Below are 54972 nucleotides of genomic sequence, written 5' to 3' on the forward strand. Positions count from 1 at the left end.
GTTGGGGTCGACGATAGTCAGTAGTACACGGCGTGAGGTAACCACCGGGAAGTCGATGGTTTGCACCGAGCCGCGCCCGGCCATGACTGTCTTGTACCCGTTCTGCAGATCGAGGTTGCGTGGCAGGCTATTGGTGCGTACTTGCACATTGCTGCGTTGGTAGGCGGGCAGTTGAGCGACCACGGCACGCCCAGAGCCATCGGTCCACACCGGGCCGCTCGGGGTGTCAAGCCTGACGCCCGGGATATCACCGACCGAGGCCACGGCGAAGGTATCGTTCAGCGCGTAGGGCGAGAAGGTCACGCCGGCGCTGTGCAGCGCGACGCCACCTCGCAATTGGCCGTTGTAGCTGGTGCTTTCGTTGCCGCTCTGCGAGTAGCCCAGGTTCACGCTGGTGTAGTGCGGCAGCAGGTTCACGTTGGCCGAAAGATCGTCGCGCTTGGCCTGTAGGTTGCGTTCGGCCGATAGGCTGTAACCGGCGAATTCGTTACTGTTGTCGTTGAAGGTCGCGCCCATGCGGGTCACGCCATCGCGCTTGTTGGCATAGCTGCGCAAGCTACGGTTGCCGCCCAGAGGAATGCTGGCGCTCAGGTAAATCGCGGTCTCTTCGCGGTAGGCCCGGCTACCTTGGCGGTCGTTCTTCGAGCGGCCCTGGTTGCCGAGCGCATGCTGGACATTGGCGCTGACGCTCAAATGCTCGAAAGCCTTGTTCCACGAGGCATTGAGGTAATCGGATTTATTGCCCCCGGCGGAGACCGAGGTGCTGTAGCCCAGGCCGAAGCCACCAAGCAGTGGGTTGCTCCAGGCCAATCCCACGCCATACTGATCGAGACGACGGTCATGGTAGCGTTGGCTGTTCAGGGTATAGGTGGTGTCCTGCAGGTCGCGATAACCGGTCGAGCGGCGAGTGGCGTTGACGTTACCGCTGAGCCTGTCGGTGAGCTGGGTCGACAACGCCGTGCTGATTTCATGGCCCTTGGCCTGCTGCCGACCAGCATGGGACAGCGTATTGCGCAGGTTGAGACTGGTGCCTGCAGTCAGCTGCGAGCCCAGCGACCAGGCGACGGCCTTATAGTCGTTTTCCGCCAGCATCACCCCGGCGGAGAGCAGGTTGGCGGGCGTCACCGACCAGCCGCCGGTGCCGGTGGCCACCATCGGTGCAAGCATGCCTTTGCTGTTGAAGGTCCGCACCTTGCCCGCTGCGAACGAATAGCCTGGCGCGCTGCTGTTGAAGCGTACCAGCGAGGCGGCGGGAACGTTGAAGCGATGGCTTTCGCCGTTGGCTTCGATCACCTGCACATCGAGATCCGTGTTGCTGTTGAGCAGTGGAATGTCGGGCAAGCTGAACGGTCCGGGGGGCACCAGCGTGGTGTAGATCAGCGCCCCGGCCTGGCGCACTTCCACCCGGGCCTGGCTCTGGGCGATGCCGGTCACCGTGGCCCCTTGTCGATTCTTGTCGCTCAGTGCCTGTTCGGGAAACACCTGGAGGCCAGTGATCGCAGCACCGGTGAACACCGAGTTGGCAATGTTGATCTCACCGGCTTGCACCAGCGCTTGATGGTCGACGAATGTTTTCTGCACATAGGTGTACAGGTTTTGGAACGTGCGCCTTTCGTTCTGCACACTGTAGTTTTGACGGCTGCGCACGATCCAGTCGTTGGCGTTCAGGCCCAGCTCCGTGCTGGCGGATAAATAACGCTGGCGGTCACCGGAGAACTCGCTGGTTTGCCCGAGCAAGTCATAGTTGACCAGGCCAGCCACGCCGCCTTGATGATAGAGCGCTGTGTCCTGCTCGGTACGTAATGCTGCGGAAGGCACTACCAACTCCACTTCTTCGCGTGCAGGGCGCAGGTTGAGTTGCGCCTGTGGGTTGTGGGCCAGGAAATCGTAACAGTCACCGTTGGCCAGGCCGGCCTCGGGCAGCTTGAGCCCGGCCTGATTGAGCAGCGCCTTGTCGAAGCACAGCTGGCCTTCGCTGTCGAAACGGGCGTCGACGTTACCGCGTGGGTTGCCATTGACCTGCAGCGAGACACGGCGGACACCGGTGACAAAACGCGGCGCCTGACGAAAGTAGTCGGCCACTCGCGGGTCGATGCCGCGGCTTTTCAGCAGGCCTGGGTCGAAGCTGGCAAAGGTTTCGCCGTCGGACGGTGCGCGCGCGCCGGCTGCATTCACAGCATCGCTGCCGTAGGCCAGCAGGGCGACGATGAACAACTGCGGTTGCAGCGCGCGGTGCTTTGCCGTCCGGAGATTGTCAGTGGCAGTGCGAGAGGGTAGGAAATATTGTGTTGGGCCGGGCATCTAAAGCGCCTTATTCCGGATGTACCGAAGCAGTTCCACTAGAAAGTGAGCGGGGCGTCGTAAGGTTCCACCTGTGCTCCATACAGGCTTGCCGGGTAGATTCGGACCTTGTTCCTGGCGGTCACTTCCTTGCCTGCCGGCAGCTCGAGGTGGTAGGTCTCGCCGGGCAGCAGGTAAGTGCGGGACAGACTCAGTGGCAGCTTCTCCGGCAGCAGCTCCAGTTGCTCGTTGAGCCGCACGACATAACGGCTGTCGTTGTTGACGATCAGCTCGCGGCCCTTGGCCGTCCATTTGAGCAGGGTCCAGGGGTCGCTCTTGCTGGCAAGGCCCTGCGGGTTGATGATCAGCGGAAGGTTCTGGCGCACGTTGATGCTGACCGTGTTCTTGCCCCCGTCCGCTTGCGGGATGCCTTCGAACGTCACCCGCTTCATGCGCTGCGTGGTGATCGGCGCGGCGGCCTGGACGATGAACCGCACCCGCTGTTTTTCACCTGGTTCGACCCGACTGATGGGCGCGGTGACGATTACCAGTTCCTCGGTGTCCTCGGGTAAGTCCTCTACATGAACATAAAGCAGCGCCACGCTTTTATCGGAGTTGGCGACATCAATGCTGCCTTCGCCGATGGCGGCATCAATCAACACGATGGAGGTGTCAGGCACCATACCGGTCGCGTTGGCGGGTAAGTTGGTGAACAGCGAAAGCGCCACGGCAGAGAGCGCGAGGCCGTGCTGGCGAAGACGAGTAGGCGTCATGAAGCATCTCCATCCTTTGCAGGCAAGGTGATTGCAAAAAAGTCAACGTGCTGGAGTGGGTGAAACCTCGGGGTAAAGAAGCTTCACCCCGAGGTTTGAGTGTCAGAGGTACTTGAGCGTGAAGGTCAATGTCTGGGCGGCGGTGATTTCGCCTTTGGAGAAGTCCACCTTCGGAATCTCGTGGAACTTCGCGTTCAGATCGAACGAGGCATTGGTGATGGCGGAAGGCGTGATGCCCCCAGCGGCAGGGAAGAAGCTTATTCTGGTGTTCGTAGCGGCGGCGGATGTGGGGATGAAGTTGTTGGGGCCGAGAGTGGCCCAGGAGTCGCCGGTATTCGAGCTCGAGTAGAACAGATTTCCGTTTGCACCATCCACGGTCACCCTCATAGGCAGCAGCCAGAATGCCGAAAGATCTTTGCCTCCCTGGCTCCAGGCGGCTGGTACGACCGAATTGCCTGTCATCGCTCCACTGGTGGTGACGCCGATGTTCATTTGGGTAGGGGCCGCACAGGTCACGCTCACCGTGCCCAAGGGGACGAATGATTTCCGGGACTTTTCCGGTAGAGTCTGGTTGGATGCCACCCAGGTCGAGTTTTGTCTGAGAGGCCACGATACCGCAGGCCGTCGGGACGACGTTGCCGACGATCTCGATACTGGCCGTCATGGCGGCGAATGCACTGCTTGCAGCGCTCATGGCAACTAAAAACGCTAGAGGTTTCATGGTAGGCATGTCATTTGCTCGGTTGAGTGTGAATGAGTTTGGTGTTCATATCTGAGGTTTCTCTCTCAGATGTGAAAAGGCTATCACCTACCCAAATGGGCTTTGAGTAGAGCGGTTTTATTTTTCCTTGAAGAATTACTGCAATGGTGTGAGGAAATTTCTGCACTCAATGAGGGGCTGCTATGTGCGGTGGGCTGGATTGGCCAAGTACGCAAGGTGGGAGCATGCATTGTTGTGAAACTTCCAGGTGGGAGTCACGCCTCGGGAGAAGTGGATTTGAGCAATTTCAATGTGTATTGCATTAAATATCGACACGTCCTGGCGAGGTGGCCACTGCATCCACACAGCCGCATGGTGACGTCGGTCGGCAATAGGAGGGGGGGGGCCGCACCTGGCACGGTGTAGAGATAGGGGTGAGGAAACTCACCCCCAAAGCCATTGATCTCAGAGATACTTGAGCTCAAAGGTCAGCGTCTGGTTGGCACGGATCGGACCGTTCGAGAAGTTGGCCTTTGTGATTTCCGCGAATTTCGCGCTCAGCTCGACTACGGCAGTCGTCATCGCTTGTGGGGTCGTGCTGGTTGTGTTGGAAAAGGACAACCGGTTGCTTAGGTTGGACAGTGGAATGTAGTCGGTGGTTGAGACAGTGCTCCATCTGTCTCCAGTAGCGTTAGGTGAGTACAAAAGAGCGCCAGCTACATTGTCAACCGTCGTCTTGCTTGGCATTAACTGCATGTTGGCAATACCCTTGCCATCTTGGACCCAGCCGGCGGGTAAAAGGGCGTTGCTGCCGACGGGTGCGGTATTGGTGTAGCTGAGCTGCATGCGAGTAGGGGCGGCACAGGTTACGGTCAAAGTGCCAAGGGCGCGTGTAATTTCCGCAACTTTTCCATTGCTGTCGGGCTTGATGTCGCCCAAATCGATTTTTGCCTGTGATGCCACGATACCGCAGGCGGTGGGGATGACTTTACCGGCGATCTCGACGTTGGCTGTCATGGCGGCGAATGCGCTGCTTGCAGCGCTCATGGTGACTGCGAAAGCCAAATAATTTTTGATGCACATGTCAATATCCCTCGCAGGTTTTAGAGGTTGAGTTTTACTGTTCTCTGCATCTGAAGTGTTTCTTTCAGATATTGAAATGCTATTGTTCGTTGAGAGTGGGTGCTAGAAGAACGGTTTCATTTTCGGTTAAATAAGTTCTGCGGCTATATGCAGGGATTGCTGCACTCGATGGTGCTGCGCTTGCGGGGTTCTGAGCGGGTGGGAAGGCTCTTTCATCTCCTGGGAACTCTTGGCGTCAGTGATATCAGGGTGTGTACGAGAAGTCGCCGCGCAAGTGCTTTTCGTACAAGGCCTAGTCTGCGTCCTTGGCCTATGTGTGGGTTCGCAACTATCACCCTGTATCAAGGCCAGCACTTCTTCGTCTTTCTTACAGATCAAAAGCTTGTTAAATAAGTGTCGTTCGTGTCAGAGGTATTTGATTTCAAAAGTGATCGTCTGGTTGGCGATGATGTCGCCCTTGGAGAAATCGGCTTTGGCAATTTCATCCAGCCTGAAATCGAGGTCAATGCTTGCAGTCGAGATGCCCAGTGGCACGATGCTGCCCGCTTTGGCAAAGGAAACGATGTAGTCGCCGCCGGCAAGTGGTATTGGCTGGTCGGCGTTGATCCCGGTCCACACGCCGCTCATGCCCCTGATGAGGGTGCCGTTATCGTTATTCGCGGTGGTCTTGGTGGGTACTATCCTTGAGTTTGCCAGGCTGGTACCTGCCTGGTGCCAACCTGTCGAGTAGTTCTTGCTGCTGCCTGCGGGTGCTGTGCTAGTCACGGCGAGCGTGAGTGGGGTGGCTGCCGAACAGGTGAGGCTCAGCGTACCCATGGGTTGGCTCACGGAGGCCACTTTGCCGGTAGCGTCCGCCAGCACGTTGCCCAAGTCGAGCTTGGCTTGGCTGGCCGTCACGCTGCAGACAGCGGGTACCGCCTTGCCAGTGATCTCGATACTGGTCGAGGTGGCGGCGGATGCGCTGCCAGCGCAGCTCATCGCAAGTGCAAGTACCCAATACTGTTTGGCGGGCATGTAAATTCTCCTGGCTATCCATATTTCGTGCTTGCTTGAAATTTTCGTCTGAAGTTTCACGAACAGACGGCCCATGGTATCGCTTGTCTAAAATCGGGAAGAACAAGGCGCGCCTGAAACTGTTTTGAGACAAGCTTGCAAGCGTATGGGGATAATGCCGTGGCTTTAGGAAAGGTCCGTATTGGGTGTGCGGAAAAGTCTGCGTTTCAGGTAAGGAAGCGGGGGGGGGGGGGGGCGGGTTGGGATATTGATGACAGGGTTTGGCGTTTTGCGGCACAAAGACGGGGGCAGGAGTATGGCGCTCACGGTGCAGCCGCTCTTCGTGCAAAGCCTGAGGGCATTAGTTGCAGGGGGGCAGTGCGCTGAAGGCAAGCGCGACAGCGTGGGCGTCGCGGTGGGGTGAGAAAGTCTCACCCCGAAGGTTGCACCTGTCAGATGTACTTGATTTCGAAGGTCAGTGTTTGGTTGGCGCTGATATCGCCTTTTGCGAAGTCTGCTTTGAGGATTTCATCCAGTTTGAAGTCAAGGTCGATGCTGGCGGTCGTAATGCCCAGCGGCACGAGGGTGCCTGTCTTGGCGAAGGAGATCGTGTAGTCGCCACCGGCAAGTGTGATGGCTTGGCCGGCGTTCATTCCGGTCCAGACACCGTTCAGGCCGTTGATAAGAGTACCGGACTCGCTATTGACCATGGTCTTGGTTGGCACCACCCTGGCGTTCGCAAGGTTTGTACCAGCCTGATGCCAGCCTGACGAATAGTTCTTGCTGCTGCCGGCGGGTGCCGTGCTGGTTAACGAAAGGCTCAGCGGAGTGGCTGCCGAGCAGTTGAAGTTCAAGGTGCCCAGGGATCGACTAATGGCGGCCACTTTCCCGGTAGCATCTGCCAGCACCTCGCCCAGGTCGAGTTTGGCCTGACTGGTCGTGATGTTGCAGACGGCAGGGATAGCCTTGCCAGTGATCTCGATACTCGTCGAAGTGGCGGCGAATGCGTTACCTGCGCAGCCCAGTGCAAGTGCAAGTGCAAGGTACTGTTTGGCACCCATGTTAATTCTCCCTCTATCCATGTTCCATTTTTCAAGCTTGGTGTGGTTGGTGCCTGACGTTGCTTGTCAGGCACACCAAGGCTATCGCTCGCCTGGAAATGGGTAGAACAAGCCGGGGCTGATCTTCGTTTGAGGCAGGCTCCAAAATATTTGGCGAGAACTCCTTGGTGCCGAGAAATGTACACGGCCGGGCTGCGGAGAGTTCTGCATTGGCGCGTGTCGTGCGCGGGCCTTATACCTCCAGCTCCAACGCCAATAGCTCCTCCACGCGTTGACGACGACGGATCATCCTCATTCCGTTGTTTTCCAGCAAGAACTCCGGCAGCAATGGCCGGCTGTTGTAGTTCGACGACATCGACGCGCCATAGGCTCCCGCATCGTGAATCACCAGCAGGTCACCCACCTTGGCCTGCGGCAGCGTCTGGGGTGTCAGTTCCTGGTCGTCCTGGGTGAACACATCCCCCGACTCGCACAGCGGCCCGGCCACCACGGTCGGTTGCAGCGGACGGCTCACTGGCCGGCCCACGGCATCGAACAGGCTCATGCGGTGGTAGGCCCCGTACATCGCCGGGCGCATCAGGTCGTTGAAGCCGGCATCGACCAGGATGTAGTGCCGGTTGCCCATCTGCTTGACGGCGCGCACCTCGGTCACCAGGCAACCCGACTCCGCCACCAGGAAGCGGCCCGGCTCAATCTCCATGCGCACGGGGTGGCCGAGCATGGCTTCGATCTCCGCCCGTGCCACCGCCCAGGTGCGGGCGTAGCGTTGCAGGTCTACCGGCTGGTCGTCGCTGCGGTACGGCGTGGACAGTCCGCCACCGATGGAGAAGGCCTCGATATCCATGCCCAGCTTGCCGATCAGCCCGACCATGGCGCCGGCCACCTGTTCCAGGTGCGCGTAGTCCACCCCCGAGCCGATGTGCATGTGCACGCCCACCAGGTGCAGGCCGTGCTGTTTCACGCAGGCCAGCGCCTCGGGCAATTGCTCGTGCCAGATGCCGTGCTTGCTGTTCTCGCCACCGGTGTTGGTCTTGCGGCTGTGGCCATGGCCGAAGCCCGGGTTGATGCGCAGCCATACCCGGTGCCCGGGGGAGTGCTCGCCCAGCTGGCGGAGCATGTCGATGGAACCGGCATTCACCTCGATCTTTGTCTCGACCACTCGAGCCAAGGTGGGCTGGTCGAGCACATCGCAGGTCAGCACCACGCCGGCCGGATCGCCGTCCACCGTCGCCCCGGCCGCGAAAGCCCGCTCCATCTCACCCAGCGACACGGCATCGAGCACCAGGCCACGTTCGCGCATCAGGCGCAGGACATGCAGGTTGGGGTTGGCCTTCTGCGCGAAGCGGACCGTGTCGAAGTGCTGCTGCAACTGGTCGATGCGTTGGTGGATGGTCTGGGCGTCATAGGCCCACAGTGGGGAGCCGTGTTGGCGGACGGCCTGGGCCAGGAGGGTGGTGGTCATGGTGGTGTTCCTTGTAATGGATGCACCGATCTTGAGTGAGTTGGATGATTCATAAAAATAGATAATTTTCAGAAGGTCATCCGTATTTGATATACATTCGACTGCTGTAGGAGCGGACTCGTCCCGCGAACACCGGCAAAGCCGGTGCCATCCACCGCGTTGCCGGTGTTCGCGGGACAAGCCCGCTCCTACAGGTCCCTGCCAAACGTTCAGGTGTTGCATGCCACCATGAAACTCTCCATCCGCCACATCGAAGTGTTCCGCGCCATCATGGCGGCCGGCAGCGTCACCGGCGCCGCGCGCCTGCTGTTCACCTCGCAGCCCACCGTCAGTCGCGAGCTGGCGCGCATGGAGCAGGTTACCGGTTTGAACCTGTTCGAACGCGAAGGCGGGCGCCTGGCACCCACGGCCCAGGCCTTGCTGCTGATCGAGGAGGTCGAGCGCGCCTTCGTCGGCCTGGAGCGCATCGATCGCTTCGCCCAGGCCATCCGCAACTTCGAACAGGGCCGGCTGGCCATCACCTGCCTGCCACTGTTCTCGCAAACCCTGCTGCCCAAGGCCTGCAAGGCGTTTCACCAGCAACACCCGGGCGTGAGCGTAAGCATCACCGCCCAGGAGTCGCCGCTGCTGGAGGAGTCGCTGGTGGCCCAGCAGCACGACCTGGGCCTGACCGAAACCGGGCAGGTGCCCAGGGGGGCGGTCGGGGAGCTGCTGTTCAGTGCCGACATGGTCTGCGTGCTGCCCGAAGACCACCCATTGCAGGCCAAGCCGGTGCTGGCGCTGCAGGATTTCCACGAGGTCGACTTCATCAACCTGGCCAGCCTGGACAGTTACCGGCAACAGCTTGACCGGCACTTCCGCGAAGCAGGGGTGAACCGACGCACGATCATCGAGACCACCAGCGCGGCGTCGGTGTGCGCGATGGTCCGGCAGGGCCTGGGGGTGGCGATCATCAATCCGCTAAGCGGGCTGGAAGCGGGGCAGGGGGGCTTGCCGATTCGCCGCTTGAGCCTCTCGGTGCCGTACCAGGTGATGTTGATCCGGCCGGAGCTGCGCCCGGCATCGGCGGTGCTGGAACCGTTTTGCCAGGCATTGAGGGCGCAGGCGCGGGACATGCAGGCGGCATTGGCGAAGGCCTTCCATGGCGCCACCTGATCGCTCAATGCGCCATGGCCTTGAACGTTCGGAAGCAAAGCCCCGTCGCCAGCCGTTGCGCGGTCAGATCGAAGAGCATGGCCAGGCACGGTAGCTTGAAGTGCGCGGTCATCTGTTCGACACAGTCCCAGTGGCCGGTGATGATCCAGCGTTCACTCGGCAAGGCTGCGTACTTGAGGCTGTACACCACGCATCCCGAGGTACGGTTCAACACCTCCAACAAGCCTTCCAGCCTCTCCTGGAGCACCGCTGCCGAACCGATGGCCGGGATGATCTCGACGGTGTTGATTGCGACCAGACCCATGGCGAGCCCTCCCTGTGTTCACTTCGCCAGCAGCTGGTTCGCCACTTTGAAGGCTTCTTCCTGGGTGGCGACGATATGCAGGGGGTAGCCCCAGAAGGCTTCGAACTTGGCTGCGAACAATTGAGCGGCCTCCTGTTTGTCGGCATCCGGCTCGATGAGGATCTGCCCCCGGACGTAGGTGCGCAGCGCGGCCTTGTGGCGCTTCATCCACAGTGACAGTTGTTTCTGTTCGTCATGGGTATGTCCATTGGCTTTTTGCCTGGCGCGTTCCGCGTCCAGCAAGACGAACGGTTCGGCGCCTGCCAGCAGCGTTTCGAAGACTGCGAAACCTTCATCGCGGGTATCGATGGTGGTATTACCGGTATCCATCCAGACCAGCGGAAAATAGGTGGAATCCAAAAGCATCTGTCTGATCCTCTGCGTGTGTTGATGCGTGGTCGCCGTTCTGGAAAACCGACATCGGCGACCCAGATGCACGATAACCACGTGACTCATGGACGTCATTGCGAAATCTTGTCATTCTGTTTTTCATTTCGGCCAATGCGTCAGCTTCGAGCAATGAGCAGCATCGTGGAATCAATCACCCCCGAAACCCTGGCCAGCCCATGGGATGTCGATGGCATTCCACGTCAGGTCATCGCCTTGTGCGCGTCCCGCGTAGGCAAGGACTGGGAGCTTGCCCCTCACCGTCATCGCAAGGCGCAGTTGATCTACACGGTGCGCGGCATTCTCAACTGTGAGGTGGAGACCGGGGTGTGGATCGTGCCGCCGCAGTGCGCGGTGTGGATCCCAGGGGGGCTGCTGCATTCGACCCGTGGCTCGGGAGAAACCGAATGCCATTGCCTGTTCGTCGAGCCGGAGGCGGTCGAGTATCTGCCGACCACCTGCTGCACGCTGGCGGTGTCGCCACTGTTGCGCGAACTGTTGCTCAAGGCGACGGGCTTCGAGGCGCTGTACGCCGAGCGCGGGCCCGAGGCGCGACTGATCGCCACGTTGCTGGACGAATTGTGCGCCGCCCCCGTCGAGGATCTGCACCTGCCCATGCCCCAGGACCGCAGGCTGCGCCAGCTGGCGCAGCGGCTGCTGGCCGACCCGGCGAGCACAGCGCCGATCGGCGAATGGGCCCGGCGCATCGGCATGAGCGAGCGCAGCATGAGCCGGCTGTTGCTGCAGGAAGTCGGCATGAGTTTCGGCCGCTGGCGGCGGCAGCTTCATGTGATCCTTTCGTTGCAACGCCTTGCTAAGGGCGAGAGTGTGCAGGCGGTGGCCCTGGCGTTGGGTTACGAAAGCGCCAGTGGCTTCGTCACCATGTTCCGCAAGGCCATGGGCAAGCCGCCTGCGCGCTATCTGCTCGAGCGCGGTGCCGGTGATCCGGCCGAAGCAGCCCGTGGCATCGTGCTCGCGCCCTGAACGGGAGGTACCCCGGAAACCTGAACGATTCGATTCCCGTCAGGGTCAACCCCTTCAGCAGTGATCAGAAACGCTCCACAGCATGAGGATTGATCATGAGTACCCTGACGATCGAAGGCTGGTGCAAAGGTGACGGTGATCGCAGATCCACCCCGGTGGGCGACATCCATTTCGATATCCAGGGCGCCGCCCACACGGCGCTGGAGCAGGCCGAAGAGCGCCTGCAGCAGAGCCACGAGCGCGAAGCGATGGTGGATGTCGACATGGACACACTGAACCTGGTCTTGCCTGAAGGCTATGGCCCCTTGTCCGACTGCCGCCTGCGTGTCTACCTGAGCGACGATGAGCGCGGCCAGTTCCACCTGGTCGGGCATCGGGCCAGCGACGGCAGCCTGATCTACACCAATGCGGTGCTGATTGCGCAATTGAGCTGAGCCTCAGCTGCGCTCCAGCTGTGCGGCCACCTCCTTGGCCAGCGCCAGGAAGGCCTGCGCCGCCGCGGCCTGGTAGACACCCCTGCGCTGCATGAGCACGGCCGTGCGTTGCAGGCGCAAGGGGTCGAGGGCGATGGCGGTCAGGTCGTCATGCGCCAGGACGATGTTGGCGGGGAGCAGCGTCGACAGCGTCGTCCTGCGCACCACTTCGATGACCGCGCCGATAGCATTGGCCTCCATCCGCACCTGCGGGCGTATGCCGTGCTGCCGGCAATAGCGCTCGATCTGCTCCCGAGTGGCGAATTCGGCGCTGAGCAGGATCATCGACTCGTCGTTCAGCGCCTGTAGCCCGATGGCGCGTGCATGGGCCAATGGGTGCTGGCTGCCGACCACCAGCGCCAGTGTCTCGACCAGCAATGGGTAGGTGTCGATGTCCTGGGCGTGGGGCTCATCGAAGGCGATACCGACATCCAGTTCGTCCGCCAGCAGCAGTTCCTCCATGTGCTCCTGGGCGATTTCGCGCAAGTTCAGGGTGATATTCGGGTACCGGCTGTGGAAGGCATCGACCAAGGGGCCGACCAGATAGCTGGTAAAGGTCGGCGTCACCGCCACCCGCAATGACCCTCGGCTGAGGTCGCTCACATCATGGATCGCGCGCCTGGCCTCCTGCAGTTCCTGCGACGCCCGTTTCGCATAGCGCAGATAGACCTCGCCGGCATCGGTCAGCCGAGTCGTGCGCCCCGAGCGATCGAACAACTGCGCCCCCAGGCTTTCCTCCAGTTGCCTGACCTGCTGCGAAAGCGCGGGCTGGGAGACGTGCAGGGCTGCCGCCGCCCGAGTGAAGCTATGGTGTTGCGCGACCGCGAGAAAGTACTGGATATGCCGGGCGAGCATGCTTCTCTCCATAAGATAATCTGATGCCATTCATCATAAATGAGACTTTTACCTTATGTAACGCACCGCCTAACCTTTGCCTCACACACCGCGACACTGAGGCATCAGCCATGCAAGACATCATCGACGGCTTCCTGAAGTTCCAGCGCGACGCCTTCCCCGAGCGAGTCAAGCTGTTCAAGGACCTGGCCACCCAGCAAAGCCCGCGGGCGCTGTTCATCTCCTGCTCCGACAGCCGCCTGGTGCCCGAGCTGGTCACCCAGCGCGAGCCGGGCGACCTGTTCGTCATCCGCAACGCCGGCAACATCGTGCCGTCCTACGGCCCTGAACCCGGCGGGGTGTCGGCCTCGGTCGAGTATGCCGTCGCCGCCCTGCAAGTGGCCGATATCGTCATCTGCGGTCACTCCGACTGCGGCGCCATGACTGCCATCGCCACCTGCAAGTGCCTGGACCACATGCCCGCCGTGGCCGGCTGGTTGCGCTACGCCGACTCCGCCCGTGTGGTCAACGAAGCCCGCCCGCATCAAACCCCTCACGCCAAGGTCGAGGCCATGGTGCGAGAGAACGTGATCGCCCAGCTGGCCAACATCCAGACCCACCCCTCGGTGCGCCTGGCCCTGGAAGAGGGCCGCGTGGCCCTGCATGGCTGGATCTACGACATCGAGAGCGGCCGCATCGACGCCTTCGACGGACGCACCGGCCAGTTCGTATCCCTGGCGGACAACCCAGACGTCCGCGCTGTTTCCCACGCTTCCCGGCACGTTGCCTGAACCCGATTTTCAACCCAAGGAGACACTCCCATGATCCAGTCGCAAATCAGCCAGAACGCCCGTCTTGCCCTGAGCGAGGTCATCCTCCTGGCCAAGGCCCGCAAGGACCTGTCGTTCGCCCAGATCACCGATGGCACCGGCCTGTCCGAAGCCTTCGTCACCGCCGCGCTGCTGGGCCAGCACCCGCTGCCGGCCAGCGCCGCCCAGGTGGTGGGTGACAAGCTCGGTCTGGACGCCGACGGCATCGCACTGCTGCAGACCATCCACACTGCGCGGCAGTATCGAAGGTGGCGTGCCGACCGACCCGACGATCTATCGCTTCTACGAGATGCTGCAGGTGTACGGCACCACGCTCAAGGCGCTGGTCCACGAGAAGTTCGGCGACGGCATCATCAGCGCCATCAACTTCAAGCTGGATGTGAAGAAGGTCGATGATCCGGAAGGCGGTTCCCGCGCTGTGATCACCCTGGATGGCAAGTACCTGCCGACCAAACCGTTCTGATTCGCCCATAGGGACATGGCCCGGTCTCCACAGGGTGGCCGGGCCATTTCTACAGACGATATTGGCCCCCTGTAGGAGCGGGCTTGCCCCGCGAACACCGGCAAGGCCGGTGCCATCCACCGCGTTGTCCAACATCGCGAGTACAGGGTGTCGACCGTAATGACTGATTACGAGAAGCGACGGCATGGACCTGATCATCAGAAATGTCCGCATCGACGATGCAAAACCCTTGATGGATGTGGCCGTGCACAACGGCAAGATCACTGAAATCGCCCCGACGATCACCGCAACGGCAACCCAGGAAATCCAAGGCAATGGCAATGTCCTGATCCCAGGCTTCGTCGAAGGCCACCTGCACCTGGAAAAAGCTAATGTCATGCAACGCAAGGCCAACCGCTCCGGCACCTTGAAGGAAGCGATCGCCGTCACCGCCGAGCTCAAGCCCACGCTCACCCGCGAAGACATCCGCGAGCGCTCGACGCAGGTGTTGCGCGCGCTGGTGCAGGCCGGCACCACCCATGTCCGTGCCCACGCCGAGTTCGACCCCGCCCAGGGTTTCACGGGCCTGGATGTGGTGCTGGAGCTACGGGAAACATTCCGCGATGTCATCGATATCCAGGTGGTCGCCTTTCCCCAGGAAGGCATCCTCAAGGTGCCCGGCATGAAAGCGATGATGGTCGAGGCGATGGAGAAGGGCGCCGATGTGGTCGGCGGCATTCCCTACAACGACGTATCGCCCCACGAGCACATTGGTTTCGTTTTCGACCTGGCCAGGCGCTACGACAAGGACATCGACCTGCATCAGGATTTCGCCGATGACGCCGAGCAGATGACCATCGAATACGTGGCCCGCCGGACCATCGCCGAGGGTTACCAGGGGCGGGTGTGCGTCGGCCACCTCACCAGCCTCGCGGCCGTCGAGCCCGAGCGGCAGGCACGTATCGTCGCGCTGCTGCGCGAGGCCGGTATCAGTGTGATGTGCCTGCCGGCCACCGACCTGCACCTGGGCGCCCGTGGCGACAGCCACAACGTGCGCCGTACCCTGACACCGGTGCGAGCCTTGCGCGATGGTGGGGTGAATGTCTGCCTGGCCACCAACAATATCCGCAACGCCTTCACCCCTTATGGCACGGGCGACCTGCTGAACATCGCGCAACTGGCCATCCCTGCCTGCCACCTCGGGGGGGCGGATGACCAGGCCACAGTGCTGTCGATGCTCACGACCAACCCGGCCAGGGCCTTGGGCTTGCGCGACCATGGCCTGGCCGTGGGCAAGGATGCGGATCTGGTGTTGCTGGATACCCTGCGCGTCAGCGATGTGATCCTCGACCTGCCGGCGCGATTGGCGGTGCTCAAGCGTGGGCGGGTGGTGGCGACGGCCGAGCATCGCCGGTCGGTGGTGTTCTGAGCGGTTGCTACGGTTCCTGCGCCAGATGCGCTGCCACTGCTGCTTCCAGGATGAGCACAAGCTCAGGTTCCATGTATTGGAAGTCGTCGGGAATGTCGAGCACATGCAGCCGTTTGTGTTCAAGCAAGCGTGCGAACTGAGCTAGCAAGCGTTGCTGGTGTTTGCGCTCCATCACCAAGATGACGTCGGCCCAGCGAATGTCCGCCGGGCTGACAGGCTTGCGTGCATTCGGGCTGGTGCCCGCCGACCGGGCGGCAAAGCCCGGGCGACGGCGCCAGATCATCTCGGCGGTGGGGCTGCGCCACTGGTTGCGGCTGCAGACGAACAGGAGATTGGTCACGCTTGGTCCAATAGTTGGCGAGTGCTGCGGATGGGGTAGCTGAAGCCGAGCTGGCGCGCCCTTGCCAGCTTCGAGGCGCGGGTGTAGAGCAGCTTCCAGTTCTTTTCTGGCTTGAACACCTGTGGGCACACCGCAGGATGGTGAGCATGTTTGCGGGCCTGGGAGCGTCGCCAGGCGCGAGATCTTTTCATGGGAGATTCCTCGTGGATAACCGGGTTCAGCAGCCACGGCAATACGAGTGGGGAGAAGGTTACACGTTAATCGGGAGGGTGGCCAGATAGTGCCAAATCCCAAGTGCCAATCGTGTTTATCCGCAGCAAAGCCACCGTGATATCAGGCGGCAGGCCGAAAGTGGTGAAAGGAGACAGAAGCGCACGTCATGGCCGCAGTGAAAGGTTTGGCTATCGTCCGCTATCAACGCGATCAATGTTGGCAGACGTGCTTTGCCATCTCCCTCTAGTTTGCGCAGGGCGTGCTGGAACCCCGAACAACAATAACGAGGGACCCGACTATGCCCACCGCCATCCAAGCGTCCAACGCCTGGTGCATTCTGTTCCTGCTGTTCCTGGCCAACCTGTTCAACTTCTTCGACCGCACCATCCCCGCCATCGTCATCGAGCCGATCCGCCTGGAGTGGCACCTGAGCGACTTCCAGATCGGCATCATCGGCACCGCCTTCACCCTGGTCTATGCCATCGCCGGCCTGCCGCTGGCGCGCATCGCCGACACCGGCTCGCGCAGTCGACTCATGGGCTGGGGCCTGCTGGCGTGGAGCGGGCTGACGGCGGTCAACGGCATGGTCGGCAGTTTCTGGAGCTTTTTGCTGGTGCGCATGGGCGTTGGCATCGGCGAGGCCAGCTACGCGCCGGCCGCCAACTCGCTGATCGGCGACCTGTTCCCCGCCGGACGGCGGGCGCGGGCGATGGGCATCTTCATGCTCGGCTTGCCGCTGGGCCTGCTGCTGGCGTTCTTCACCATCGGTGCGATGGCCCAGGCCTTCGACAGCTGGCGCGCGCCGTTCTTCATCGCCGCCGTGCCCGGTGTGCTGCTGGCGCTGTTCATCTTCATGATCCGCGAGCCCGCGCGCGGCGCCGCGGAGACGGTGGCCACCGCCCAGGCACCACTGGACCGCCCCCTGCGTCGGGTGCTGAGCGTGCCTACCTTCGCCTGGCTGGTGCTGGCGGGGCTGACCTTCAACTTCGCCTCGTATGCCTGCAATTCGTTCATGGTGCCGATGTTGCAGCGCTACTTTGCGCTGGCGCTGCACGACGCCGCGGTGGCCACCGGGATGATCGTCGGCCTGAGCGGCCTGGTGGGGCTGACCCTTGGCGGCTGGGTGGCCGACAAGGTGCACCAGCGTTTTGCTAACGGCCGTCTGGTGTTCGCCGCGCTGAGCATGTTGGGCGCTACCTTGTGCACCGCCTGGGCGCTGCATGCCGGGCGCATCGAGTTGGGCGTGTTTGTGGCGGTGTTCGGGATCGGCTGGTTGTTCTCGTACAACTTCTACACCTGCGTGTACACCGCCATCCAGGATGTGGTGCAGCCGCGCCTGCGGGCCACGGCCATGGCGCTGTTCTTCGCCGGGCTCTACCTGCTGGGTGGCGGCCTGGGGCCAGTGGTGGTCGGTGGGCTGTCGGACCACTTTGCCGGAGCGGCCATGGCGGCGGCGGGCGAGGTGGCGATGAGCGAGGCGTTCAAGGCCCAGGGGCTGCATGATGCGATGTACCTGATCCCTGTGGCCCTGTTGCTGACCATGGTGTTCCTGCTGGCGGCCTCGCGGTGTTTCAGCCGGGATGCGCAACGGATGCGCGAGGGTATGGTGATCGATGCATCGGCGACGGCGAATCAAGCCGCAAGGGCCTGAGCGAGAGAACCTCGGTGGTACCCGATCTGTGCAGAAGAACTTTCTTGTGCCGGTGTTCGCCGGTGGACCGGCTTCAGGGTGGTCGAGAGAGCGATCACCGACAAGTCGGTGCCATCGAGCGGGGCATCCGCATCGCGTTGTGTATGCCAGTTCTGGACTTGGCTAGTGCTCTGAGTGTCGAAGCCAACCCGACCGTTGGGTTACGGGTGATGCGAACGATGCATCCGTCGCCGGTAGTGCTTGTTTTCAAGGGCCACAGTTTGCGGGAGAACTGCTTTTGCTTTCGGTCTTCGATCTTATTGACGTTCGATAGTTTGCAGTTATCTCTCGATCTGTATGCAATATACGCCAGCTTCCAGCAACTGGAGTGCCAGGTAGTATTGAGAGCTCACCGTTGTCAGGTTGAATTCTGAAGCAAAAGGTCTTGAGCAGATTGTCGGTGTTGTTGATGACATGCAGAGGCCATTTGCTCTTGTTGCCGGCTAGGTCTCCGTTGCTGTCTACATGGATCAGCAACAGGTCGTAGGACCTTCCAGGGTCCACACTGGCGCGGTCGTGTATACAAATCTCCATGAAGTCTTTTGGGGTGTTGAACGAAAATGATTGCGTCTGGCTACTGCCGTCCACGGCGACGTAGTCCATTTTCCCACTCAGCGCGACGGAGAATTCCCGGGTGTTATTAGGGTCGGCCAATGGGCCTTGGCATTCATACAATAGGGTAAGTGCCGTGACTGTCGGATTTGCGTTTCCGCATGAGGTGATCACCAGCATCATCAGGATGCAGAAGCAAGCGCGTGACAATTTTTTATGGGTGTTCAGTAAGGCTGGCATGGCGGCTCCAAGGCCGTATCGGCGACCACGTCGTTTTTACTGTAAATCTGCAAGTCGGCAGCTATGGCACGGTCTGTTTTGCTGATCACCCAGTAACCATTAATGATGGACGGATTGGCGAGATCAAACTCCCCGCCGCTTGTACGTCCTTCGAAACACTGGTCCCTGATCAGGGTCTGGCCACCGTTTGCGACTACCAATGTCCAGCTTTTATTGGCGTTGATCGGTTGATAATCCTTGTCTACGTTTTTCAACGTCAGGGTGTACCCCGAGCCCGGGCTTATGCCGGCTCTGTCGTGAATGCAAATCCGCACGTAATCGTCGGCCGAGTCCAGCGTGTACTGATGGGTAAACTGTGATGTGCCGTTTTTATAGTCTCGGCGCCCGGTGAAACCAGCCTGAAATTCGTTTGTCATCGTGGGATCGGTGAAGGGTGCCGAGCAGCGATATTCTTGTGTGCTGGGTAGAAATCTCACGGGTGCGCACGAGAGTATGAGGGTACTCGCTGCTGCCACTATGCATAGAGTGTGTTGTTTCATTTTAGATTGCCTATGGCTTTTCTATAATCAGATGCATTTTAGGCTGTTTTGCGTTAGGGGAGTCTGCATCGGGCGCTCGGTTTCGTATCACCGATAAACTGCCATCTGCAAGTATGCACTCGACGAGGCCCTGGAATTCAATGACGTTCTGCTGGGAGATGGTGAGCGTCGGGGCGTCTTTCGGGTCAAATCGATATTCCGCAGTTCCCCCGTTGACAGAGGAATATCCGGTGATCATGTCGGGAAGATCAAGAACAATTTTACTGATCTCAACGCCGTTAACCGTGGTTGTGCTGGTCAGCTGGGGTGTCCGTGCATTTGGATTCTGTTGCCATAAAAAACTCGCCCCTCGTTCAGTATGCGGTGTCTTGGTGAATAGGAAGGGATCCATTTCGCAGGAGGGTGGTGGGTCGATGTTGCCTATGCCGGTTGCCGCGACGAACTGGAGGAATGGAATCTTGTATGTTGCGGTGGCCTGCCTGTGAGCGGCGTCATGGGCCCAGACAGCCTCCAGGCTTTGATTGTCTGTCGCTGGGCGTTCGATACGCAATACAGGGTATTTGTTACGGTCGATTTGGCATGTCCACATCTGCGGGTCACACTGCTGTGTTTCATAATCCGCGTTTATACACGCCCCGGATATTCTGACCGGTATGTCAAGCGCGTGCGTGCTCCCTTTGCTCTGGTAGGTGACTTTTATATTGTTGTTGAGTGAGTGGCTTTTTTGTGGAGTCAGCGTGAAGCGCAACCTGATGCTGGGGCTTTCCCCACTCATTTTTATTGGGTATGCGTTGACGCGTCCGCGAGTGTCGATGGCCTCTATTGATCCGAACACCGAATCATTGGTTTCCCACTTGATACCGTCATCTGCAATTTCTGCGGCAAGCTCTTGAGGGACATCAAGCTGCAGCACCAAGGTAGCAACCTTGAACTCGCCATACGCTATCGTAGGTTGTACGCTCGTTGGGATGGCAGCAATCAAAGGGTCGGCGCAATAACCGCCGGTGCTGATAAGCAACAGACTTGCTGCTGAGAAGCATGCGACCTTCATGGTAAATTACTCGCCAAGTGAAGATGTATGGGAAGAGTTTCAAGTAGAGCGAAAGTATTGCCGGTGGTGGGAGGTTTGTGCTTGTTTGTAGTGTAGGTTGTTTTAAGTAGTGCCCACTTTGTGTTTCAATTTTTTTGGAATGCTTGATGTGTTGCTTATAGCGATGAGGTTTGCGTGAGGGTTTACTTTGGATTTGGCGTCGATATCCGTCGGCCTCGTGTTTTGGTTAGGTGGGCTATCTGCCTGTGTCTTTATTCGCTATGTGACGAACGAGCTTCACCGGGAATGTGGTCGTAGTTGCGTTGATGCCGATCGCAGTTAGCACCGGGAAGTGCGGTGTCAGCGCGTTCGGCGATAGCGTCTATCCAATATTCGCAAGCCACGTTTCATATGCAGTCCTCATGGTCTGCCACGTTTCATGATTGGCGGGAACCAAATGCTCGATGCGCAGCGAAGCCACTGTAATATCCAAGGGCATGCCGAAGGTTGTGAAAGTGGACAGAAAGTGCAGCTCGCCCTCACCGGTGCGCACGCGGGTCAGCACCATCGGTGACAACGGTGCGTCCGGCGGCAACGCGGGCGGGGTGGGCAAGCCTTGCAGCCACCGCGTCAGGTCAGGATTGCCCACCGCCTCCCTGGCCGCCCGCTGCCAGGCGATTGCCCGTATCTCGTCGGCATTGACCAGATGATCCCCCAGTCCGCCCGGGCGTAGCAGTGTGTCCAGCAGGTTGAGGCCCGAGGTGCTGTTCGTTGGTACACCGGCCATCGTGAACAGCAGCCCGGCACTGGCATTGGCTGCGGTGATGTCCCAGTTGCTGGCGATGACGATGGCTGGCGCGGGGTTGTTGGCCTGCAGGATGTACTCCAGCGCGTCGTGCACCATCTTCATGGCCGGGGCGTCGGGTGCCGAGGCTGCGTAGCGCGGTGCGTAGCCTGCCGCAAGGAACACATCGTTGCAGTGGTCGAGCGGCACTTCCAGTGCGCTGAGCAGGGCGTGCAGCGTGCTTGGGCTGGCCTTGGCGCGGCCAGTTTCCACGCAGCTCAGGTGGCGATGCGACAGGCCTGCCAACAGCGCCAGGTCGAGTTGGCTGAGGCCGGCCTGGCGGCGCAGTCGGCGCAGGTGCTCTCCTGCATCGGTGATGGCAGGTGTTTGCGTGGAATGAAAGGGAGAAGGGCTCATGCTGCGACTCTGGCTGTCCATGACCTGCGAGGTCATTGAGGCGGGGACGACTCTATCACTACCGTGAAAGCAAGATCGCGTTCATCGAACAAAGCACAACTCTTAGATTTTACTGGGGCTGCGGGGGAGCGGGCTGGTCCCGCGATCACCCGCGTAGCGGGTGCCAGGCTCCGCGGCGCCTGCATCGCGGGGCAAGCCCGCTCCTACAGGTCCCTGCCAAGGAGTCGGACAATGAAAGCTGAATGGATCGCGCTACCAGTGTTGCTGCTGTTTACCCTGTACACCGGCTGGACCCTGATGATTGCGGATCAGTCGCTCATCGCCTTTGGCCTTGACCTGATGTCCCGACCCGATACGGCCCAGGTCGTTATCGACCTGTATGTGATGGCCGGGCTGGGCTGTGTGTGGATGGTAAGCGACCAGCGCCAGCGAGGCGGATCGTTGCTTGGTGTCTTGCCCTATCTGCTGCTGACGGCGGTGTTTGTCTCCCTGGGGCCGTTGCTGTACATCGTGGTCAGGGGCTTTGCGCAGAGGCGCGGGGCATGAGCGGCGCTCTCGCGGTCTATGCCTGCTGCGTGGCGGTGCTGGTCATCGATGGGCGGTGTTCGGCGCAGGGTTCAGCAAGCGCAATTGGGGCTGCTGCGCAACCCATCGCTGGCAAGCCAGCTCCCACAGGACCGTGCTGCTCCTGAGGATTGCGCTGTACCTGTGGGAACCGGCTTGCCGGCGATGGGCCGCAAGGCGGCCCTGCTAGCACTCGTGCCCGAAGGCCGGCTGTGCTAGCGTGCGCCGCCCAGCCACGAGGCTGCGGGCCGTTGGTTCTCGAATGACAAGGACAGTCGATATGAGCGATACCCCTTCAGTACTCAGAAAACTGGCCATTCGGCTATTGGGGTTGGTCGTGGTGCTGCCCGTGTTTTTGGTAACGGGATACTGCACCACATTCGCCGTGTTCTTGCTCCCGGGGATGATCTATAACGGGTTTGATGACCCTTGGGACTATCAACTGAATCGCATTGGCTTGGTCATTGTGTTGCTCATAGGCCTTATTGGCGTGAACACAGGGCTAAAGCTGTACCGGCATTTCCTGCGCAGCACCCGGGCGCCGGAATGGATCGGCTCGGCCTGGGCGGGGCTGGGCTGCGGGGTCGTAGCAAACCTGGCGATCATGTGCTGGTTTCCAGGGTCGCCGTGGTTCATGGTGTTTCTGGGATGGCCTTTGTCGGGCTGTGCGGTGTTTGCCTTGTTGTTGCTGCAAAGCACCGGATGGTCAGGGATCAGCGTCCGTCAAGAAGCCTGAATTCAGCTTGAACAGAAAACATCCGGCTTCGGCACAAAAAACCGAGCAAACAATTCCGATTGCGACTTGATATTCAACTTGGCGTAAATATTCCGGCGGTGCACTTTCACCGTTTCCGCCGAGAGTGAAAGTTTCCCGGCAATCTCTTTGTTGGAGAAACCGCTCAGCAGCAGCCTGAGCACATCGCTTTCACGGGTGGTGATCTGCGCGCCCAGCTGGCTCAGTGTTTCCTGCCAGGGCGGTGCCTCGGCAAGGTCCTTCTCGACGTCCACTTCAAAGGCCATGCGCTGGTGCATCAAGGCCGTCACCCAGGGCTTGATGAGGTCGAGGATGGTGATCTGCTCCTGGCTGAAGCGCGCCTTGCTGCCAATGGAGATGCACAGCGTGCGGTCGGCGTCGAGCTGAACGTTGTATTGTGCTTCATCGGCCGAGATGTAGTGCGCGAAGTACTGGTGGTAGTACTCGGTTTCGAGAAAGTACTCCGGCGCGATATCCAGCAGGTGGAAGAACCCGCTCTGCGGGTTTTCCCGATTGGCGATGTAGAACGGGTCCAGCAGGTAGAGCCCCTTCACATAACGATGGATGAACGCGTTGACCTCTTCGGCATCCGCCACCTCGGGCAAGCTCACCACTTCCACTTGCTGGTTGGCGAAGATCAGCACCACCCAGTTGTCGATCTGCACGTACTCGTTCAACACCCTAACCAGCGAACTCCAGAACGCCGGACGGTCCAGCTGCATGATCAGCTTGCCGATCGATCGGTGCCAGGCCAGGCTTTGCAGGTCGAACGGCATTATCTACCCCTTTTGGGTTAGGCATTCGCGGGTCAGAGGTAAGTATTCCGAGGTATTTACTATCCGGTCCTGCCCGGTATAGTCGCTCACTGGGCCTAGGATGGCCGTGAAGATACATCGATTCGATAAGGATGTTGCATGACAAGGTCACGTTTGCGAACCCTTTTTTCGGCCTCGCTGCTCTGCGCGGGGATCAGCACCTCGGTGCTGGCCGCCGAGCCCGGGATGCACCTGTACAACTGGTTCGGGCTGCTCGCGCCGGAGACGCCGAAGGCATTCGAAAAGGAAACCGGCACCCGCGTGCACATGGACGCGTTCGATAGCGCCGACATCATGCAGAGCAAGGTCATGGCCGGGCGCACCGGGTATGACGTGGTGGTCGCAACCTCCAACGTGCTGCCCAGCCTGATCGCGGCGGGCGTGCTGCAGCCGCTGGACCGCGCGCAACTGGGCAACCTGTCGCACATCGACCCCGATATCCTCGCCCAGCTGGCGGTCAACGACCCTGGCAACCGCTACGCCGTGCCCTACCTGTGGGGCACCACCGGCATCGGCTACGACGTCGACAAGGTCAAGGCGGCGTTGGGCGACCAGGCGCCGGTGGACAGCTGGGACCTGATCTTCAAGGAAGAGAACATCAGCAAGCTCAAATCCTGCGGCGTGGCGATGCTTGACTCGCCCAGCGAGATCATCTCGATTGCCCTGAACTACCTGGGCCTGCCCAGCAACAGCAGCAACCCGGCGGACTACCAGAAGGCGCAAGACCTGCTGATGAAGATCCGCCCGTACGTGCTGTATTTCGACTCGTCGCGCATCGACACCGACATGGCCGACGGCAATATCTGCGCGGTGGTCGGCTGGGCCAACGGCGCCCTGGCCGCCCAGGCCCTCAACGAGAAGAACAACACCGGTCGGCGGATCGGCTACAGCCTGCCGCGCGAAGGCGCGCTGGTGTGGTCGGAAAACCTGGTGCTGCTCAAGGATGCGCCCCATCCCAAGGCAGGCATGGCGTTCATCAACTACATGATGCGCCCGGAAGTGATCGCCAAGACCTCGAACCACACCCTGTACCCCAACGCCAACAAGGACGCCACCCAGTTCGTCGAACAGGCGCTGCGGGACAATCCGTGGATCTATCCCGACAAGAAGACGGTTGCCACGTTGATTCCGCTTGAGCCATTGCCGTTGAAACTGGAGCGGATCCGCACGCGGGTCTGGACCAAGGTCAAGAGTGGCGTTTGACCTGAATTGACGAGGCGCCAGCTGCCCGGTGCAAGGGAGTACCGGACAGCGCGTTGACCAAGGTTGCCTGCGGCCGATTGCTTCAAGCACCAGCGAACACCGTCGTCTCGCGGTATCCGGCTGCTCAGCCGAGGCGGGCGATGGTCTGCGTATCTGATTTCATCTTGTGCCGGAGGAGAACAGCGGATGTTCAGCCCAGCCCAGAAGACACACTTGAACTTGACGATCGAAGGTGTGGAGCACGATTTCCAGGTGCTCGGCTACACCGGGGAAGCGGTGGCCAACAGGCCTTTCTTTTTCAACGTGGAACTGGCCAGCGATTGGCCCGACCTGGACCTTGAACGCTTCCTCGACCTCGAGGCGTTCTTCAGCTTCGACAGGAACGGCAATGGCATCCATGGGCGGATCTACCACATCGCGCCGATGGGGCAGGCCCCGTGTTCGGCGCGCTACAGGTTGACCCTGGTGCCGCATTTGTCCTACCTGCGCCATCGCATCAACCAGCGGATCTTTCAACAGTTCTCGGTGCCCAGGATCGTCGCCTTGATCCTGGAGGAACATGGGATCGTGGGGGACGCTTACCGCTTCGAGCTGAGTGCGAGCTACCCCGAGCGCGATTACTGCACCCAGTATGGCGAAACGGATCTGCACTTCGTCCAGCGCTTGTGTGAAGAGGAGGGCATCCGTTTTCACTTCCAGCACAGTGCCCAGGGGCATGTGCTGGTGTTTGTCGATGGTCAGGCGGTGCTGCCGTGGGGCGTGCTTTATCGTCCGCCCCTGGTTCATGCCAAACCACGGGTGGCGGGGAACCAGACCGCCGTGGTCATCGCTGTGGAGGATGTCGAGAGCCGGTGTGATCGGCGCCTTGCCCGGATTAAGGTCAAGTTTCCCTGGGATCCTGAGGACAGGTTCGACGACAAGAGCTGTTGCTGGCTGTCGGTGGCTTCCGATTGGTGTTGTGCCGTCACGCCTCCGCGAACGGGGATGGAGGTGATGGTCTCGTTTCTCGGAAACGATCCTGACCAGCCGCGGGTCAGTGGGTGCCTGTGTTGCCGATAGCCTCATTCCGGCCACGGCAGCTTTATCCGAAATTATTCCAGGCCGATAATTATTGGCATCCCATAATTGCGAATAAACCCATGCCTGACGATTCCCTACCCCCCGGTGGTGCGCACCGATGAACATCGACTCTCGATATGGCGTGATTACCGTCGTTGACGAGCCCACCTACACGTTCGACTCCACAGACAATATCCGGTGTTATGCCCGGGAAATCATCCTGGGCGACGATGGCGTGTCTTCGGTTCATGGCGTAATGCTGGACGACGCCGGCCTGCTGGTGGTCGGTGCCGGCGGGGGCGGGACAGGAGTACATGCACAGTCGGCGCTGGTGATCGACGACAAGCTGCTATTGGCCGTTGGCAACCGGATTGCCTGCGTGTCGCTGACCGCTCCCCATGACCTGCTTTGGTCACGCAAGGTGGATCTGGCGACGTGTTTCGGTCTCTATTGGGCAGCGCGGCAGCGTGCACTGATTTCGCACGGCGAGCTGGAAATCACAGGTTTGTCTCTTGAGGGCGACGTTATCTGGAAGGGCATGGGTGCCGACATCTTCACCGGGCGCTTTCAGCTGGCGCCTGATCATGTGGAGGTCGTGGATTTTTACGACACCATCTACCGTTTTGATGTGGTGACGGGGGAGGCATTGAAAGGCAGTTGATGCATGGGGCCGGTTATATGTCCTGATGCAATCCTTCTGCGTCCTGCCAGTACAGGGTTCGCTCGAATTGAAAGCTGATCACGAAGCGTGAGCCTGTCCGCGCAATGGCATTGGCAATCTTGTCCAGGTCCGCCATGGGTGAATGTTCCTGCGGCCCAGGCCCTTTGATCCTGATGCTGGCGCGCGTGGCGACACTGAAGTCGAGCTGTTTGGTGTCCTCTGCATAGAGGGTGTGGTCGGTGATGATAAGGTCGGCGGTCAGCGTCAGCCATGACGCGAAGTAGGCTTCCAGGCTGTCGCTTGTACGCGTGACTTCAATCGCGCCGGCTGCTTGCAGGGCGTTTGCCAGTGCCGCTGCGTCAAGTGCTGCGTCAGCTTCCAGGAACAGATCAAGGCTCAATGACGTTACCCTCGGTCGACGCTTCGAAGCGCTGGGCGACCCAGCATTCTTTCCCCAGGTGCAGAATGGCTCCACCCAGCCGCCATAGCTCGAAGTAGGCGGTAAAGTCGATGTCCAGTGCAATGAGCGGGGCGGCGATGTACCAAGCCAGCCCATAGTCCGCCGCGATGCCGTACCAGGCCTCGAACAATGCGTAGTCGGCAGCGGTATGGCAGTCGGCGGCTTCGCGAACCGCATCCCCCAATGCTTCGCTGGCCCAGGTGCCCGGTATATCGAAGTTGTCGATAGCCTTGAGGTCGGTCATGGGCTTGCAGATCACCCGCGCATTGCGGGTCAGGGTCATCAGCTCTGAATCGCCCGTCCGCTCGAAAAAGTCGGCCTGCACATCCAACCATCGCCGGGTAGCGGCTGCCAGTTGTTCTGGCGTGCCTCGTTGCGTGGGGAGCAGGTACAGGTGGGGAAGCGTGCCGGCAGCCAGCACTTCCAACGTGCGCCTGGCCAGTTCGGAGGCGTGCTTGAAGCCTTCGAGGATGGTGGCCACCTCGTGGGGCTGGCCATGTTCCTTGAACAGCGCGATGAACTGGGATTTATCGATATCGCTGCGGCCTTCGACCAAGGCGCGCCAATCATCCAGCAGGGAGGTATCCATTCGGCTTCCTTGGTTATGAGCGCGGGCATTGTGCATCGCGCTTCGGTTGTTGCGCCAGGGAACGAGCGCCGGGTTCGGGCCTCGTTGAATGGACCACTCCTGTCGGTTGCGGGAGTGTTCTCCTTTAATCGATAACCAGCTCCCAAACGCCACTGGCGTGCTCGATCCGCTCACCCGGCAACTGAATGCGCTGATTGGTGCTGTAGTCATGGAAGGCGCGGGCCTTGCCGATCAGCGACAGGTCCAGGGTCACGCTATGCCGCGACTCGCCGCGCCCGGCCTCGAACAGCGTGCGGCCATACGGGTCCACCGCCAGGCTCGCCCCCACGAACACGCAGCCATCCGGCCCGTCGCCCACGCGGTTGGCGACCACGGCGAACACCTGGTTCTCCATCGCCCGGGCCATCACCGACACCCGGTGCACATGATCCTCCGGTTCGGCCAGGCCATCGGTGATCAGCAGCAACTGCGCGCCCAAGGCCTTCAGTGCTCGCGCTGTCTCGGGGAATTCGCTGTCGTAGCAGATCAACAGGCCCAGGCGCACGCCGCGCCATTCGACGGTGGCGAAGCGATCGCCCGGTACCACGATACCGTGCTCCGGCAACCACAAGTGGGTCTTGCGGTAGGTGAGCAGGATGCCTTCAGGGGCGATGAACAGGGTGGTGTTGTAGAACGTGCCGCCGTCGTTCTCGTACAGCCCCAGCACCACCGCGATATTGCGCTGGCGCGCCGCCGCGACCACTGCCTGCACGGCATCGCCGTCGATGGCTTCGGACAGCATGCCGACGTCGTCCTCAGTGAGAAAACCGGTCAGGTGCGACTCGGGGAACAGCAGGATATCGGTGTCCGGCGCGCACTGGGCCAGGGCCTCGAGGATGCCGCGCAGGTTGTGGGCGGTGTCGCCGTCGCGGGTTGTCGTCTGTACCACTTCGATCTTCATGGGCAATCCGTCTCGCTGGGCCCGACCCTTCCGCGGGCGAGTGACATTTGCGAAGGGTGGTGCAAGTATGAAAACAATCACTGGCAAAACAATCACTTCGACGGGTTAACCCGGGGGTAGGGCATGAGCTTGAGCCTGCAGGATCTTTCGTGGCACCAGGGTGTGGGCCAATGCATCGAGCACCTCGACCGGCCGAGCTTCTGGCGCACCCTGGCCACGCTGCTCGGTGACTTCGTCGAGGTCGACACCTGGGTAGCGCTGCTGTTCAGCCACGACAAACCGTTGATCTTCGACCAGAGCCCCTATGAGCGCGAGGGCATCGACCCGCTGGTGAGCGTGTACGCCAACGGCCTGTACCTGCTCGACCCGTTCTACATCAGCAGCCGCGAGCGGCCGCTGACCGGCCTGGTGCGCCTGGCCGACGTGGCCCCGGAGCAGTTCCAGCAGACCGACTACTACCGTCTGTACTTCACCCACAACGTGGTCGCCGACGAGGTGCAGTTCAACCTGGCCCTGGGCGATGGGCGCACGCTGTGCCTGTCACTGGGCGGGCGCTCGCGTTTCGACGCCCAGACCATCGCCCAGCTGGAGCTGGTACGCCCCTGGCTGATCGGCCTGCTGCGCCAGCGCCTGCACTTCGAGCAACTGCCCGAGCGCGCACCGGCCAAGCCCGCGCTGGGCCTGGCCCAGGGGCGCGACGAGGCACGCCGGCAGTTGGAGTCGGTGCTGACGGCGCGGGAGCTGGACGTGGTGCGGCTGATCCTGTCGGGGCATTCGAACAAGGAGACGGCCATCAAGCTCAAGCTGTCGGCCGAGACGGTGAAGGTCCATCGACGCAACGTGTACCGCAAGCTGGACGTGAACTCCCAGAGCGAGTTGTTCTCGCTGCTGTTCCTGGCCGGCGAAGACCTCGCCAGCCTGCAACCGGCGCCGTGATTCCCCCGCGCCATTACCCCCAGGTTAATCCTTCGACGTTATAGGAATCCCCACGGGGATCCGCATACTGGGCTGGCAGCTTCCTTGCGCGTGACCACCTGGAAGCCGCGTGAGAGCGGACTTCGTGGTCGCAGCGTGGGAGCGGACTTCGCGGTTGCAGCGTGGGAGTGGATTTCGCGGTCGTAGCGTGGGAGCGGGCTTGCCCCGCGATCACCGGCAAGGCCGGTGCCATCCACCACATTGCCTGCATCGCGGGGCAAGCCCGCTCCCACGCTGTATTTCCTGCACCTGCTGCACCTGCTTAGCGTGCTGCAGACCGGCTTGGCAATTTCCTAGAACAATCACAAGAGGATGACCCATGGCTCATTTCGCTCACGGCCCGGCCCGTGGCATCGCCCCTGCGCGCCAGGAGGCCACCCATGCCTGACGCCACCCCCGCAAAACTCTCCCTGACCTCCCTGACCGTCTTCGGCCTGGCCTACATGTGCCCGAGCCTGGCCATGGTGATCTTCGGCGTGATCTCCGAACGCAGCGACGGCATCGCCCCCAGCGCCTTCCTGCTGGCCACTGGCGCCATGCTGCTGTCGGCCCTGAGCTACGCCAAGCTGTCGCGCCTGTTCCCGGTGTCCGGCTCGGCCTACTACTACGCCAAGCGCCTGCTCGGCCCCGGTTGCGGCTTCGTGGTCGGCTGGGCGGTGCTGCTGGCCTACCTGTTCATGCCCATGGTCGCCTGGCTGTTGCAGTCGGTGTTCCTCAACGCCCAGTTCCCGCAGGTGCCCACCTGGGGCTGGCTGCTGATCAACATCGGCCTGACCACGGCGGTGACCGTCAGCGGCATGACCCTGACCGACCGCCTGAACAAAGTGCTTACGGTCCTGAGCGTGGCCCTGGTGCTGTTGTTCATTGGCTACTGCCTGCGCTATGTGGCCGGCCAGCCCCAGGTCGGCTTCACCCACCCCGTTTGGAACGAGCACAGCACCTTGACCGGCCTCACCGCCGCCGCCGCCATCGCCGCCTATTCGTTCCTCGGTTTCGACGCCGTGACCACCCTGGCCGAGGAGGCCGAGCAGCCCAAGCGCGATATCCCCCGGGCGGTGCTGCTGGTGATCAGTGTGGGCGGGTTGCTGTTCACGGCGGTGGCTTACCTGATGCAACTGAGCCACCCCGGTGGCCAGTTCGCCGACCCAGAGACCGCGACCTATGCGCTGTCGATCGAGGTGGGCGGGCAGTTCTTCGCCGACTTCGTCAACCTCGGCGGCATCGTCGCCGGCTTCGCCTCGTGCCTGGCGGTGCAGGTCAGTGCCAGCCGCTTGCTGTATTTCATGGGCCGCGAAGGCGTGTTGCCGCCGCGCTATTTCGCCAAGCTGCAGGGCAGGGCGCGCACGCCGGTGTTCAACCTGCTGCTGATCGCCGGGCTGGGGTTGATCGGGATCGGCGCGGATGTGAGCTCGGCCGCTTCGCTGATCAACTTCGGCGCGTTCCTGGCATTTGCGGCGGTGAATGTCTGCGTGATTGCGTACTACCTGCGCGAGCGGCGCAGGCAGCGGTTGAGTGGGGTGGGGTTCGTGGTGTTTCCGCTGCTGGCGATTGGGGTGAACCTGTATCTGCTGTCGCTGTTGAGCACGGTGGTGATACTGGCCGGGGTGGCTTGGCTGGTGTGTGGTGGGTTGTACCTGATGTGGCTGACGGCGGGGTTCAGCAAGCCCACGCCGGGGCTTATGGAGGTTGAGTCTTGAGGTGATGCGTATGCCACTGCGGCTTTACACGGAATTATTCCAGGCCAATAATTATTGGGATCTCATAATTCAGGATAAACCCATGGCTGACATTTTCCTGCGCCCGGAACTGGCGGCCGATATGGCCAGGCAACTGCTCAAGCCCTCTGCACTGGATATCGGCCTGCGTTCCGGGTTGTTCCTGTCCGGCCTGCGCCGGACGGGCAAGACCACCTTCCTCAAGAACGATCTGATCCCGGCCCTGGAGGCACAGGGCGCACTGGTGATCTACGTCGACCTGTGGAGCGACACCCAGACAAGCCCGGTGAAGCTGGTGCTGGCTGCCGTGCGCAAAGCCCTGCTCGAACTGCAGACACCGACCTCGTCGTTCATGCAGCGTCTCAGGCGCGTGCGTGGCGCCGAGGTGGAGTTGGCCGGTTTCAAGTTCGGTTTCAACCTCGATACCCTGGGTGAAGCAGGCGGCGTGACACTCGCCGAAGCGCTGACCGAAGCGGTGGACCAGGCCAAGGCGACTGTCGTGCTGATCGTCGACGAAGTGCAGCATGCCATCACCACAGAAGACGGGCAGCAGATGATGCTGGCCCTGAAGGCCGCACGTGACGCCATCAACCCAAGGCCCGCGACGCCTGGGCATTTCCTGTTCATTGGCACCGGCTCGCACCGGGCCATGGTCAACGAGCTGACCGCCCGGCGTAACCAGGCGTTTGCCGGCGCCACCAACGTGGCTTATCCGGTGCTGGACGAGGGCTATGTCGCGTTCTGGCTCCAGCGGCTCGCCGCAGATGGCCTCGACAACCTGCCCTCGCTGGAGGTGGCGACCGAGGCGTTCAAGACACTGGGCAGCCGGCCTGAAGAGTTCATCCGTGCCCTGCGTCAGTTGATTCACTCGCCCAGCCTCGGTTCCGGGGCGGATGTGGTGCTGCCGGTGATCGCGGCCACGCTGCGCTCGGCGGCGGCCGACCTGGAGCTGATGAAGGTCGAGGAACTGGGCGTGCTGGCCCAGGCCATTTTCGCCCGGATCGCCTCCGTGGATGGCGAGACGCGGGGCGTGTTTTCCAGCGAGGCGGCGGGCGAGTATTCGACGTTCGTGGGGCGTGAAGTGCGGGTGGAAGAAATCCAGCCGGTGGCCAATGAGTTGCTGGCGGCGAACCTGATCATTCGCCGGGGGCATGGCCTGTATGGCGTGACCGATCCGTTCGTGCAGGAGATCTGGCGGGAGCGCCAGGCGATGCTGGGCAAGCGCTGATAGACGTTCAGGGCAGGCGAACACCGATGAAGATCGACTTTGAATTGCTCACATTGCCGGACGACATGTCGGGTTACAACGCGGCAGCCTTTACCGAAGGCCGTCTGCACATCGAAGTGAAGGGGCAGGTGTTCTTGCAGGTCGAGTATTGTCTGCTGCTCGAATTGGCGAACGTGGTGACGCAATGGCTGGCGTCCGTGGCCATCTGTGGGGCTCAGGATTTTTACTACGCCTCGATGGACGAAGAAGAGGAACCGATCCTCGCGCTGCGCTACTGCCGCGCCAGATCGGTCTTCTCACTATGGACCTGTTGGGCGGTGTGCGAGCATGGTCCCGAAGTGACGCTGGAGCAGGCTATCGAATGTTTCGAGCGGTATGTTCATGAGTTGAGGCAGGCAATCGACCAGCGTCTGCAGGCCGTTTTGCCCTGACAACCCATTCAAGCCTACGCGCAACCTGTAGGAGCGGCCTTGTGTCGCGAAAAGGCCGCAAAGCGGCCCCCGGTTTCTGATGTGTTGCGAAGAATGCAATGCAGCGTGGGAGCGGGCTTGCCCCGCGATCACCGGCAATGCCGGTGCCAAACACTGCGACGCTCGAATGAACACCCTGCAAGGTTAGGCCGAGCGCATGTGAACGGACTCACTCATAACCCATTTTCAGGTTTTGGGCTTGGGTTGCCAATTCATCCATCGCTCCACGACTGGCTTCGTCTCGCTTGTCCTTGTAGGCAATCAGCTCGGAGAACGTGATAGCCCGTTCACCTTCAGCGCTGGAATGGGGGATTGCTCCCTCATCCAGCAGCTTTGCCAGATGCTCGCAAGAAACGTTAATCGCGAGGGCCGCCTCCGTCATGGTCAGCGTGGACTTTTCCATGACAATGGTGCGCTCCACGCCATGGAATTCATCACGAAGCTTCCGATACCCCAACCGCGCGTAGAACCCTTGGGCGGTGATGGATGAAGGAACGCGCAGTGCCGTGACATCTGCCCTGATCGCCGCAGCATGAACGGCCTCCATCAACCGTTTGCCGACACCTGTCCGATGATGGATTGGAGCGACGAATACTGTCCTGACAACCTCGCCATCCAGGCTTGCCGTCCCCAGCAATTCGTTTTGGTTGACTGCTACGAATACCATTCGGCTATCGAGCAATGCACTGACCGCCGCAGGTGAAAAGCTCTGCTCGACCTGGGCGATCACCTCTGCCGGGTAATCCTGCGAGTTGGATTCACGCAATGCCGCGATCACGATGCGGCTGATGGCTTCTGCGTCTTCGCGCTGAGCGCGGCGGACATGACATTCCATGGACGTCTCCCTCTGCTCCAAGGCGTATCGCAATCCCCTGTAGGAGCGGCCTTGTGCCGCGAAAGGGCCGCAAAGCGGCCCCAGATCTGCGCATCATGCACCATTGCCGGGGCTGCTACGCACCCCTTTCGCGGCACAAGGCCGCTCCTACAGAGCCCGCATGTACCTAGAGGTCAGTGCTTCATCCCCAACTCCGCATCATCCATCAGCGCCTTGGCCAGCGCGCTCAGGTAATACGACGCCCAGATCAGCTGAGGCTTGTCCTCCATGATCCCGGTGATGGTCAGGTCGCACACGCAGCCCATCAACTCCGAAGCCTGTTCCCGTGCGTGCTGGCAAGGGATGCCGGGCTCGATGCAGAACAGCGGGTCGGTATGCCCTTCACCCTGGTAGAACTTGGTCTTGCCCACCGTGGTGTGGGGCGTGGTGTCGTCTGTGCTCATGGCTCAATCTCCCTGAAATGATCGGTGCCTGGGCAAGCAGGTAGTCCAGCAATCAGCTACACAGCATCTGCCGCGCAGCCACGCCGATCCCCTGTGGGAGCCGGCTTGCCGGCGATGAGGCCAGCCCAGGCAACCTATGGCTAACGCCTTAATGCAACGTCCGAGGCTCCACCTGCGGCATCTGCACTTGAATCAACGCCGACTCGAGCAGCACCCGCAGCGCCTCCATTTCATGCATCGCGGCCATGACCAGAATCGACACGGGCGACTTGGGATGCAGCAGAACAGCCTGATGCGCCACGGTCTGCGCGCACAGGGCGTACTCCGTGGCCTGGATGATGGTGTCTTCGAGGGAGTGGTGGTTGTGGGGTGGATCGGGGACTATCTTCAGCATGGTTTTGTGCCCTTTGATGGGGCCGCTACCGGACTGCTGTCAAACAGGTAGGTGGCAGCTATGCATAGGTTGACAGACCGGCGGACACTAGAACCGGCGCACGCAAGCGTGCCCCATGCACAGCCGCCATAGAGGGCAAGCAGTGCAGGTGTCGCGTCGCGGCCTGTCAAAGCCGATCGCTGATATGCAGCGACTTGCCGAGACTAGAGTGATAGCAGAGCGATCGCAACGGAAAAAAGGCAGTAGTAGTATCTTTGGGAAATGGACTACAAGATAGAGGCAAAATCTGATAGTGGGAAAACGTTTGTGTCGGTGGAAGCGATATGGCCGCTCGATCAGAGACTGTATAGTCAAAAGTGGTTCGCGGTAGTCCTTGCTTAAGATAATTACTCTGTTAAGTGTGTCTTTGATCTATGCTTGTCATTATGGCAAGCATAGGTCAGGACTTCGCGTATTCCTAAGTTTTTTGTGGAAACTGCGAGTTATAAGTCAATAGCTGTCTGAATAGCTTTAGCTGCAACGGTGGTGCCAATCTTTGTTGCCACGTCAAATGCCCATTCGCCGGCAGATTTAAGATGCTTGAGGGCTCCACCTCCGTCATTCTGACGTGCTGATTTTTCTGCTGCTCCTACGCTGACCAACGCTTGATCATGCTCAAGATCGGTAGCTTTGGTGCGCATGGCTTCTCTGAGGCTAGAAAGTTCAGTTGCGAGAACTGGTAGGTCAAGGCTAGCGGCGGACTGTTGCAGTATTTGGTTGAAGGTGTTATTTTCAGCTTTGGAGTTTGGTCCGATTGCTCCTGTTTGCCCTGTTATATTATATTGATCGCCCATATGGCTCTCCTTGATTATGGTTTGGTTGTTTGAGATGTGATAAATCTTATTTATTGATGTGGGTTCTGTTGCGGTTTTTTGGGTGTTGAACTCTTTTGTCTGGCTGTAGAGCTTGCAGTCAGTGAAGTGGCATGGGGTAACTGTAGCCCAAATGAATCTCCAGTCGTTGGGTATCTTCTCCCGCTCAGCAATTGCGCATCCGATTTCTCGATCTATCTCGTCGGCATATTTTGTCATGTAGCTTGCGTAATAACCGAAATAGGTAAAGGTAACTTCGGGGCAGAAGTTCGAGAGGCTGGCCAACTTTCCGTTGGAGGTGGATATTCCGGTGCAATCTTCATCTATGATAGGTAGTAATCCGGTGCTCGCCCAAAAAGAGTCTAGGTAAGCTATTTTTTCCTCATTAATTTTTGTTGTGATATTGGCAGTGCCAAGCATGTGTATGCTCGCAAAATACCTCGGGCATTTATGGGCGTTTGCATAAGAGCATGATGAGAGGGATTGGGTTTGAAGGCTTCTGATCTTATACCAGTTTGCGTCAGGGATGATTCTAGGCATAAGCAAGATCCTGATGTTTTAGTTGGCGCAACTCACTAAGAGTAAAGTGCAATCAGAATTGCCCTGGAGGCAGTATTCCTGTTCGTTTTACTTGCGATTTCCAGTGGCCATTCTCCAGCAAGCTTTAGGTTGAGCAGTGTGAGGGTTTCGTCATTGCTTATGGCTGCTTGCTCTGCAGATAAAATTTTGGATATTGCCACAAGATGTTGAGGTTGTGTGGCTTGAACCTCCATAGCTTTAGCGAGTATCTTGAGGTCGAGGGCTAAGTCCCTCATGTTAAGATAAGTTGGCGTATTTGTTGGTGTTTGGTGGAGTGTGTTGCGCAAGGCTGTTGAGCTTGGGCCAACTGCTGCAGCTTGTCCGTAAATGTTGTATTGGTCGCTTGATATGTACTGGTACGTTACGTTCTTGAAAGTTTCGGGTTCGTCACTTTGAAGGTTGGGGTTGCTTTCGTGCATGGGCGTTAGTTTGAGATTGAGCTCATCCTTCAAGGAGTGCTCTGTCACCAATAACTCCCACATTCTCTGAGCTGAAATGCTGTCGGGAAGAAAGTACTTGGCGTTCTCAGTAATATTTTTAATGTTATGTGCTGGCAGAGAGTTACTGATTAGATCTCTCTTGATTCCGTAGGCGAACTCCATGAGCGAGGAAGCATTTTTAAGTCTCTGGAAGTTTCCACGTATTTGGGGTTCGCTGCAGTTGTAGGGGATGTACGAAACTATGCCTTGTCGATCCAGTAGTATCAATGTTTTGTCAATTTGGTGGAGGGCGTTCTTTTTGATGTTTGCGGTGATTATCTCGTTTCTTTCAATTGTGTGGCGTGTTACTAGCTCTACTAGTTGGTGTTCGGTTGCTTGTGCTTTATTGTTCTGGCTTATTATTTTGGTGATGGGGAATATTTTTGGTGGGTTGGTAAGTTGTTTTTGTTTTGTGTTTCCGGAAATGGTTATTGCTAAAATCTTGGAGGCGATTTTGTATAGTTCTCTGTGAGTGTGGAGGTCTTGCATGCGATGGATATTAGCAAGGTCCTCTACCTCGAAAGGTTGTATTTTTATTGAGAGGCATACGCAGGATAAATATCTCCTTAGTCCGAATATGACTTGAAGGTTCCTGTTTGGCTCTTTGAAGGGGATTTGAAGGGTGAGTTTTTTTCCTTCAATATCTAGTGCCTGTTTGGTGGTTTGGAGGGCGTAATAAAAATTATTCGTAGGTTCAAGTGTTGTAGGTGCATAGGTAGTGCGAGGGTTGCCTCCAAGCATACGTATAAAGGTTTTCGAGCCTCTGATGTTAAATATTGGACTGTTTTGCTTTGTCTTCTCTGCCCCTTGGAGGGAAAGACTGCTGAAAACTTTCCAGCCTAGCTCAATTTGATTGGACACGTGATAGGCCTTCTAAAGGGTTGGCGAGGGAGGAGTCGAACCTCCTTGCTCTAGCTATCTAGAATCTGTCGGCTCAATTGTAAAATTGTCCGTCCATACAGCTCGCCAGCGATGATAATACCACGGCTTGTTTGGTGTGCAACCGAATTCTCTGGCGGTGCGCGTAGTGGAGAGGCGTACTGCTATGAGTCTTTATCGTCTTGATTCTGTTGCTTTTAGGTTAGGCTATAGCTTATTAGTTAAAAACGCAGCCTCCAACAACTGCCTCGTATACCCATGCTCCGGCTCATGAAATATAGCCCCCGCATCCCCCTGTTCCACCACCTGCCCATGTTTGATCACCATCAACTGATGACTCAACGCCTTGACCACCGCCAGATCATGACTGATAAACAGATAAGTCAGGTTGTACTTAACCTGCAAATTCCGCAGCAACTCAACTACCTGCCGCTGCACCGTCCGGTCCAGCGCCGAGGTCGGCTCATCCAGCAAAATCAACGCAGGCTTCAACACCAACGCCCGAGCAATCGCAATCCGCTGCCGTTGCCCGCCGGAAAACTCATGGGGATACCGATGCCGAGTCCTCGGATCCAGCCCCACTTCCTCCAGCGCCGCAATAATCGCCGCTTCCTGCTCAGCCGGCGTGCCGATCTTGTGAATCCGTAACCCCTCGCCAACGATATCCGCCACGCACATGCGCGGGCTCAGGCTGCCAAAGGGATCCTGAAACACCACCTGCATCTCCCGCCGTAGCGGTCGCACGGCCTTCTGGTTCAGCCCTTCAAGATCCTGCCCATGGAAGCGAATCCCTCCTTGGCTGGAAATCAACCGCAGGATGGCTAGTCCCAAGGTGGACTTGCCCGACCCACTCTCGCCAACGATCCCCAGCGTCTGCCCCTGGGGCAGGCTGAAGTTCACCCCATCCACGGCCTTTACATGGTCCACGGTCCGGCGCAGCAGCCCCTTCTTGATCGGGAACCACACCTTCAGATCTTTGACCTCCAGCAACGGCGCCCCTTCGGCATTCGCGGCAGGCGCCCCACTGGGCTCGGCGTTGATCAGCATCTGCGTATAGGGATGCTGCGGCTTGCTGAACAGCGTGGCGCAATCGGCCTGCTCGACGATCTTGCCGCACTGCATCACACACACGCGGTGGGCGATGCGGCGCACCAGGTTGAGGTCGTGGCTGATCAGCAGCAGGGCCATGCCGAGGCGCGCCTGCAGCTCCTTGAGCAGGTCGAGGATCTTCAGCTGCACGGTCACGTCGAGCGCCGTGGTGGGCTCGTCGGCGATCAGCAGTTCGGGCTCGTTGGCCAGGGCCATGGCGATCATCACCCGCTGGCGCTGGCCACCGGACAGCTCATGGGGCAGGGCTTTCAGGCGCTTCTTGGGCTCGGGAATGCCGACCAGCTCCAGCAGCTCCAGCGTGCGCGCCGTAGCGGCCTTTCCGGTCAGCCCCTTGTGCAGCAACAGGATCTCGTTGATCTGCTTCTCGATGCTGTGCAGCGGGTTCAGCGAGGTCATTGGCTCCTGGAAGATCATCGCAACGCGGTTGCCGCGAATGCGCTGCATGGGCTTCTCGCCCAGGTGCAGCAGGTCCTTGCCGCCGTACTGGATGGTGCCGGAGGGATGCCGGGCCAGCGGGTAGGGCAGCAGGCGCAAAATCGAATGGGCGGTCACCGACTTGCCCGAGCCGCTTTCGCCGACCAGGGCCAGGGTTTCGCCCTTGCGGATGTCGAAGCTGATGCCGTCGACCACACGGTTGACCTGCTCGCCAGTGACGAACTCCACCGCCAGGTCGCGGACTTCGATCAGGGTGTCTTGGCTCATGTCATTTCCTCGGGTCGAAGGCGTCGCGGGCGGATTCGCCGATGAATACCAGCAGGCTCAGCATCACCGCCAGCACGGCGAAGGCGCTGATGCCCAGCCACGGGGCTTGCAGGTTGGACTTGCCCTGGGCCACCAGCTCGCCCAGCGACGGGGAACCTGCGGGCAGGCCGAAGCCGAGGAAGTCCAGGGCGGTGAGGGTACCGATGGCGCCGGTGAGGATGAACGGCATGAAGGTCATGGTCGAGATCATGGCGTTGGGCAGGATGTGGCGGTACATGATCGGGCCGTTGCTCATCCCCAAGGCACGGGCGGCGCGTACGTATTCGAGGTTGCGCCCGCGCAGGAACTCGGCGCGCACCACATCAACCAGGCTCATCCACGAGAACAGCAGCATGATGCCCAGCAACCACCAGAAGTTGGGCTGCACGAAGCTGGCGAGGATGATCAGCAGGTACAGCACCGGCAGGCCGGACCAGATCTCCAAAAAGCGCTGGCCGGCGAGGTCCACCCAGCCACCGTAGAAGCCCTGCAAGGCGCCGGCGATCACGCCGATGATGGAGCTGGCGATGGTCAGCGTCAGGGCGAACAGCACCGAGATGCGGAAGCCGTAGATCACCCGGGCCAGCACGTCGCGGCCCTGGTCGTCGGTGCCCAGCAGGTTGTCGGTGGAGGGCGGCGCGGGGGCCGGCACCTTCAGGTCGTAGTTGATGCTCTGGTAGCTGTAGGGGATCGGCGCCCACAGTACGAAGGCGTCCTTCTTCTCCAGCAGCTCGCGGATGTACGGGCTCTTGTAGTTGGCCTCCAGCGGGAACTCGCCGCCGAAGGTGGTCTCGGGGTAGCGCTTGAAGGCGGGGAAGTACCACTCGCCGTCGTAGCGCACGGCAATCGGCTTGTCGTTGGCGATGAACTCGGCGCCCAGGCTGAGCACGAACAGCACCAGGAAGATCCACAGCGACCACCAGCCGCGGCGGTTGGCCTTGAAGCGCTCGAAGCGCCGGCGATTGAGGGGGGACAGGGCCATGTCAGTGCTCCCGGCTGGCGAAGTCGATACGTGGATCGACCAGGGTGTAGGTGAGGTCGCCGATCAGCTTCACCACCAGACCAAGCAGGGTGAAGATGAACAAGGTGCCGAACACCACCGGGTAGTCGCGGTTGATCGCCGCTTCGAAACTCATCAGGCCCAGGCCGTCGAGGCTGAAGATCACCTCGATCAGCAAGGAGCCGGTGAAGAAGATGCCGATGAACGCCGAGGGGAAGCCGGCGATCACCAGCAGCATGGCGTTGCGGAACACATGGCCGTAGAGCACGCGGGTGCGGCTCAGGCCCTTGGCCTTGGCGGTGACCACGTACTGCTTGTTGATCTCGTCGAGGAAGCTGTTCTTGGTCAGCAGGGTCATGGTGGCGAAGTTGCCGATCACCAGCGCGGTGATCGGCAGTACCAGGTGCCAGAAGTAGTCGAGCACCTTGCCGGTGGTGGAGAGCTCGTCGAAGTTGTTGGAGGTCAGCCCGCGCAACGGGAACCAGTCGAAGTAGCTGCCGCCGGCGAACAGCACGATCAGCAGGATGGCGAACAGGAACGCGGGGATGGCGTAGCCGACGATGATCGCCGAGCTGGTCCATACGTCGAAATGGCTGCCGTGGCGCACGGCCTTGGCGATCCCCAACGGGATCGACACCAGGTACATGATCAGTGTGCTCCATAGCCCAAGCGAAATGGACACGGGCATCTTCTCGGCGATCAGGTCGATGACCTTGGCGTCGCGGAAGAAGCTGTTGCCAAAGTCCAGCTGGGCGTAGTTCTTGACCATGATCCACAGCCGCTCGGGCGCCGACTTGTCGAAACCGTACATGCGCTCGATCTCGGCGATCAGTGCCGGATCCAGCCCTTGCGCGCCGCGGTAGTTGGAGCCGGCCACCGAGACTTCGGCGCCGCCGCCTGCGATGCGGCTGGTGGCGCCGTCGAAGCCTTCGAGCTTGGCGATCATCTGCTCCACCGGGCCGCCGGGAGCGGCCTGGACGATGATGAAGTTGATGATGAGGATGCCGAACAGCGTGGGGATGATCAGCAGCAGGCGCCGCAGGATATAGGCCAGCATGTCAGTTGGCCTCTTCCGTCACGGGGGCGGCGGTGACGGCGGGCGTCACGTCGGGCTTGATCCACCAGGTGTCGATGCCGATGTCGTACTTGGGCGACACGGCCGGGTGGCCGATATGGTTCCAGTAGGCCACGCGGGAGGTCTTGATGTGCCAGTTGGGGATCACGTAGTAGCCCCACAGCAGCACCCGGTCCAGGGCACGGCAGTGGTCGACCAGGCTCTGGCGCGAATCGGCGTTGATCAATTCTTCCACCAGCTGGTCGATGGCAGGGTCGCGCAGGCCGATGAAGTTGCGGCTGCCGGGGTTGTCGGCGGCGGCGCTGTTCCAGTATTCACGCTGCTCGTTGCCAGGCGAATTGGACTGCGCAAAGCCGCCGACGATCATGTCGTAGTCCCGCGAACGCAGGCGGGTGATGTACTGCGATACGTCCACGCGGCGGATCTCGAGGTTGATGCCCAGGTCCGCGAGGTTGCGCTTGAACGGCAGCAGCACGCGCTCGAACTGGGTCTGGGCCAGCAGGAACTCGATGCTCAGCGGCTTGCCGTCCTTGTCGACCATCTTGTCGTCGACGATCTTCCAGCCGGCGTCCTGCAGCAGCTTGTAGGCCTGGCGCTGCTGGTCGCGGATCATGCCGCTGCCGTCGGTGACGGGGTTGCGGAAGGCGCCGTTGAACACCTCGTCGGGCACCTTGGCGCGCAGTGGTTCGAGGATCTTCAGCTCGGCGGGCGAGGGCAGGCCGCTGGCGGCCATCTCGGAGTTCTCGAAGTAGCTGCCGGTGCGGGTGTAGGCGCCGTTGAACAGCTGCTTGTTGGTCCATTCGAAGTCCATCAGCAGGCTGATGGCGTGGCGCACGCGGATGTCCTGGAACACGGGTTTGCGCAGGTTGAAGATGAAGCCCTGCATGCCCACCGGGTTGCCGTTGGGGATCTCTTCCTTGATCAGGCGGCCGTCGCGCACGGCGGGCACGTCGTAGGCGGTGGCCCAGTTCTTCGCGCTGACTTCCAGGGCGTAGTCGAACTGACCGGCCTTGAGGGCTTCGAGGGCGACGGTGTTGTCGCGGTACGAGTCGAAGGTCATCACATCGAAGTTGTAGAAGCCGCGGTTGATCGGCAGGTCCTTGGCCCAGTAGTCCTTGACCCGCTCGTAGCGGATCGAGCGGCCGGCCTTCACCTCGACGACCTTGTACGGGCCGCTGCCCAGTGGGATCTCCAGGTTGCCGCGGTTGAAGTCACGGCCCTCGTACCAGTGCTTGGGCAGCACCGGCAGCTGGCCGAGGATCAGCGGCAACTCGCGGTTGTTGGTGTGCTTGAACTTGAACAGCACCTTGAGCGGGGCTTCGGCGACCACCTCGGCGACGTCGGCGTAGTACTGGCGGTACAGCGGCGCGCCGTCCTTGATCAGGGCGTTGAAAGTGAACACCACGTCCTCGGCGCGCATCGGCTGGCCGTCGTGGAAGCGTGCTTCGGGGCGCAGGTAGAAGCGCACCCAGCTGTTGTCGGGGGCCTTTTCGATCTTGCCGGCCACCAGGCCGTATTCGGTGAAGGGCTCGTCCAGGCTCTGGCGCATCAGGGTGTCGTAGATGCTGCCGACGTTGTCGGCGGGCACGCCCTTGTTGATGAACGGGTTGAGGCTGTCGAAGCCGCCGAAGCTGGACTGGCGGAAGGTGCCGCCCTTGGGCGCGTCAGGATTGACGTATTCGAAGTGCTTGAAGTTGGCCGGGTATTTTGGCGGCTCGTCGTACAGGGTCAGGGCGTGCTGCGGGGCGGCCACGGCCGGGAGCGTGAGGCAGGCCAGCAACAGGCTGCCGGCCAGGCGGCGCAAGGTGGGCGTCATTTGGCTTTCTCCGAAGTCTTCTTGATCCACCAGCTGTTCAGCCCGAGGGTGTAGGGCGGCGTGGTGACGAAGGCGAACCGGTTGCGGTAGGCCAGGCGGTGATTGTCGAGGTACCAGTTGGGGATCATGTAGTACTGCCATGAGAGCACGCGGTCCAGGGCACGCGCCGCGGCGATCTGGTCATCACGCGTGCGGGCGGCGAGCAGGGTGTCGAGCAGGTGGTCGACCACCGGGTCCTTGACCCCAGCATAGTTCTTGCTGCCCTTGGTGGCGGCTTGGCTCGAGTGGAAATACAGCCACTGTTCGAGGCCCGGGCTCAGGGTCTGGTTCAGGGTCATCAGGATCATGTCGAAATCGAACTGGTCGAGCCGTTGTTTGTACTGGGCGCGGTCGACGGTGCGCAAGCGCGCATCGATGCCGATGCTGGCCAGATTTTCGACATAAGGTTGCAGGATGCGTTCGAGGTTCGGATTCACCAGCAGCAGTTCCATACCGAATTGCTGGCCCTTGCTGTCCACCAGGCGCTGGCCGTTGAGCTTCCAGCCGGCCTGGGCGAACAGCGCCAGGGCCTGGCGCAGGGCCGGGCGGCTGATGCCGCTGCCGTCGGTGTGGCTGACCTGGTAGGGCTGGGTGAACAGCTTCTCGGGCAGTTGGTCGCGGAACGGCTTGAGCAGCAGCCATTCCTTGCCGGTGGGCAGGCCTGTGGCGGTGAAATCACTGTTGGGGTAGTAGCTGGTGGCGCGCCGGTAGGCGCCGTTGAACAGCGCGCGGTTGGTCCACTCGAAATCGAGCATCAGGCCCAGCGCCTGGCGTACCCGCGGGTCGCTGAAGGTGGCGCGGCGGCTGTTCATGAACAGGCCTTGGGTCTGTGTCGGGATCTTGTGCGGGATCTGCGCCTTGATCACCTCACCGCGGCGCACGGCGGGGAAGTTGTAGCCGTTGGCCCAGTTCTTCGCCTGGTGCTCGATGTAGAGGTCGAACTCGCCGGCCTTGAAGGCCTCGAAGGCCACGGTGGCGTCACGGTAGAACTCGTATTCGACGCGCTTGAAGTTGTTCTTGCCGCGGTTCACGGCCAGGTCCTTGCCCCAGTAGTCCCTCACCCGCTCGAACACCAGCCGGCGGCCGGGTTGCACCTCGGTGATGCGGTAGGGGCCGCTGCCCAAAGGCGGCTCGAAGGTGGTGGCCTTGAAGTCGCGCTTTTCCCAGTAGTGCCTGGGCAGCACCGGCATCTCGCCCAGGCGCAGGATCAGCAGCGGGTTGCCGGCGCGCTTGAACACGAAGCGGATGCGCAGCGGGCCGAGGATGTCGACCCGGGCCACTTCCTGCAGGTTGGTGCGGTAGATCGGGTGGCCGTCCTTGAGCAGGGTGCGGTAGCTGAAGGCGACGTCGGCGGCGGTGATCGGCACGCCGTCGTGGAAGTGCGCCTCGGGGCGCAGGTTGAACACCACCCAGCTGCGGTCCTCGCTGTACTCGACCGAGCGGGCGATCAGGCCGTAGCTGGAGGTGGGCTCGTCGCCGGAGGGGTCGTACATGCCGGTGCCGACCATCAGCGGCTCGTTGAGCTCGTTGATGCCGTACTGCAGGAAGTTGGGCGTGGTGACCGGGCTCGAGCCCTTGAAGGTGTAGGGGTTGAGCGTGTCGAAGGTGCCGAAGGCCATGGCCCGCAACGTGCCGCCTTTGGGGGCTTGCGGGTTGACCCAGTCGAAGTGGGTGAAGCTGGCCGGGTACTTGAGCGTGCCGAACTGCGCGTATCCGTGGCTTTCGCTCACCATCGCGACGGCGGGGAAGCTCAAGGCCAGGCTGAGAGACAGCAGGAGGGGACGTATCAAGTCGGCATCCGATCCAGAAGGCGTTGGGCTTGGTTCGGGGTACAGTAACAGCTTGTCTGGAATGGAAAAAGGGTGCGAGCCGGTCAGATGGATGTGGCTGATTGGGGCTGCTTCGCAGCCCTTTCGCGGCACAAGGCCGCTCCTACAGAGTCTGCGTAATCCCTGTAGGAGCGGCCTTGTGCCGCGAAAGGGGCGCGAAGCGCCCCCGGGATTCACATCAACGCGACAGGTAAACGGTCAGCGTCTGCCCCGGCTTGAGCGCATGCCCGCTGCGCGGGTTCCAGCGCTTGAGGTGTTTCATCTCGACGTTGAAACGCTTGGCCACCAGGTAGTACGAGTCGCCCTTGCGCACCTTGTACTGGGTGGAACGCTGCTTGGCATCGGCCACGCGGTTGGCCGCCGCGCTCGGCGCGTTGCCGCCACGCAGGGCCAGCACCTGGCCGACCTTGAGGCTGTTGCCGCGCAGGCTGTTCCAGCGCTGGATGTCCTTGACCGCGACGCGGTTGGCCTTGGCGATGCTGCCCAGGTTGTCGCCGCGCTTGACCCGGTAGCTGCGCGCCGCCGGCGCCTTGGCATCGGCCAGGGCGGCCTGGAACACGGCCTTGTTCGGCTGCAGGGCGACCAGTTCCTCGGGCTTGAGGTTGGACATGCGGTCGCTCAGCAACTGTGCCTTGGCGGTAGGCACCAGCAACTGCTGCGGGCCGTCCACGGTCATGCGCTTCTTGAAGGCGGGGTTGAGCTGGATCAGCTCGTCTTCGTCGATGTCGGCGAAGGCCGCGACGCGCGACAGGTCGAGGCGGTCGTTGATGGCGACGGCTTCGAAATAGGGTTCGTTGGCGATCGGGTTCAGGTTGATCCCGTAGGCGGCCGGGGTGTTGACCACCTGCGACAGGGCCAGCAGCTTGGGCACGTAGTCGCGGGTTTCCTGCGGCAGCGGCAGGTTCCAGTAGTCGGTCGGCAGGCCCAGGCGCTCGTTGCGCTCGATGGCGCGGCTGACGGTGCCTTCGCCGGCATTGTAGGCCGCCAGGGCCAGCAGCCAGTCGCCGTTGAACATGTCGTGCAGGCGGTTCAGGTAATCCAGCGCGGCGTTGGTCGAGGCGGTGACGTCGCGACGGCCATCGTAGAAGTTGGTCTGGCGCAGCTTGAAGTGGCGCCCGGTGGACGGGATGAACTGCCACATGCCGGCGGCGTGTGCGCGGGAGTAGGCCATCGGGTTGTAGGCGCTCTCGATGGCCGGCAGCAGGGCCAGCTCCAGCGGCATGTCGCGTTCTTCGAGGCGCTCGACGATGTAGTGCAGGTAGAGGCTGCCGCGCTCGCCGGCGTTCTCGAGGAACGACGGGTTGCTGGCGAACCATAGGCGCTGCTGTTCGATGCGCGGGTTGACGTCCATGCCGTCCTGCAGGGCGAAGCCCTGGCGCATGCGCTCCCAGACGTCCTGGGGCGGCGCTTCCTTGGGCTTGACCACCAGTGGCGCGGGCTTGTGCTTGATCCGCGCCTGGTAGTTGTGCGCGCGAACGCTGTCGGATTCGTCGAGCTGACGGGTGCTCTGGCAGCCGACCAGGGTGGCGGCCAGCGCCAGTGCACTGATCTGTGCCAGTCGCGTCAGGGCGACCGAATGAGCGGTTCTGCGGCTAGGGGAAGACATCGGCTGGAACGGTTATCCGGGCAAAAAAGTTGGGCGATTCTAGAAACCGGCCCCGGCCGGGTCAACCTTTGGGCTTGTGTCACGATATATCTTGAGGTTATCAGAACACGTCCTTCCAAGACCTCAAGGCAGCAAAAACAGTGGCTTGGGTGGGGTTGGAATGTCCCTTCCATTCGTCTGCTTTTTGTTTAACGAATGTTTCAGCGGTACGCAAAAACGGGTTGGTCAGGCGCTCCAGGCCGATGGTGGAGGGCAGGCTGATGCGATTGTCGGCGCGCAGGCGGGTAACGTCTTCGAACCGTTGCAGAACGTGCGGGCTTTCCGGTTCCACGGCGCGGGCGAAGCGCAGGTTGCTCAGGGTATATTCGTGGGCGCAGTACACTTCGGTCTCGGCGGGCAGGGCGGCCAGGCGCTGCAGCGAATGGTGCATCTGTTCAGGCGTGCCTTCGAACAGGCGACCGCAACCGGCGGCGAACAGGGTGTCGCCACTGAACAGTAGCGGCGTGGGCGATTGCGCAGTGTAATAGGCGATATGCCCCAGGGTGTGGCCGGGCATGGCCATGACTTCGAACGTCAGGCCCAGGGCTTTGACCTGCGCGCCATCCTCCAGGGCGACGTCGCGGGCCGGAATGAGCTCGTTGGCCGGGCCGTAGACGGTGGCACCGGTGGCCTGCTTCAGGGCCTCGACGCCGCCGACATGGTCATGGTGGTGGTGAGTGACCAGGATCGCCTCCAGCGCCCAGTCGCGATGCTGGCCCAGCCAGGCCTGCACCGGCCCGGCATCACCGGGATCGACCACTGCGCAGCGGCGATTGGCAGTATCCTGTAACAACCAGATGTAGTTGTCGTTGAAAGCGGGTAGGGCATCGATCTGTATCATGTGCGGATCCGTATCGCCAAGCCTGGACATTGAGGGCATCTTAGCCGCGATGGCGCGGCCGGAGAACCTTCGAGGGAGAATGCAATGACCGACCAAGCCTTCGCCCAGGCCGACCCCGACTGGGTCGAACTCATCAGCCTGGCCCGCGACTGGTTCAATGGCCCCCTTGGGCAGTTGATGCTCAAGGAAGAGGAAAAGTTGCTCGAAGAAGAGCTGCGGCGCTTCTTCGGTGGCTACCTGGTGCACTACGGCCCCTGCGCCGAACCGCCGCCCAACGCCCCGCAGGTGCAGCGCAACGTGCGCCTGGGCGCGCCGTTGCCGGGGGTGGAGATCGTCTGCGAGGAGCAGGCCTGGCCGCTGTCGGAACATGCCGCCGACGTGGTGGTGCTGCAGCACGGCCTGGACTTCAGTCTCTCTCCCCACGGATTGCTCCGGGAGGCGGCCAGCGCGGTGCGCCCGGGCGGTCACCTGCTGATCGTCGGCATCAATCCGTGGAGCAGTTGGGGGCTGCGGCATTTCTTCAGCCAGGGCGCCTTGCGCAAGGCCCGCTGCATCTCGGCGTCGCGGGTCGGCGACTGGCTCAACCTGCTGGGCTTCGCGCTGGAGAAACGCCGCTTCGGGTGCTATCGTCCGCCGCTTGCCTCGCCGGCCTGGCAACAGCGCCTGGCCGGTTGGGAGCGGGTGGCCGGGGGCTGGCAGGGCGCCGGTGGCGGTGTCTACCTGCTGGTGGCGCGCAAGATGGTGGTCGGCCTGCGGCCGCTGCGCCTTGAGCGCCGCGAGCCGATGGGCAAGCTGCTGCCGCTGCCGTTGGCCAAGGTCAATCGCAGCGTCACCCACCCCGATTCCGAAAAGCACTGAACACGAGTGGTACATGAGCGATAGCGTCGAGATCTACACCGATGGTGCCTGCAAGGGCAATCCCGGCCCGGGCGGCTGGGGCGTCCTGATGGTTTTCAAGGGCGTCGAAAAGGAGCTGTGGGGCGGCGAGCGCGAGACCACCAACAACCGCATGGAGCTGATGGCCGCAATCGAGGGCCTGAAGGCGCTCAAGCGCGAGTGCGAGGTGGTGCTGACCACCGACTCCCAGTACGTGATGAAGGGCATCAACGAGTGGATGGTCAACTGGAAGAAGCGCGGCTGGAAGACCGCCGCCAAGGAGCCGGTGAAGAACGCTGACCTGTGGATGGCCCTCGATGAGCAGGTCAATCGGCACAAGGTGACCTGGAAGTGGGTGCGCGGGCATATCGGCCACCCGGGCAACGAGCGGGCCGATCAGTTGGCCAATCGTGGAGTCGACGAAGTACGCGCCCAGCGTTGATTGTGTTGCGGGCCATCGCGGGGCAAGCCCGCTCCCACAGGGTGAGCACTGCCTGCGTGGGAGCGGGCTTGCCCCGCGATGGCCGCAAAGCGGCCCCGATTTCGTTATACTCCCACCCCGAATTCAAGCACCGCCAGTTGGAGTCCCCGCGTGGAGCAGCAGCAAGACAAACGGTTCGTCATCCTCGACACCGAGACCACCGGCATGCCGGTGGCCGAAGGCCACCGCATCATCGAGATCGGTTGCGTCGAGGTCGTGGGCCGGCGCCTGACCGGGCGGCACTTCCATGTCTACCTGCAGCCCGACCGCGAGAGTGACGAGGGTGCGATCAACGTCCACGGCATCACCGACGCCTTCCTGGTCGGCAAACCGCGTTTCGGCGATGTGGCCGAGGAGTTCTTCGACTTCATCCAGGGCGCCACCCTGGTCATCCACAACGCGGCGTTCGACGTCGGCTTCATCAACAATGAGTTCGCGCTGATCGGCCAGCAGGACCGCGCCGACATCTCGCAGCACTGCCCGATCCTCGACACCCTGATGATGGCGCGCTCGCGCCACCCGGGGCAGCGCAACAGCCTCGATGCGCTGTGCAAACGCTACGGTATCGACAACTCCGGCCGTGAACTGCACGGCGCATTGCTCGACTCGGAACTGCTGGCCGACGTCTACCTGGCGATGACCGGTGGCCAGACCAGCCTGTCGCTGGCGGGGGATGGCGCGCAGGGCGAGGATGGGCAGGGCAGCACCGGCAGTGAGATCCGTCGGATTACCGGTCGTGCGGCGGGTAAGGTGATCATGGCTAGCGAGGAAGAGCTCGAGGCCCATGTCGAGCGTTTGGCGGCCGTCGCCAAGTCGGCGGGTGGGCCGGCGATGTGGCAGGTGCTGACCGAGGCCCCCGCCAGCTGATTCTCTGACAGTACCGGCCCTTTCGCGGGTAAACCCGCTCCCACAGGCAACCCCCCCGAACCTGTGGGAGCGGGTTTACCCGCGAAGAGGCCGGCACTGACGACACCAGCCTCAACTACCCTGAGGGGGAAGCCCCCGCAGAGGTAGCCGCCCGATGTACAAGGACCTCCAGTTCCCCATCCTCATCGTCCACCGGGCGATCAAGGCTGACAGTGTCGCCGGTGAACGGGTGCGTGGCATCGCCGACGAACTGGCCAGGGACGGCTTCGCCATCCTCGCCGCCGCCGACCAGGCCGAGGCGCGCCTGGTGGCCGCTACCCACCACGGCCTGGCCTGCATGCTGATCGCCGCCGAGGGGGTCGGCGACAATAGCCGCCTGCTGCAGAACATGGCCGAGCTGATCCGCCTGGCCCGGCTGCGCGCACCCAACCTGCCGATCTTCGCCTTGGGCGAGCAGGTCACCCTGGAGAACGCCCCGGCCGAGGCCATGGGTGAGCTCAACCAGTTGCGCGGCATTCTCTACCTGTTCGAAGACACCGTGCCCTTTCTCGCCCGCCAGGTGGCGCGGGCCGCGCACACTTACCTCGACGGTTTGCTGCCACCGTTCTTCAAGGCCCTGGTGCAACACACCGCGCAGTCGAACTACTCCTGGCACACCCCAGGCCACGGCGGCGGCGTGGCCTATCACAAGAGCCCGGTGGGGCAGGCCTTCCACCAGTTTTTCGGCGAAAACACCCTGCGTTCGGACCTGTCCGTGTCGGTGCCCGAGCTGGGCTCGCTGCTCGATCACACCGGCCCCCTGGCCGCCGCCGAGGCGCGGGCGGCGCGCAACTTCGGCGCCGACCATACCTTCTTCGTCATCAACGGCACCTCCACCGCCAACAAGATCGTCTGGCACGCCATGGTCGGGCGCGGTGACCTGGTGCTGGTGGACCGCAACTGCCACAAGTCGGTGGTGCATGCGATCATCATGACCGGCGCCATCCCCCTCTACCTGTGCCCGGAGCGCAACGAGCTGGGCATCATCGGGCCGATCCCGCTCAGCGAGTTCACCCCGGCGTCCATACAGGCAAAGATCCAGGCCCACCCGCTGGCCCAGGGGCGGCCGGCGAAGATCAAGCTGGCGGTGGTCACCAACTCCACCTATGACGGCCTGTGCTACCACGCCGGGCTCATCAAGCAGACCCTCGGTGCCAGTGCCGAGGTGCTGCACTTTGATGAGGCTTGGTTCGCCTACGCCGCCTTCCACGAGTTCTTCACCGGCCGCTATGCCATGGGCACGCCGCGCGGCGATGAGGGGCCGCTACTGTTCAGCACCCATTCCACCCACAAGCTGCTGGCCGCCTTCAGCCAGGCGTCGATGATCCATGTGCAGGACGGCGCCGCCCGCCAGCTGGACCGCGACCGCTTCAACGAAGCCTTCATGATGCATATCTCCACCTCGCCGCAGTACAGCATCCTTGCCTCGCTGGATGTGGCCTCGGCGATGATGGAGGGCCCGGCCGGGCGCTCGCTGCTGCAGGAGATGTTCGACGAGGCCCTGAGCTTTCGCCGGGCGCTGGCCAACCTGCGCGAGCACATCGCCGCCGACGACTGGTGGTTCAGCATCTGGCAGCCCCCGCTGGCGCAGGGCGGCGAGCGCCTGGAGGCGGCGGACTGGCTGTTGCAGCCGGGGGCCGAGTGGCATGGCTTTGCCGAGCTGAGCGACGACTATGTGCTGCTCGATCCGCTCAAGGTCACCCTGGTGATGCCGGGAGCCGGTGGTGGGGCGGGCGAGCACGGCATTCCGGCCGCGGTGGTCGGCAAGTTCCTCTGGGAACGGGGGCTGGTGGTGGAGAAGACCGGTCTGTACAGCTTCCTGGTGCTGTTCTCGATGGGCATCACCAAGGGCAAGTGGAGCACGCTGCTGACCGAACTGCTGGAGTTCAAGCGCCACTACGACGCCAATACCGCGCTGGCCGACTGCCTGCCCAGCGTGCTGACGCCGCAGCCGTCACGCTACCAGGGGCTGGGGCTGCGCGACCTGTGCCAGCAACTGCATGCCTTCTACCGCGGCAATGCCACGTCCAGGCAGCTCAAGCTGCTGTTCACCCGTTTGCCCGAAGTAGCGATGACCCCGGCCGAGGCCTATGACCGGATGGTGCGCGGGGAGGTGGAGGCGGTGCCGATCGAGCAGCTGCTGGGCCGGGTCGCTGCGGTGATGCTGGTGCCGTATCCGCCGGGGATCCCCTTGATCATGCCGGGCGAGCGCTTCACCGAGGCGACCCGCTCGATCCTGGTCTACCTGGAATGCGCCCGGGCCTTCGACCAGGGCTTCCCGGGTTTCGTCGCCGACGTGCATGGCCTGCAGCGCGAGGGGACGCTGTACACCGTCGATTGCGTCAAGGAATGCGGATGATCTCGACGCCGGTCTGGGCCAGCTCGAAGCGGTCGTCGCCCAGGTGGTTGACGCGGTCGCCGATGGCCAGCCGATAGCTGGTGACCGGCGCGCCGAGGGTGCTGCCGTCGGCCTGCAGGGTGGATTCCTGGAATTCGTGGACGGGGTAGATACGGCCTTCGGCGTCGCGGGCGTGGAACTGGCCGACCATTACTGCTGCCATTTAGGTGGAAACCTCTGAATCGTGTAGGAAATGTCTGTAGGCATAGACCAGTGAAACGCCCGGGAAGTTTTCAGCCGAATGGAAAAAAACCGGGAAGCCGAGGAACGGTCATCTATAACTAACAGGTCCCATTCCCAGAGCAGAGGTTGCAAAACGCCATGAGCCAGGTCTATTCGGTTGCGGTCGTCGTCGGCAGCTTGCGCAAGGAGTCCTACAACCGCAAGGTGGCCCGCGCGCTGTCTGAGCTGGCGCCGTCCAGCCTTGCCCTGCGGATCGTCGAGATCGGCGACCTGCCGTTGTACAACGAGGATGTCGAGGCCGAGGGCGCACCCGAGGCGTGGAAGCATTTTCGCGACGAGATCCGCCGCAGCGACGCGGTGCTGTTCGTCACCCCGGAGTACAACCGTTCGGTGCCGGGCGGGTTGAAGAACGCCATCGACGTGGGTTCGCGGCCCTATGGGCAGAGCGTATGGAGCGGCAAGCCGGCGGCGGTGGCCAGCGTGTCGCCGGGGGCGATCGGCGGGTTTGGCGCCAATCACGCGGTGCGCCAGTCGCTGGTGTTCCTCGACATGCCGTGCATGCAGATGCCCGAGGCTTATATCGGTGGGGCGGCGACGCTGTTCGATGATAGCGGCAAGCTTAACGACAAGACCCGGCCCTTCCTGCAGGGCTTTATCGACCGGTTCGCGTCGTGGGTGAAGTTGAACCGGGCAGTCTGATCCCCCCAAAAGCATCGCGGGGCAAGCCCGCTCCCACGCCAGGCATGCATGTATGCTGAGCGTGGGAGCGGGCTTGCCCCGCGATGTTTTTCGACTTCAGGCGCTCTGCGGCATCTCCCCCTTGGCCAATCGCCGGTTGATATCGGCAATCACTTCGGGCAACTCGTTGATGGTGTCGATCAGGTAGTGCGGCCGCGATGCGGCAAACATCCCATGGATCCGCTTGCGCTCGCTCTCCAGCTTCTCCGCGCTCAACGCCCGGTAGCCTTCCCAGGTCAGCCCCAGGGCATTGCCCGAGCACACCAGCGCCACGGTCCACATCCCGGCGCGGCGGCCTTCGAGAATCCCCGGTACGGTATCGTCGACTTTCACGCAGGCGGCCACATCGTCGATGCCCAGGGCAATCACGTTGGCCAGCGCCTGGGCCGGCCACGGGCGGCCGTTCGGCGTCTCGTCGGTGGCCACCACATGGTCGGCCACGTAGCCGTTCTGCGCGGCCAGTTCGACCACCTTGTCCATCACCACCTTCGGGTAGCCGGAGCAGGAGCCGATTTTCAGGCCGTCCTTGCGCAGCCCGGTCAGGGTGTCCAGAGCGCCTGGGATCAGCGCCGAGTGCACGGCGATCTTCTCGATCTGCAGCGGCATGAAGCGCTCGTAGATGGCGGTGACATCGTCGTCGGTGGGCGTGCGGCCGAACACCTTGCGGTAGCGCTCGGCGATTTCCGGCACGTCGCACAGGGTGCGGATATGGTCCCACTTGCCCATGCCCATCGGGCCACGGGCTTCTTCGATGGACACCTGCACGTCGAACTCGGCGAAGGCTTCGACGAAGATCTGGGTCGGGGCGAAGGAGCCGAAGTCGACCACGGTGCCGGCCCAGTCGAGGATGGCGGCTTGCAGCTGGGTGGGGTTGCTGTAGTTCATGTGCGCGTTTTCCTTGAATTGGGTGGGCAGAGGGTCAGATGTCCAGCACTTCCATTTCCCGCAGCACCTCGGCCACGGCGTTCACGGCGGCCTGCATGCCATCGGCGCCAACCACGCCGATGCAGCCGACGCGGAAGGTCTCGACCTGGGTCAGCTTGCCCGGGTAGAGGATGAAGCCCTTGGCCTTGACCCGCTCATAGAAGTCCTTGAACTGGTAGCGCGGATCCTTCGGCGCGTGGAAGGTGACGATGATCGGTGCCTGGATGTCGGCGGGCAGGAAGCTCTTCAGACCGATCTTCGCCATGCCGTCGAGCAAGGTCTTGCAATTGTCGGCGTAGCGTTGGTGGCGAGCGGGCAGTCCACCTTCTTCGTTGTATTGCTGCAGCGCTTCGTGCAGGGCGGCGACCACGTGGGTCGGCGGGGTGAAGCGCCACTGGCCGGTCTTGGCCATGTAGGCGTGCTGGTCGTGCAGGTCCATGGCCAGGGAGTGGGCGTTGCCCTCGGCGGCGGCCAGGGCGGTTTTTTCGGCGAAGACGAAGCCCATGCCCGGCACGCCTTCCAGGCACTTGCCGGAGGCGGCGATCAGCGCTTCGAAGGGAATTTCACGAGCATCGATCGGCAGCGCACCGAACGAGCTCATGGCGTCGATGATCAGGCGCTTGCCGTGGCGCTGGATCACCTGGGCGATCTCGGGCAGCGGGTTGAGGATGCCGGTGCTGGTCTCGCAGTGGATCAGCGCCACATGGGTCACGGCGGGGTCGGCGGCCAGCAGGCGGTCGACGTCGGCGGCGGTGGTCGGCTGGTCCTCGGCGGTCTCGAAGGTGCTGTAGGCGCGGCCCAGCACCTTGCAGATCTTCGCCAGGCGCTGGCCGTAGGCGCCGTTGATCAGCACCAGCACCTTGCCGTCACGGGGTACCAGGGTGCCGATGGCGGCCTCGACGGCGAAGGTGCCGCTGCCTTGCAGGGGCACGCAGTGGTGGCTGGCGCTGCCGTCGATGATGGCCAGCAGTTGTTCGCACACGCTGGCGGTCAGCTGGTTGAAGTCGCGATCCCACGAGCCCCAGTCCACGAGCATGGCCTGGCGGGTGCGGATCGAGGTGGTCAGGGGACCGGGGGTCAGCAGGATCGGGGCGTTGCTCATTCCGGGGTTCCTCACTTGCGGTGGGCTGGAAACTTAGTGGGGCTAGGTTGCAATTCGCCGTGTCATCAATCAAATTGTTTGTAGATATGCCAGCCATAAGTCAGGCCGATAGATATGAACCTGTTCCAGCTCCGCGCCTTCGACGCCGTCGCCCGCGAGGGCAGCTTCACCCGCGCCGCCGAGCGCCTGTTCATCAGCCAGCCGGCGGTGACCGGGCATGTGAAGGCGTTGGAGGAGCACTACCAGATCACCTTGCTGCGCCGTACCGCCCGGCGGGTCGAGCTGACCGAGGAGGGCACGCGCCTGGCGGCCATCACCCGGGCCATGTTCGGCCTGGCCGA

General features: G+C 61.5%; 55 protein-coding genes and 2 pseudogenes (2 of these 57 running past the window's edge). 22 read left to right on the forward strand and 35 right to left on the reverse strand.

Features of this window, described 5'->3' with window-relative positions; translation table 11 throughout:
- The 7 genes from ACZ899_RS01470 to lysA all read right to left on the reverse strand — a co-directional run.
- On the reverse strand, positions 1–2214 hold the 5' portion of the coding sequence (locus ACZ899_RS01470; protein WP_234560533.1) for a fimbria/pilus outer membrane usher protein. The gene continues 225 nt to the left of window position 1, outside the view; only the first 2214 of its 2439 coding nucleotides appear in the window; it begins with the start codon at positions 2212–2214; the stop codon falls past the left edge of the window.
- 125 nt (positions 2215–2339) lie between these two features.
- The gene (locus ACZ899_RS01475; RefSeq protein ID WP_203651848.1) at positions 2340–3053 is read right to left on the reverse strand and encodes a fimbria/pilus chaperone family protein; all 714 of its coding nucleotides are present in this window, start codon (positions 3051–3053) and stop codon (positions 2340–2342) included.
- Between the two features lie 102 nt (positions 3054–3155).
- On the reverse strand, positions 3156–3545 hold the full coding sequence (locus ACZ899_RS01480) for a hypothetical protein (RefSeq protein WP_485627199.1): 390 nt from the start codon (positions 3543–3545) through the stop codon (positions 3156–3158).
- 673 nt (positions 3546–4218) lie between these two features.
- Entirely contained in the window at positions 4219–4836 is a 618-nt protein-coding gene (locus tag ACZ899_RS01485) for a DUF1120 domain-containing protein (protein ID WP_234560531.1), read from the reverse strand.
- Between the two features lie 405 nt (positions 4837–5241).
- The gene (locus tag ACZ899_RS01490; protein ID WP_203651854.1) at positions 5242–5850 is read right to left on the reverse strand and encodes a hypothetical protein; all 609 of its coding nucleotides are present in this window, start codon (positions 5848–5850) and stop codon (positions 5242–5244) included.
- A gap of 431 nt (positions 5851–6281) precedes the next feature.
- On the reverse strand, positions 6282–6890 hold the full coding sequence (locus ACZ899_RS01495) for a hypothetical protein (protein WP_203651856.1): 609 nt from the start codon (positions 6888–6890) through the stop codon (positions 6282–6284).
- A gap of 232 nt (positions 6891–7122) precedes the next feature.
- Complete coding sequence (gene lysA, locus ACZ899_RS01500; RefSeq protein WP_234560530.1) at positions 7123–8352, reverse strand: diaminopimelate decarboxylase; 1230 nt, start codon at positions 8350–8352, stop codon at positions 7123–7125.
- Between the two features lie 228 nt (positions 8353–8580).
- Here lysA and ACZ899_RS01505 point away from each other — a divergent pair, with 228 nt between their 5' ends.
- Positions 8581–9507 carry a LysR family transcriptional regulator gene (locus ACZ899_RS01505; RefSeq protein WP_234560529.1) on the forward strand — a complete coding sequence of 309 codons (927 nt, stop codon included), beginning with the start codon at positions 8581–8583 and terminating at the stop codon, positions 9505–9507.
- A 4-nt stretch (positions 9508–9511) separates the two neighbouring features.
- On the opposite strand, the gene ACZ899_RS01510 is transcribed toward ACZ899_RS01505, so the two are convergent.
- Entirely contained in the window at positions 9512–9811 is a 300-nt protein-coding gene (locus tag ACZ899_RS01510; protein ID WP_234560528.1) for a hypothetical protein, read from the reverse strand.
- Positions 9812–9829: 18 nt separating this feature from the next.
- Positions 9830–10216 carry a hypothetical protein gene (locus tag ACZ899_RS01515; RefSeq protein ID WP_232856362.1) on the reverse strand — a complete coding sequence of 129 codons (387 nt, stop codon included), beginning with the start codon at positions 10214–10216 and terminating at the stop codon, positions 9830–9832.
- Between the two features lie 165 nt (positions 10217–10381).
- Here ACZ899_RS01515 and ACZ899_RS01520 point away from each other — a divergent pair, with 165 nt between their 5' ends.
- Together ACZ899_RS01520 and ACZ899_RS01525 are read left to right on the forward strand one after the other, a co-directional pair.
- Positions 10382–11221 carry an AraC family transcriptional regulator gene (locus tag ACZ899_RS01520; protein ID WP_442799891.1) on the forward strand — a complete coding sequence of 280 codons (840 nt, stop codon included), beginning with the start codon at positions 10382–10384 and terminating at the stop codon, positions 11219–11221.
- Between the two features lie 95 nt (positions 11222–11316).
- A complete protein-coding gene (locus ACZ899_RS01525; protein ID WP_110738724.1) occupies positions 11317–11655 on the forward strand; it encodes a hypothetical protein in 339 nt (112 codons plus the stop codon).
- A gap of 3 nt (positions 11656–11658) precedes the next feature.
- On the opposite strand, the gene cynR is transcribed toward ACZ899_RS01525, so the two are convergent.
- The gene (cynR, locus tag ACZ899_RS01530; RefSeq protein ID WP_234560527.1) at positions 11659–12549 is read right to left on the reverse strand and encodes a transcriptional regulator CynR; all 891 of its coding nucleotides are present in this window, start codon (positions 12547–12549) and stop codon (positions 11659–11661) included.
- Between the two features lie 110 nt (positions 12550–12659).
- On the opposite strand from cynR, the gene ACZ899_RS01535 reads away from it, so the two are divergent.
- The 3 genes and pseudogenes from ACZ899_RS01535 to ACZ899_RS01545 all read left to right on the forward strand — a co-directional run bounded on the left by ACZ899_RS01535 (position 12660) and on the right by ACZ899_RS01545 (position 15229).
- A complete protein-coding gene (locus ACZ899_RS01535) occupies positions 12660–13319 on the forward strand; it encodes a carbonic anhydrase (protein ID WP_186733909.1) in 660 nt (219 codons plus the stop codon).
- A 30-nt stretch (positions 13320–13349) separates the two neighbouring features.
- Positions 13350–13821, forward strand: a pseudogene (cynS, locus tag ACZ899_RS01540) (cyanase).
- Positions 13822–14005: 184 nt separating this feature from the next.
- On the forward strand, positions 14006–15229 hold the full coding sequence (locus ACZ899_RS01545) for an amidohydrolase family protein (RefSeq protein WP_234560526.1): 1224 nt from the start codon (positions 14006–14008) through the stop codon (positions 15227–15229).
- 7 nt (positions 15230–15236) lie between these two features.
- Here the strand turns inward: ACZ899_RS01545 and ACZ899_RS01550 are convergent, their stop codons facing one another.
- Complete coding sequence (locus ACZ899_RS01550) at positions 15237–15569, reverse strand: low molecular weight protein tyrosine phosphatase family protein (RefSeq protein ID WP_234560525.1); 333 nt, start codon at positions 15567–15569, stop codon at positions 15237–15239.
- Positions 15566–15760: a hypothetical protein gene (locus ACZ899_RS01555; protein ID WP_186733912.1), complete on the reverse strand. Its 195-nt coding sequence runs from the start codon at positions 15758–15760 to the stop codon at positions 15566–15568. Before ACZ899_RS01555 ends, ACZ899_RS01550 begins: the two co-directional genes overlap by 4 nt.
- 320 nt (positions 15761–16080) lie before the next feature.
- On the opposite strand from ACZ899_RS01555, the gene ACZ899_RS01560 reads away from it, so the two are divergent.
- Positions 16081–17433 (forward strand): spinster family MFS transporter, encoded by a 1353-nt coding sequence (locus ACZ899_RS01560; RefSeq protein WP_234560524.1) that lies wholly within the window; start codon positions 16081–16083, stop codon positions 17431–17433.
- A gap of 246 nt (positions 17434–17679) precedes the next feature.
- Here ACZ899_RS01560 and ACZ899_RS01565 read toward each other — a convergent pair whose 3' ends face one another.
- From ACZ899_RS01565 to ACZ899_RS01580, 4 genes are all read right to left on the reverse strand, one after another.
- Positions 17680–18264 carry a hypothetical protein gene (locus ACZ899_RS01565; protein WP_234560523.1) on the reverse strand — a complete coding sequence of 195 codons (585 nt, stop codon included), beginning with the start codon at positions 18262–18264 and terminating at the stop codon, positions 17680–17682.
- A complete protein-coding gene (locus tag ACZ899_RS01570; RefSeq protein WP_234560522.1) occupies positions 18249–18680 on the reverse strand; it encodes a hypothetical protein in 432 nt (143 codons plus the stop codon). The genes ACZ899_RS01565 and ACZ899_RS01570 overlap by 16 nt, the downstream gene beginning before the upstream one ends.
- 133 nt (positions 18681–18813) lie before the next feature.
- Positions 18814–19854: a hypothetical protein gene (locus tag ACZ899_RS01575; protein WP_234560521.1), complete on the reverse strand. Its 1041-nt coding sequence runs from the start codon at positions 19852–19854 to the stop codon at positions 18814–18816.
- A gap of 361 nt (positions 19855–20215) precedes the next feature.
- The gene (locus ACZ899_RS01580; protein ID WP_234560551.1) at positions 20216–21034 is read right to left on the reverse strand and encodes a helix-turn-helix domain-containing protein; all 819 of its coding nucleotides are present in this window, start codon (positions 21032–21034) and stop codon (positions 20216–20218) included.
- A gap of 231 nt (positions 21035–21265) precedes the next feature.
- Here ACZ899_RS01580 and ACZ899_RS01585 point away from each other — a divergent pair, with 231 nt between their 5' ends.
- Together ACZ899_RS01585 and ACZ899_RS01590 are read left to right on the forward strand one after the other, a co-directional pair.
- Positions 21266–21580 carry a DUF2834 domain-containing protein gene (locus ACZ899_RS01585; protein ID WP_203651871.1) on the forward strand — a complete coding sequence of 105 codons (315 nt, stop codon included), beginning with the start codon at positions 21266–21268 and terminating at the stop codon, positions 21578–21580.
- A 298-nt stretch (positions 21581–21878) separates the two neighbouring features.
- Positions 21879–22334, forward strand: coding sequence for a hypothetical protein (locus tag ACZ899_RS01590; RefSeq protein WP_234560520.1), 456 nt, complete (start codon positions 21879–21881; stop codon positions 22332–22334).
- A 2-nt stretch (positions 22335–22336) separates the two neighbouring features.
- On the opposite strand, the gene ACZ899_RS01595 is transcribed toward ACZ899_RS01590, so the two are convergent.
- Positions 22337–23128 (reverse strand): helix-turn-helix transcriptional regulator, encoded by a 792-nt coding sequence (locus ACZ899_RS01595; RefSeq protein ID WP_234560519.1) that lies wholly within the window; start codon positions 23126–23128, stop codon positions 22337–22339.
- 138 nt (positions 23129–23266) lie between these two features.
- Here ACZ899_RS01595 and ACZ899_RS01600 point away from each other — a divergent pair, with 138 nt between their 5' ends.
- The 3 genes from ACZ899_RS01600 (at position 23267) to ACZ899_RS01610 (ending at position 26090) form a co-directional block, all read left to right on the forward strand.
- Complete coding sequence (locus tag ACZ899_RS01600) at positions 23267–24370, forward strand: polyamine ABC transporter substrate-binding protein (RefSeq protein WP_234560518.1); 1104 nt, start codon at positions 23267–23269, stop codon at positions 24368–24370.
- Between the two features lie 186 nt (positions 24371–24556).
- Positions 24557–25429 (forward strand): contractile injection system protein, VgrG/Pvc8 family, encoded by an 873-nt coding sequence (locus ACZ899_RS01605; protein WP_234560517.1) that lies wholly within the window; start codon positions 24557–24559, stop codon positions 25427–25429.
- A 118-nt stretch (positions 25430–25547) separates the two neighbouring features.
- The gene (locus ACZ899_RS01610; RefSeq protein ID WP_234560516.1) at positions 25548–26090 is read left to right on the forward strand and encodes a hypothetical protein; all 543 of its coding nucleotides are present in this window, start codon (positions 25548–25550) and stop codon (positions 26088–26090) included.
- Between the two features lie 13 nt (positions 26091–26103).
- On the opposite strand, the gene ACZ899_RS01615 is transcribed toward ACZ899_RS01610, so the two are convergent.
- The 3 genes from ACZ899_RS01615 to ACZ899_RS01625 form a co-directional block, all read right to left on the reverse strand.
- Entirely contained in the window at positions 26104–26490 is a 387-nt protein-coding gene (locus ACZ899_RS01615) for a hypothetical protein (RefSeq protein ID WP_234560515.1), read from the reverse strand.
- On the reverse strand, positions 26480–27139 hold the full coding sequence (locus ACZ899_RS01620; protein WP_234560514.1) for a hypothetical protein: 660 nt from the start codon (positions 27137–27139) through the stop codon (positions 26480–26482). The genes ACZ899_RS01615 and ACZ899_RS01620 overlap by 11 nt, the downstream gene beginning before the upstream one ends.
- A gap of 124 nt (positions 27140–27263) precedes the next feature.
- Positions 27264–28079: a carbon-nitrogen hydrolase family protein gene (locus ACZ899_RS01625; protein WP_234560513.1), complete on the reverse strand. Its 816-nt coding sequence runs from the start codon at positions 28077–28079 to the stop codon at positions 27264–27266.
- A gap of 123 nt (positions 28080–28202) precedes the next feature.
- On the opposite strand from ACZ899_RS01625, the gene ACZ899_RS01630 reads away from it, so the two are divergent.
- The 4 genes from ACZ899_RS01630 (at position 28203) to ACZ899_RS01645 (ending at position 32428) form a co-directional block, all read left to right on the forward strand.
- Positions 28203–29015 carry a LuxR C-terminal-related transcriptional regulator gene (locus ACZ899_RS01630; RefSeq protein WP_234560512.1) on the forward strand — a complete coding sequence of 271 codons (813 nt, stop codon included), beginning with the start codon at positions 28203–28205 and terminating at the stop codon, positions 29013–29015.
- A 419-nt stretch (positions 29016–29434) separates the two neighbouring features.
- A complete protein-coding gene (locus ACZ899_RS01635; protein WP_234560511.1) occupies positions 29435–30751 on the forward strand; it encodes an APC family permease in 1317 nt (438 codons plus the stop codon).
- Positions 30752–30833: 82 nt separating this feature from the next.
- Complete coding sequence (locus ACZ899_RS01640; RefSeq protein ID WP_011534694.1) at positions 30834–31997, forward strand: AAA family ATPase; 1164 nt, start codon at positions 30834–30836, stop codon at positions 31995–31997.
- Between the two features lie 26 nt (positions 31998–32023).
- Positions 32024–32428, forward strand: a complete 405-nt coding sequence (locus tag ACZ899_RS01645) for a DUF7878 domain-containing protein (RefSeq protein ID WP_234560510.1) — start codon at positions 32024–32026, stop codon at positions 32426–32428.
- Between the two features lie 433 nt (positions 32429–32861).
- Here ACZ899_RS01645 and ACZ899_RS01650 read toward each other — a convergent pair.
- The 12 genes and pseudogenes from ACZ899_RS01650 to gloB all read right to left on the reverse strand — a co-directional run.
- Positions 32862–33302, reverse strand: a pseudogene (locus ACZ899_RS01650) (GNAT family N-acetyltransferase); the annotation flags it as partial.
- Between the two features lie 173 nt (positions 33303–33475).
- Positions 33476–33745 (reverse strand): DUF3077 domain-containing protein, encoded by a 270-nt coding sequence (locus ACZ899_RS01655; protein WP_186660501.1) that lies wholly within the window; start codon positions 33743–33745, stop codon positions 33476–33478.
- Between the two features lie 148 nt (positions 33746–33893).
- The gene (locus tag ACZ899_RS01660) at positions 33894–34139 is read right to left on the reverse strand and encodes a hypothetical protein (protein WP_011534689.1); all 246 of its coding nucleotides are present in this window, start codon (positions 34137–34139) and stop codon (positions 33894–33896) included.
- 482 nt (positions 34140–34621) lie between these two features.
- On the reverse strand, positions 34622–35410 hold the full coding sequence (locus ACZ899_RS01665) for a hypothetical protein (protein WP_234560509.1): 789 nt from the start codon (positions 35408–35410) through the stop codon (positions 34622–34624).
- A gap of 155 nt (positions 35411–35565) precedes the next feature.
- On the reverse strand, positions 35566–36909 hold the full coding sequence (locus ACZ899_RS01670) for a hypothetical protein (protein WP_234560508.1): 1344 nt from the start codon (positions 36907–36909) through the stop codon (positions 35566–35568).
- Between the two features lie 225 nt (positions 36910–37134).
- Complete coding sequence (locus tag ACZ899_RS01675) at positions 37135–38739, reverse strand: ABC transporter ATP-binding protein (RefSeq protein ID WP_234560507.1); 1605 nt, start codon at positions 38737–38739, stop codon at positions 37135–37137.
- 1 nt (position 38740) lies between these two features.
- Positions 38741–39760, reverse strand: a complete 1020-nt coding sequence (locus tag ACZ899_RS01680; protein WP_234560506.1) for an ABC transporter permease — start codon at positions 39758–39760, stop codon at positions 38741–38743.
- Between the two features lies 1 nt (position 39761).
- Positions 39762–40835, reverse strand: coding sequence for a microcin C ABC transporter permease YejB (locus ACZ899_RS01685; protein ID WP_038706480.1), 1074 nt, complete (start codon positions 40833–40835; stop codon positions 39762–39764).
- A gap of 1 nt (position 40836) precedes the next feature.
- A complete protein-coding gene (locus tag ACZ899_RS01690) occupies positions 40837–42669 on the reverse strand; it encodes an extracellular solute-binding protein (RefSeq protein ID WP_234560505.1) in 1833 nt (610 codons plus the stop codon).
- Positions 42666–44498 (reverse strand): extracellular solute-binding protein, encoded by a 1833-nt coding sequence (locus ACZ899_RS01695; protein ID WP_234560504.1) that lies wholly within the window; start codon positions 44496–44498, stop codon positions 42666–42668. Before ACZ899_RS01695 ends, ACZ899_RS01690 begins: the two co-directional genes overlap by 4 nt.
- Positions 44499–44715: 217 nt before the next feature.
- A complete protein-coding gene (locus tag ACZ899_RS01700; protein WP_203651896.1) occupies positions 44716–46143 on the reverse strand; it encodes a lytic transglycosylase domain-containing protein in 1428 nt (475 codons plus the stop codon).
- Between the two features lie 100 nt (positions 46144–46243).
- The gene (gene gloB / locus ACZ899_RS01705; protein ID WP_234560503.1) at positions 46244–47023 is read right to left on the reverse strand and encodes a hydroxyacylglutathione hydrolase; all 780 of its coding nucleotides are present in this window, start codon (positions 47021–47023) and stop codon (positions 46244–46246) included.
- A gap of 84 nt (positions 47024–47107) precedes the next feature.
- Here gloB and ACZ899_RS01710 point away from each other — a divergent pair, with 84 nt between their 5' ends.
- From ACZ899_RS01710 to ACZ899_RS01725, 4 genes are all read left to right on the forward strand, one after another.
- Positions 47108–47881, forward strand: coding sequence for a class I SAM-dependent methyltransferase (locus tag ACZ899_RS01710; protein ID WP_234560502.1), 774 nt, complete (start codon positions 47108–47110; stop codon positions 47879–47881).
- Positions 47882–47894: 13 nt separating this feature from the next.
- Positions 47895–48341 carry a ribonuclease HI gene (rnhA, locus tag ACZ899_RS01715; RefSeq protein WP_011534678.1) on the forward strand — a complete coding sequence of 149 codons (447 nt, stop codon included), beginning with the start codon at positions 47895–47897 and terminating at the stop codon, positions 48339–48341.
- Between the two features lie 150 nt (positions 48342–48491).
- Complete coding sequence (gene dnaQ, locus ACZ899_RS01720; RefSeq protein WP_203651902.1) at positions 48492–49247, forward strand: DNA polymerase III subunit epsilon; 756 nt, start codon at positions 48492–48494, stop codon at positions 49245–49247.
- A 154-nt stretch (positions 49248–49401) separates the two neighbouring features.
- Positions 49402–51645, forward strand: a complete 2244-nt coding sequence (locus ACZ899_RS01725; RefSeq protein ID WP_234560501.1) for an Orn/Lys/Arg family decarboxylase — start codon at positions 49402–49404, stop codon at positions 51643–51645.
- Here ACZ899_RS01725 and ACZ899_RS01730 read toward each other — a convergent pair.
- The gene (locus ACZ899_RS01730) at positions 51629–51847 is read right to left on the reverse strand and encodes a hypothetical protein (RefSeq protein WP_028690532.1); all 219 of its coding nucleotides are present in this window, start codon (positions 51845–51847) and stop codon (positions 51629–51631) included. The two genes, ACZ899_RS01725 and ACZ899_RS01730, sit on opposite strands and share 17 nt — an antisense overlap.
- A 158-nt stretch (positions 51848–52005) precedes the next feature.
- Here ACZ899_RS01730 and ACZ899_RS01735 point away from each other — a divergent pair, with 158 nt between their 5' ends.
- A complete protein-coding gene (locus ACZ899_RS01735; protein WP_232856337.1) occupies positions 52006–52566 on the forward strand; it encodes an NADPH-dependent FMN reductase in 561 nt (186 codons plus the stop codon).
- 96 nt (positions 52567–52662) lie between these two features.
- On the opposite strand, the gene phnX is transcribed toward ACZ899_RS01735, so the two are convergent.
- Positions 52663–53490, reverse strand: coding sequence for a phosphonoacetaldehyde hydrolase (phnX, locus tag ACZ899_RS01740; protein ID WP_234560500.1), 828 nt, complete (start codon positions 53488–53490; stop codon positions 52663–52665).
- Positions 53491–53524: 34 nt separating this feature from the next.
- On the reverse strand, positions 53525–54631 hold the full coding sequence (locus ACZ899_RS01745; protein ID WP_203651911.1) for a 2-aminoethylphosphonate--pyruvate transaminase: 1107 nt from the start codon (positions 54629–54631) through the stop codon (positions 53525–53527).
- Between the two features lie 114 nt (positions 54632–54745).
- Here ACZ899_RS01745 and ACZ899_RS01750 point away from each other — a divergent pair, with 114 nt between their 5' ends.
- Positions 54746–54972 carry the 5' portion of a LysR substrate-binding domain-containing protein gene (locus tag ACZ899_RS01750; protein WP_234560499.1) on the forward strand. 637 nt of this gene lie beyond the right edge of the window, so only the first 227 of its 864 coding nucleotides appear in the window; the start codon lies at positions 54746–54748; its stop codon lies beyond the right edge, outside the window.

The sequence above is a fragment of the Pseudomonas sp. TE31087 genome, assembly GCF_057284075.1.

Excerpts from the sequence above, each read along its gene's own strand:
- ACZ899_RS01630 (WP_234560512.1), top strand. The coding sequence starts at position 28,203 with ATGAGCTTGAGCCTGCAGGATCTTTCGTGGCACCAGGGTGTGGGCCAA.
- ACZ899_RS01560 (WP_234560524.1), top strand. The coding sequence starts at position 16,081 with ATGCCCACCGCCATCCAAGCGTCCAACGCCTGGTGCATTCTGTTCCTG.
- ACZ899_RS01620 (WP_234560514.1), bottom strand. The coding sequence starts at position 27,139 with ATGGATACCTCCCTGCTGGATGATTGGCGCGCCTTGGTCGAAGGCCGC.
- ACZ899_RS01585 (WP_203651871.1), top strand. The coding sequence starts at position 21,266 with ATGAAAGCTGAATGGATCGCGCTACCAGTGTTGCTGCTGTTTACCCTG.
- ACZ899_RS01640 (WP_011534694.1), top strand. The coding sequence starts at position 30,834 with ATGGCTGACATTTTCCTGCGCCCGGAACTGGCGGCCGATATGGCCAGG.
- ACZ899_RS01580 (WP_234560551.1), bottom strand. The coding sequence starts at position 21,034 with ATGAGCCCTTCTCCCTTTCATTCCACGCAAACACCTGCCATCACCGAT.
- ACZ899_RS01490 (WP_203651854.1), bottom strand. The coding sequence starts at position 5,850 with ATGCCCGCCAAACAGTATTGGGTACTTGCACTTGCGATGAGCTGCGCT.
- ACZ899_RS01690 (WP_234560505.1), bottom strand. The coding sequence starts at position 42,669 with ATGACGCCCACCTTGCGCCGCCTGGCCGGCAGCCTGTTGCTGGCCTGC.
- ACZ899_RS01700 (WP_203651896.1), bottom strand. The coding sequence starts at position 46,143 with ATGTCTTCCCCTAGCCGCAGAACCGCTCATTCGGTCGCCCTGACGCGA.
- ACZ899_RS01535 (WP_186733909.1), top strand. The coding sequence starts at position 12,660 with ATGCAAGACATCATCGACGGCTTCCTGAAGTTCCAGCGCGACGCCTTC.
- lysA (WP_234560530.1), bottom strand. The coding sequence starts at position 8,352 with ATGACCACCACCCTCCTGGCCCAGGCCGTCCGCCAACACGGCTCCCCA.
- ACZ899_RS01515 (WP_232856362.1), bottom strand. The coding sequence starts at position 10,216 with ATGCTTTTGGATTCCACCTATTTTCCGCTGGTCTGGATGGATACCGGT.
- ACZ899_RS01595 (WP_234560519.1), bottom strand. The coding sequence starts at position 23,128 with ATGCCGTTCGACCTGCAAAGCCTGGCCTGGCACCGATCGATCGGCAAG.
- ACZ899_RS01655 (WP_186660501.1), bottom strand. The coding sequence starts at position 33,745 with ATGAGCACAGACGACACCACGCCCCACACCACGGTGGGCAAGACCAAG.
- ACZ899_RS01645 (WP_234560510.1), top strand. The coding sequence starts at position 32,024 with ATGAAGATCGACTTTGAATTGCTCACATTGCCGGACGACATGTCGGGT.
- ACZ899_RS01730 (WP_028690532.1), bottom strand. The coding sequence starts at position 51,847 with ATGGCAGCAGTAATGGTCGGCCAGTTCCACGCCCGCGACGCCGAAGGC.
- ACZ899_RS01480 (WP_485627199.1), bottom strand. The coding sequence starts at position 3,545 with ATGAACATCGGCGTCACCACCAGTGGAGCGATGACAGGCAATTCGGTC.
- ACZ899_RS01590 (WP_234560520.1), top strand. The coding sequence starts at position 21,879 with ATGAGCGATACCCCTTCAGTACTCAGAAAACTGGCCATTCGGCTATTG.
- ACZ899_RS01605 (WP_234560517.1), top strand. The coding sequence starts at position 24,557 with ATGTTCAGCCCAGCCCAGAAGACACACTTGAACTTGACGATCGAAGGT.
- ACZ899_RS01665 (WP_234560509.1), bottom strand. The coding sequence starts at position 35,410 with ATGCTTGGCACTGCCAATATCACAACAAAAATTAATGAGGAAAAAATA.
- ACZ899_RS01735 (WP_232856337.1), top strand. The coding sequence starts at position 52,006 with ATGAGCCAGGTCTATTCGGTTGCGGTCGTCGTCGGCAGCTTGCGCAAG.
- gloB (WP_234560503.1), bottom strand. The coding sequence starts at position 47,023 with ATGATACAGATCGATGCCCTACCCGCTTTCAACGACAACTACATCTGG.
- ACZ899_RS01475 (WP_203651848.1), bottom strand. The coding sequence starts at position 3,053 with ATGACGCCTACTCGTCTTCGCCAGCACGGCCTCGCGCTCTCTGCCGTG.
- ACZ899_RS01575 (WP_234560521.1), bottom strand. The coding sequence starts at position 19,854 with ATGAAGGTCGCATGCTTCTCAGCAGCAAGTCTGTTGCTTATCAGCACC.
- ACZ899_RS01675 (WP_234560507.1), bottom strand. The coding sequence starts at position 38,739 with ATGAGCCAAGACACCCTGATCGAAGTCCGCGACCTGGCGGTGGAGTTC.
- ACZ899_RS01600 (WP_234560518.1), top strand. The coding sequence starts at position 23,267 with ATGACAAGGTCACGTTTGCGAACCCTTTTTTCGGCCTCGCTGCTCTGC.
- ACZ899_RS01745 (WP_203651911.1), bottom strand. The coding sequence starts at position 54,631 with ATGAGCAACGCCCCGATCCTGCTGACCCCCGGTCCCCTGACCACCTCG.
- ACZ899_RS01525 (WP_110738724.1), top strand. The coding sequence starts at position 11,317 with ATGAGTACCCTGACGATCGAAGGCTGGTGCAAAGGTGACGGTGATCGC.
- ACZ899_RS01685 (WP_038706480.1), bottom strand. The coding sequence starts at position 40,835 with ATGCTGGCCTATATCCTGCGGCGCCTGCTGCTGATCATCCCCACGCTG.
- ACZ899_RS01505 (WP_234560529.1), top strand. The coding sequence starts at position 8,581 with ATGAAACTCTCCATCCGCCACATCGAAGTGTTCCGCGCCATCATGGCG.
- ACZ899_RS01570 (WP_234560522.1), bottom strand. The coding sequence starts at position 18,680 with ATGACAAACGAATTTCAGGCTGGTTTCACCGGGCGCCGAGACTATAAA.
- ACZ899_RS01625 (WP_234560513.1), bottom strand. The coding sequence starts at position 28,079 with ATGAAGATCGAAGTGGTACAGACGACAACCCGCGACGGCGACACCGCC.
- ACZ899_RS01495 (WP_203651856.1), bottom strand. The coding sequence starts at position 6,890 with ATGGGTGCCAAACAGTACCTTGCACTTGCACTTGCACTGGGCTGCGCA.
- ACZ899_RS01485 (WP_234560531.1), bottom strand. The coding sequence starts at position 4,836 with ATGTGCATCAAAAATTATTTGGCTTTCGCAGTCACCATGAGCGCTGCA.
- cynR (WP_234560527.1), bottom strand. The coding sequence starts at position 12,549 with ATGCTCGCCCGGCATATCCAGTACTTTCTCGCGGTCGCGCAACACCAT.
- ACZ899_RS01710 (WP_234560502.1), top strand. The coding sequence starts at position 47,108 with ATGACCGACCAAGCCTTCGCCCAGGCCGACCCCGACTGGGTCGAACTC.
- ACZ899_RS01510 (WP_234560528.1), bottom strand. The coding sequence starts at position 9,811 with ATGGGTCTGGTCGCAATCAACACCGTCGAGATCATCCCGGCCATCGGT.
- ACZ899_RS01660 (WP_011534689.1), bottom strand. The coding sequence starts at position 34,139 with ATGCTGAAGATAGTCCCCGATCCACCCCACAACCACCACTCCCTCGAA.
- ACZ899_RS01565 (WP_234560523.1), bottom strand. The coding sequence starts at position 18,264 with ATGCCAGCCTTACTGAACACCCATAAAAAATTGTCACGCGCTTGCTTC.
- ACZ899_RS01725 (WP_234560501.1), top strand. The coding sequence starts at position 49,402 with ATGTACAAGGACCTCCAGTTCCCCATCCTCATCGTCCACCGGGCGATC.
- ACZ899_RS01610 (WP_234560516.1), top strand. The coding sequence starts at position 25,548 with ATGAACATCGACTCTCGATATGGCGTGATTACCGTCGTTGACGAGCCC.
- phnX (WP_234560500.1), bottom strand. The coding sequence starts at position 53,490 with ATGAACTACAGCAACCCCACCCAGCTGCAAGCCGCCATCCTCGACTGG.
- ACZ899_RS01680 (WP_234560506.1), bottom strand. The coding sequence starts at position 39,760 with ATGGCCCTGTCCCCCCTCAATCGCCGGCGCTTCGAGCGCTTCAAGGCC.
- ACZ899_RS01635 (WP_234560511.1), top strand. The coding sequence starts at position 29,435 with ATGCCTGACGCCACCCCCGCAAAACTCTCCCTGACCTCCCTGACCGTC.
- rnhA (WP_011534678.1), top strand. The coding sequence starts at position 47,895 with ATGAGCGATAGCGTCGAGATCTACACCGATGGTGCCTGCAAGGGCAAT.
- ACZ899_RS01555 (WP_186733912.1), bottom strand. The coding sequence starts at position 15,760 with ATGAAAAGATCTCGCGCCTGGCGACGCTCCCAGGCCCGCAAACATGCT.
- ACZ899_RS01545 (WP_234560526.1), top strand. The coding sequence starts at position 14,006 with ATGGACCTGATCATCAGAAATGTCCGCATCGACGATGCAAAACCCTTG.